The sequence below is a fragment of the Paenibacillus sp. FSL L8-0644 genome (genome assembly GCF_038008165.1).
Classification (GTDB): domain Bacteria; phylum Bacillota; class Bacilli; order Paenibacillales; family Paenibacillaceae; genus Paenibacillus; species Paenibacillus polymyxa_D.
Map to the genome: position 1 here is coordinate 1 of NZ_JBBOYN010000002.1, position 57,671 is coordinate 57,671.

The window sequence follows — 57,671 nt, forward strand, 5'->3', positions numbered from 1 at the left end:
TAAAAAACATCTCTTGTTTGCTTCCATTTTATACAGCCTGGAAGGCATGTACCAAAATTTCAGCGTTGGATTTTGCAAGCAAAATCCGTACTCACTCGTTGTTCAGTTTTCAAAGATCAAGTCAACAGCCGTTTAACTGGCTGGATATATAATTTATCACGTGTATACCTATCAGGCAAGTTGTAATATTTCCCAATTTACTAGTTTGTATTTCTACACGGTGATTTACCTGGAACAACTGAGACTCTCTTATCTCCTACTTAAAGCGCAAATTTGATCAGGTATAAACATCATAAATCAGAAAAGCAGAAGCTCTTTATGTATTGGAGGAGCCGCTACTTCCGCTTATTTAGATAAAATCCTGAAAGTTAGCTTAGCTTAAAGCTGTAGCTAAATCCTGTATCAGAAGTTCAGCAGGCTCATGCCCTACAGCTAGGCGGATAAGCGATTCGGGCATGTGTTGTTTTTTTAGACTCTGCTTATTGAAGCCGTAGTTTGGTGAGATCACTTGGCTCTCCATAGACCCCCAAGATACACCAATCCGAATCAGTCGCAGTTTATTGATCACTCTGCATATATCCTCATAACCCAAATCTTTTAGTTCAAAACTGAATAATCCGGCATACCCTTTGAGCTGCCTACATGCCAGCTCATGTTGTGGGTGAGAAGGAAGTCCGGGATGATTCACTTTTGAAATGGCCGGATGATCTGATAGAAAACGAGCAACCGACAGAGCATTTCTCTGATGGGCTTCCATTCGGAGAGGGAGTGTTCTTAGCCCCCGAATGAGTAGCCAGGCTTCAAAAGGGGCCAACGAGCCGCCAATCAACTCATACTCTTCAGCATACATACGATTTATTATCTCTTTAGAAGCGATCACTGCCCCTGCAATTAAATCATTATGACCACCCAAGTACTTGGATGCGGAGTGAACAACGATATCTACGCCCCATTCTAATGGTTTTTGAAAAAGGGGTGTAGCCCATGAATTATCTATGATTGTGCGGATGCCCTTCGCTTTGGAAAGCGAAGCTACCTCCTGAATATTTACCATATCGAATGTGAATGAGGTAGGAGACTCCATAAGAATAGCACGGGTCTGCGGTTTGATGGCATCAGCAACTGCTTCCGTAGAAGTGGAATGTACAATTGTATAATTTATATTGAACTTCGATAAGTATTTAGCTAGGCTGACGGAGGTTTCGTATATGTGTCCGACCAGAATCAGATGGTCCCCGGCGGATAAACTACACATTAGAGCCGCACTGATAGCAGCCATTCCGGAAGCAAAGCACTTGCAGTCCGCCCCACCTTCCAGTGCAGCAATCATTTGCTCTGCAATCTGAACGGTAGGATTGGTTCCCCTCGAATAGACATAATGCTCCTTTTCATTATTAGCCGCTTCAGCATAATCTTCGTAAGTATCAAAGAAAAATGGAGCAGTCTCATAAATAGGAGGAGCAGCAGCCTTAGCAAAACACCCTAGTTCGTCCTCAAATCGGAGACAGATAAGCTGATCATCCGAGAAACTCAAATCTGATCACCACTTTCTGAAAAATTTCAAACTCATGAGGTAGTCTCCTCAATCCGGGACTCAAATATTCTATAGGGTTATTTCAAAAATCTTTTAAAGAACTGCTGGGATCTAAAAATGATAATTAAATGCATGAAATAAATATGGAGCAGTGAATGGAAGCAATGAGTAAAAATATACTCCGGGTATCAGAGTTGATCATCTGTATTTCATTGTTTGAGCTGGGAAGTACAACCCTGACTGTTCACCTTGCTCCTCTTTCTTGGCTTAATTATCAAAATGGTCTTATTTTTAATGCTTTTTCTATTTCATTGGCACGATATGAAGTGTTCCATCCTCGCTTAACTCTGCATAGGCAATCTCATCGATACTATCATATCCCTGCTCTCGCACCTTAGCCTTAATCTCTCCAATATCAATTGTTTTCCCACGCATAGATTCATTTAGCAACCTTCCCTTATCAATGACAGTAACAGAAAAAAGATCAGGCTGTGCATCTATTCCCATATCCTGAGCGGCGGGTGGCTCGTATTCAGGTTTGCGCATGACTGACAAGGAGCCGTTCGTCTCTAACGTAGCGTACCAGACCTCACGCAGAGAAAAAATATTTTGCTGGCGTAGCATGGAGAGTAGCTGTGTAAATTCTATATCATATTTCTCCAGCATTTCTTGATTTACCTGCCCTTTATCCACGAGCAGCACTGTTCGACCTTCTGCCATATATCCAAATTTCACAAAATGGGTCGTGGCTTTTTCAAAAAAGTAGGCCAGCGCGCACCATAGTGCCAAAGCAAACAAAAGCTGCCCAATGGTCACCTTATCGTCATATAACGTATTTCCCACAATTTCGCTTAACACCAATGATGTTAGGAAATCGAGTGGTGTTAACTGACTGAGTGTTTTCCGACCTGTAATAAAAGTAATGATCCACAAGCCAAAAAAGCTGATGATCAATTTGACACCAATCGAAACAAATACCTCCATAAATAGGCCTCCCGGAAGAAGTTGTTTTGTTATGTGTTATTTACACCGGCCTACCTCAGCATAAACAGAGGGTTATTCCTGGAATGTCCGATTAAAAAAGCCCGCTACCAACTAGAGGCAGCGAACTTTTTAATTACGGCTAGTATATAATCTTAATCAAAGGCAATATGCCAGCTCCCGTAATTTTGTGCATAGTGACATCATTGCCCGCTAGCTTGGACTCCGGAGTCAGATTATCTACTTTTCACAAGAAGCTGAATCGCTTCTTTAACCAGCTTATCCGTGTCTCCTCCAGCCTCTTGCTCTTCCAATATACATCGTTGCAGATTCTCTGCTACAATTTGGGCAATCGCTTTATCTGATGCGTTACGTACGGCAGATAACTGGCTAACGACGTCTTTGCACGATTTTCCTTCATCCATTAAACGAAGTACCCCACGCACCTGTCCCTCAATCCTCCTCAGGCGCGTTTTCAGTTCATCACTGTAATTGTAATCCATAAGTAATGCACTCCTTTTTCGACTTACCATATACACGTATAGGTATATTATAAACCAAAAAAATAAATAGGATACCCTAAATAAATAGATTCACCTTGCCCTGGGAAGCATCCCCCAAGTAGGCGGCTACCCCAGCATATTCCAAACCGTCGATTAGCTCTTCTTGCTGCAGCCCTAACAAATCCATGGTCATGGTACAGGCGACGAGCTTGATCCCCTGCTCTCGTGCCAACTCTATAAGCTGCGGCAAGGAAAGCGCATTGTGTTTTTTCATGACATGCTTGATCATCTGTGGACCGAGTCCGGCAAAATTCATTTTGGATAGTGCCAGCTTTTTGGGTCCACGAGGCATGATCCAACCAAAGGCTTTTTCGAGTATTCCCTTATTAGTGCTCACGATTTCATCCTTGCGTAACGTATTTAACCCCCAAAAAGTAAAGAAAATAGTTACTTCGTGATCATATGCTGCCGCTCCATTCGCAATAATGAATGCAGCAATCGCCTTATCCAGCTCCCCGCTGAATAATACAATCGTTGTTTTGGGTGTGCTCATATGGATTCGCTTCCTTTAGTCTCTCCAGCCCATTCGGATATGCCTGAAAGCACAGATTTGACTTTTTTAGCGCCTTTGGCAACTAATAACTGACAAGCCATTTCACTGCGTGCTCCAGCTTGGCAAATCACTGCGATCTCTTCTTCCAAGTTCAGTTCAGAAAGTCTGTTCTCCAGTTCGCCAAGAGGGATGTGCTTAGATCCAGGGATATGTTTAAGCGTAAATTCAGCGGGTTCACGAACATCGAGTAAAATGAAGTTCTCTTTGCCAGAATATTTTGCTTGTAGCTCTTCATGGCTTATCGTAGAAGAAAATACTTGCTCCTTCTTCACTTCAGCTAGATTTGCTTTTTGTAGATAATGTCGCATTACATCTCCTTCTTGGAGAGTGCCCAAATATTGATGTCCGGTGTTTTTGGCCCAGCTCTGAAAATCGACTAATGAACCTTTGTCAGTCGCCTGAATCTCCATAATCTTTCCAGGAACGAGCTCATTCATAGCCTTTCTTGCTTTTACAATAGGCATAGGACAAGCTAGCCCTTTACAATCAAGAATATGATCTGCTTGGATATTGTTAGTTGATGACATTCTATAACCTCCGCCTGTTTTTTGAGGGGCTTAGCTTAGTTAAATCTTTTATACATATACCCCTATAGGTATTAGGATAATGATACTCACTTCTCTTGTCAACTTATTTGGCCGTTTCTTCTCAGAAGCAAACAAAATCATGTCTTAAACAAATAAAATTAAAAGCAAAAAAAGCCGCGCAAAAACGCGACTCTATTGCATAAACATAAACCAAAATTAATCGCCTTTTTTCATCAGTTCTGGCAAATCCAGCGACATTGAAATATTACACAGCATACCTCTAGCGAGAAAAAGCATCGTTCTTTCCATTGCTTGTTCAATACCTGCCCGTCGGAAAGCATCATACACCGTCGTATGAATTTCACGTAACCCTTGCTGCATCACGCTTACAACCTCATCCTCGCGGATCGTCTGCGCCTGCATTTGCAAAAGTGTTTCATTACGGTATTCCGTCATAATTTGCGAATAGGCTGCAATTAGCTCTTGCTCAAGCTGCTCAGATGAGGCCGAATGAATGACGCTGTGAAAAGAATCTATGATACGTGTAAATGAAACCTTCAGGGCTTCAACAAGCAATGCTTCCTTGGTAGCGAAAAAACGAAAGACATAGGGTTGAGAAATATTGGCCCGTTCTGCAACTTTGGCTGTTGTAGCTCGGTAGTAGCCCATCTCAGCAAACACTTCAATGGCAGCAGATATGATTTCCTTTTGGCGATTTATAGATGTTGACGTAGCTTTAGTCATGTTTTTTCATCCTTTTATTTAACACAGTTTTCTGATTAGTGATTAATCAATTACAAAATAGTATAAACGACATACCCTAAAAATGCAATGAGCTTGAACAAAGTCGCCTCCGCAATTCTAACGGAAACGACTCTGTTATATGCATCCAATTATGGCGTTTTAGAGTTAAAATATAATCGGATATAATTGACCTTTTGCGTTTTGGTTTGATAGGAAAATACTAAATTATAACTAAGTCCTGATGTGTTATTGATCGTATAATTAGCTTCTGCTGTGTCAGGTATGTCTCTAGAGGTATCAACGGTTTCCGTAGGTTGGCCTAAATCGTCAACAATTTGTTTGATAAGCAACTTTTTATATTCTGGATCGGAAGATGTAATTTCTGTAACTTTATCGCTTCCATCCAGCATGATGTCTGTATGATACTTAGCGTAGCTTCTCATAGGGCCAGTAGAACCAGACTCGGATTTCCCCCACAGCTCAAATAAAAGAGCGCTGCTAGTTCCCAAGCCAAGACCTTTAGGCAAATTCGGTAAGGTTCCCTGCTTGGCTGCGCTAAATATAGCGGCTGCAGGGCTGTGTTTACTGTGAGGTGTAGCTGTACTATTGGCAGGTTCTTGATGGGTCGAGGTTGAGGTTGAGGTTGAGCCTTGCCCATTAGTATTGAGATCCGTGTTTTGATCTGTAGAACTAGCAGGCGATGTGACTGTTTCTGCTTTAGTAGGAGCAGTTGATTTTGCTTCCCCGCTATTGCTGCATCCTGTCATCACAGCAAAACCTATCGCCAATAAAGCACTAGTGGTGATTAGCTTGTAAGCCAACTTTTTACGATCATAAAATTGATGTGTATGCTTCATTATAAGATCACTCTTTCCTTGTTCATGGGTACAAACCAAGTGTAACCGAACCTCGTTTCCAGAATACCTCTACTTGTTTCCAACTTGTAAACAAGGACATTAATGATTTTCTAATATACACTATTTACGACCATAAGATCCCAGCTGTTGTTTAGAAAAGGAGTAAGGAGAGTCACTCTTCTTCAACCATATATTCCCTTTAATGATGAAGATGTATACAGCAAAAACAAAGTAGATCGTACCCGCAATCCAGTCTATTGCCGTTGGGATGTCTCGCTGTACTATTGCATGTATATACCAAATTCCGACTGGAACATGCATGAGAAGTGCCGTAAACAAGCCAGGATTATATAGGGTTTTTGCTTTAATATTTACGACGATACCGTGCCAGACGACCTGAAAAAATCCCATAAAAACGGGTGCGAGTCCAAGCCAGATTACTTGCGGAAACCATACGGGGAGCAGGTAAAACACATAGGCAATTGCAACATTGATAATCATCGCTGATTGAGTGTTTAAGGGGTAATGATCGGGTGCTTCACTTTTAAACATAACGTTGTTAAATAAACCAGCAAAATATCCAGGCCAGCGGTACTCCTCAAATTGATGAAACAATATAGCTACAAAACTCAACCATAACATGCCTGTTATATCCGAAAGGATAGCTTGATTCATAAGCAAAACAACACATACGACCACACCGATTATAGCCCCTGCATCTTGCCAATATTTTCTCAAATAATTCATATTAGTCACTCCTATGCTTTATTTTTGATCAAAATATCTTTCAAACAGCAGATTTAATTGTTCCTCTATTGAAGGTATTTTCACAACTGCCCCTGATTCAAGAATCGGACTCATCAGTGCGGGCAGAAAAATAGCTCCGAATATTTGCAGCATCATCGCTAACAAGCGCTCCGGCTGTTGCTCGCCTGTCAGCTCCTTGATCGTGTTCTGAACCTTTGGAAATCCCATTATGTTTAAAAACCTTCCGTATTCCTGTTGAGATGTGAAGGGCGTGCTACCCATGGCAATAATTCGCGAAAGAAGCTCTGGATATTGACGAATCACCTGTAAATAGTTATGTAAAAATTGTTTCAGTCTATCTTGGGGGGGGATCGCTGTATTATCCAAAATAGAAAAGGTGTGTTGAAAGCCATTTAATATCACTTCAATAGCTTCACTGAGCAAATTTTCCTTGGAGCCAAAATAATAATTAACTAATGAAATATTAGTAGCAGACAGATCGGCAATTTTTCGGATTGTAACCGCCTCAAAACCTTCCTTTTGAATAAATTCCAGCGTAGCGTCTAAGATTTTTTCTTTGGTTTGTTGTTTTTTGTCTGGGTGATTCATGTTTTTCCTCCTCCTGTTTCGTTCAATCATAACGGACAAATGAAACGGACAACTTTATATAAGCAACTTTTCAAACAACAATTAAAACATTGTTTAAATTTTTGTTTGAACTCAGTTTAGCACTTTATATTTCACAAAACAAGGAGTGATTTGAGATTTAGGGAATAGAAAAACCCGCATACGAATGAGATCGTTTGCGGGTTGATTGAATTGAGGTTGAGAAAAGGACTAAATAGCCCAATTTCCTTTGCGGAACACGGCTTCTTTACTTCCATCTTGCAGTTCGCCATCAATATCCAGCTCAGCTGAGCCGATCATGAAGTCAACATGAGTCAGACTGACATTGGCACCGTTCTGGAGCAGCTCCTCCCGGTTCATTTGTGTCCCATTTTCCATATTAAATGGATACGCACTGCCTAGGGCCAAGTGACAGGAGGCATTTTCGTCGATACCTGTATTGTAAAAAATACGATTGAGATTGGAGATCGGTGAATCGTGCGGCACCAGCGCAACTTCTCCCAAATAGCTGGCCCCTTCATCCGTAGCGAGCAAATGAGTCAGATGCTGCTCGCCGGATTCTGCTGTATATTCAGTGACTTTACCGTCCTTAAAGGTAAACGTTATGCGATCCACCAGTTGTCCATTTAAATTGAGTGGCATGGTACTTGTGACATGACCATTCACACCTGTACGCTTAGGCATCGTGAACACTTCTTCTGTCGGCATATTCGCGACAAAGTAATCTCCGCGCTCGTTCTCCCCACCGCCGCTGCGCCAAATATGCCCGTCAGCCAGTTCAATTCGCAAATCTGTTCCTGGTGCACGATAGTGGAGACTTTTATACTTTTTATGATTCAGCTTGTCTTGTACCTGTTCAAGGTTTTTCAAATGTTTCTGCCAATTCTGAATAGGATCAGAGCCATCTACACGGTTCATTTGGAAGATTGTATCCCACATGACACGTATACGATCCTCTTCTGCTACATCTGCAAATACTTTATCGGCCCAAGCCTTCGTCGGCGCTTTAATTAAACACCAGCTAATTTTATGATTTCGGGTATATTTGGAAAAACTTTCTCTCGCCGTAGCTGCCGCCTTAGTCGCACGAGATACCTTTTGTGGATCAATGCCTTGATATAAATCGGGGTTCGGCACTTTAATCGTTAGTGTGGCTCCACCCTCTTCGGCAAATTTCTCCATCATTTCTGCCTTCCAAGCAGGGTAGTAATCGAAGCTAGCTTCGTCACCATGTTCAAAACGACTACGTGTAATGGAATCATCCTCAAACTCTACCTGTACATATTTAGCGCCTGCTTCATAGGCTTTGCTGACAATCAGGCGTGTAAACTCAACAGTTTCCAGTGGTGCAGTTACCAAAAACACCTGTCCAGGCTGAATGTTAACCCCTACTCTTACAACCAGTTCTGCGTATTGCTCCAACAATGATTCAAATGTACTCATTTTTCCACGCTCCTGTTCCGTTTTGATTATATTGAATAATTTCATCATTACAGTACGGATTGCTTCTCCAGTTCACGCAGCTCCACTCTTCGTATTTTGCCTGAGCTGGTTTTAGGGAGTTCTTTAATAAACTCTATTTTTCGTGGGTATTTATAAGGCGCCGTCCATGTTTTCACATGATGTTGCAGTTCCTTCACTAACGCCGGTGATCCTTCTACCCCAGCTTTGAGTACGACAAAAGCCTTTACAACATGTCCACGGATCTCGTCAGGGCTGGCTACGGCAGCACATTCCTGCACGGAGTCATGCTTCATAAGCGCTTCCTCTACTTCAAAAGGACCAATGGTATAGCCAGAACTGATAATGATATCATCCCCACGTCCTTCGAACCAGAAATATCCATCCTCATCTTTGCGAGCCCGGTCTCCCGTAACAAAATAATCTCCGTGGACACTAGTTAATTTGCGTTCTGGATCATGGTAATACGTTTGGAATAATGCCGGCAGATCAGCGCGTACCGCAATATCGCCCACTTGCCCCGGAGCCAGCGGAATGCCATCCTCGTCTACGACCTCAACGAGTCCCGGTGCAATAGATTTGCCCATCGAGCCTGTACGCAGAGGTGCATCCTTTAAATTACCAATAATTAATGTGCTCTCCGTTTGACCATAGCCGTCACGAATCGTAATGTTGAACTGCTCCTGAAACTTATTAATGACCTCCTGATTGAGAGGCTCTCCCGCAGAAACTGCGCTGCGCAATTGGGATAGATCATATTGATCCAAACCATCCGTTTTCGCCATAATCCGATATTCTGTCGGCGTACAGCACAACACTTGGATTCCGTACTGCTGCATGAACTGCAAATAGCGACCCGGACGAAACGGACCATTATATACGAATCCGGTCGCTCCATTCCCCAGTACAGATAAAAACGGACTCCAAATCCACTTTTGCCATCCTGGTGCAGCTGTAGCCCATACTACGTCTGAAGCTCGAATATCCAACCATGGTGATGTTATCCGCAGATGAGCATATCCCCAGCCATGGCTATGTACAACACCTTTAGGATTTCCCGTGGTGCCCGAAGTATAGGCCAGAATGGCCATGTCGTCACGGTGCGTCTTCACAGCTTCAAAAGTATCTTCCTGTCCATCCATCAGCTCATTCAGCACGAGCCAGCCAGATACATCTGGCGTGTCGTCCCCGGAGACCACGATACGATAATCCAGAGTAGGCAAATCATCGCTTATTTTGTCCACTTCACCTGTTACTCCGTTCCAGGCAATGACTGCGCGTGCTTCAGAATGGCGAAGACGATATGCAATATCCTTGGCACGCAGCATTTCTGAAGATGGAATGACAGCAAGCCCCAGCTTCAAGCAGGCTATATAAATTACATACGCAATAATACGCCGTGGTACTACGACCAGAACTCTGTCACCTTTGTTAAATCCCAGACTTGCGAGTCCTCCAGCCAGTCGGTTAGCCTTTTTCAACAGCTCTCCATAGGTGATTTCTTCGTATTCTCCTGTCTCACTCAGCCACTTAAGTGCTGTTTTATCAGCCTCATGGTGTTCCATTTCCGAAGTCATATTGTAATATTCAGGCGCAAGCCATTGTTGTTGATCTGTCAAATTATACCTTCCCCTTTATACATAAGATGAGATCCACTTTCTTACTGTAGTATAACACGTCTTAGTACCAGGTTCTAATACCAGAATCATTTTTTTTGGAAAAAAAATGAATTGGGTAAAAACAACCACAAAAAGAAAGAGCCTGATTTCAGACTCTTTCTCTTCACTGCAATCTTGATCTACAACTGGAGTTCTACCACTGTATAAGCCGCTTCCTGACCATTTACGAGCAACGCAATCCGATGCGTTCCCGCATAATGGCGACGAGTTGTCAGGTCTGCAAAACGGTGTGTCCGTGTACCTGTAAGATGGGTTCCTCCGGGGACCGTTTTGTCAGATAGCAAAAACAGTTTACGTGAAACCTGTCCTCTCGCCTTTACAAAGTCAATGCCGTACTCGATGCGGACTCGTACCGGGTCACCTTCACGAAGCTGAAGCGCGTAGCTCAACTCACAGCTATCACCAAGCTTTAGCATGGCAGGGTCTGTGGTGAAAGAGGCACCCGTGACCAACGGTCCCCCGTCTGTTTCATCCGCATAGCCGAACATTGCCATCACTTCGGGGATAGATTTGCGAATCAGGGTCCGGCAGCCATGACGCACAATCCAGTCGGTGTCAGGATGTGTCCCTTTCCACCGTTGAGCCGTAGCAATGACCACATCAGGATGATCCTTGGCAATATCGTTCAGGTTGTTGGCTACACTTTTACGTACATATAGTGATGGATCGGCTTTCAGTAATTCCAATACAGCCAATACTGGAGCAGGATCGCGCTTAAACACAGGCAACGCCTGTCCCCAGGGTAGCCGTGGACGGCAGCCTTCGCTGGCAAGACGACGAACGTGCTCACTTTGATGTCCCGCCCAGGTCGTCATTTGCTGCATCATCCGTTCCGGTTCACGCAGGAGGAAGGGTCTTACGGCGAACTCCGCAGAGGACCTAGATGTGAATCGCTCCAGCGCCTTCATGGACAGGTCCCAATCCCCTTCTCCCTGCCCATACACCTCCACAAAATCGGGGAAAAACAAGTACGGAAAACCACTGCAATGCTCATCTATATTAAAAAGAATACCCAGAGCTTCTTCATAATTACTGGGCAAAAATGCCCCTAATGTTAACGAAATACGCCGTATTCGTTCTTTCAGCTCCAGCTCATCCCATTTTTCATCCATCACTTGATGGATAAATCCGATGGTATCGAACGGCCTGTATGCAGACTGTACTTTTTCACCGAATTGTTGAAGAAAATTCTCCGTGTACATATTTTTTAAGGGCTCGGCCATTATATATCTCCTTTTGAATGAGGTTGAGAGAATTGTAGCAAGGCATACTAAAAATGCCAAGTCCTATGATGAGGACCTGACATTTTTACATCAACACAAGAAATCGATTTAACTTATAATTCGTGTTGGGCAAACCAATTGGTAATGCGTTGCAGTCGTTCCACGCGAAGCTGCGGGTGCCCTTTTCGTGAAAGCTCGTGACTTGAAGCTGGAAAACGGACAAATTGCGTAGGTTTCCCCAAGCGACGCAATGCTGTAAACAGCTGTTCTCCCTGCTCTATAGGGCATCGCAGATCCTGCTCCCCATGTAATATGAGCAGCGGTGTGTTAATTTGCTGCACATAAGCCAGTGGAGATTGCCTCCACAAGAGCTCGCAATCCTCCCACGGATTCCCGCCGACTTCATCTTCAGTAAACGAGTACCCTATGTCGCTCACTCCATACATTGACAGCCAATTAGATATGGAGCGCTGGGTTACAGCTGCGCGGAAACGATCGGTATGGCCAACAATCCAGTTTGTCATAAAGCCACCATAGCTGCCCCCTGTTACACCCAGCCTTTCCGGATCAATGAATGGGAACTGGCGTATAGCCTCGTCCACTGCGCTCAGTAGATCAGTGTAATCGCGTCCGCCGTAATCTCTAAGGACGACATTGGTAAAAGACTGTCCGTACCCTCGGCTTCCTCCGGGATTCGTGTAGATGACTGTATATCCCTGAGCGGCCAGCAACTGAAATTCATGAAAAAAAGAATTGGAATACATGGCATGAGGGCCACCGTGTATCTCCAAAATGGCAGGATAGGATACTCCCTCCTTAAACCCAGCAGGCTTCATTACCCATCCCTGCACCCGTCGGCCATCCTCAACCTCCGTCCAAAAGCACTCAGGCACACTAATCTCAATCTCATCAAGCAAAGAATCATTTACTCGTGTCAGCCGTTCCTCAGTTCCTGAATGAATCGCAATCCGGAACAAATCGCCTGGTAAAGTTACATCGGTGGAAGCGGCAATGATATGCTGCTCATCCGATGTAAGCTCGAATTGGTAAATTTCTCGTTCTCCTTGCGTTAAAATTTTAAAAGTTCCATCAAGAGCAAACTGATATACGTGCACATTTCCTTCACGTGTAACCAGCGTGTACAGGGATTGACCGTCGGCACTAAAGCGTGGTGGTCCTATATGAAGATGTGAACGCATGTCGCTCATACCCGCATTACCAAGGTGAGCGTCAAGCATCTCACTAACGCATACTGCCGTCCCCCCACTGGAAGGAACCGTGTACAGTCGGGTCTGAGTAGCGCCTTTGGCATGTCGATCATGGCCGTAAAAGGCAATCGTTGAACCGTCGGGAGAATAAGCAGCACTCTCGATGTGCAGTTCAGTATAGGTCAGCTTAAGCGGTGCTGCGGCATCATCATTTGAAATCGCAGGAGTTATCGTAAACAAATCATTTAGTTCACGTAAATCCGTATCCTCTTTCGAATGTTCTGCTATTCTGGCGACGAATAAAATACGTTGAGCATCCGGTGACCACACAGGCTCTGCCGCATCATAAGCGCCGGAAGTCAGTTGAACTGTGTGCCCCGAAGTCACATCCGTTACATACAAGTGATCACGAGTATCATCCCACAGTCCATAGCCGTCGGATTTAGCTTTCGTTCGATTAACAACTCGTCCCTTAAGTTGCGCCTCCTGAGTTCCTTCATCGGATATCGGGCTTGACGGGTTCTCGGCCGTTTTAGCTACAAACGATATGCAGGTCCCATTAGGAGACCAGGCTAATGAACGAACGTTGTTCTCTACGTATGTAAGCTGTCGTGCCTCTCCCCCGCGTTCTGGAATAATCCATACCTGGCGCTTGCCGTCTGTTGTACGGAGAAAAGCTAGTTGTGATCCGTCGGGTGACCAGACAGGCATTTCATCTTTCGGTCCGTATGTAAAGGGTAATGCGCTAGCGCCATCGGACGATAATAGCCAAATTCCTGAGTTATAATCTGTCCGTTCTTTATTAATATACTGTTCTACGTAAGCGATTTCACCACTAATAGGATGAATAACTGGATCGCTAACCCAGTGAAGTCGATATAAATCCTCGGCTGTTATACAGCGCTTGGTCGTGCTAAATTGCGAGTCGCCCAAAAAAATCCCTCCTTATATCATCAGATTCCACATTTTCAAATTTTAATTAATCCGATTAATTTTATGTGATTATAATAATTATACAATTACGTTACTCTTTTAATTTATTTCTGTCAATTTGTCCAAAATTAAAAAGCCCCTCTCTCAGTCGCTATCGACCAGAAAACACCGTTATTTCGGTTAATTTCATGAGAGAGGGTAACGTTATTCATCAATCATAACTGAAAATTCATTCGCTCCAAGCCCCTTTCAGCGAACGAATCGGCTTCGTCTGTTCCGGTTGATCGGGTCTAATTTTGGTTGGCTGTCTCGGCTTCATTTTTTTCACGAATGTAAGTGGAGAATAATTCAGGATTCACCACTTTACGCAGTAAATGCATCGTCCCGTCCCCTGTTCCATGGTCAAAAGCATGGATACGTTCATATCCCCAACGCTCGTACATGGATAGCAAATAGGGATGCTTTTCTGCAGTCGCCAGTGTTACTGCAGGAGCTCCCACCTGATCACGTATAATCGTTTGCTCTACCCAATTCAACAATTTTTTCCCATATCCTTTGCCCTGGGTAGCCGGGTCTACAGCAAACCACATCACAAACGGTAGATCGGTTATAAAATTAAGGGCTCTATTTTTGAGATGGCTAACGGTAGCCTGAATGACACCGTCTACTTCCAGCACATAGCAATCATTATTTTTAATATTTTCTTGAATGAGAGCAACGTCTGCCTGAGCGGCAGGCCATCGAAGCCCCAACTGCCGAATTGTTTCATACGCCTCATACGTCACATACTGCAATCTTTCTGCGTCCTCTTGGAGTGCCAGACGATAGATTTCACTCATACTAACCCGCCTCCTTATAGTGTTTTTATAAAACGCGTGAACCACTATATAATTATTCCTATCTATTTAATCAGATATAAAAGTTAACATAACTGTAGCATGCTCACCATCCAGCGACAAATTAATTTTTTCTATAACTCCATTTAAAATAACAATATCCCCTCGAAAGAGGGGCATTCGGTAAATCAAAGTCAACGCAAAAAAGCCCGAAAGCCGGGCTCCTTTACTTTCTTGACGAATAAAATGCTGTCCATGCCTCAGGCATTTTCAAACACAACATGTTTGCAGTGTTACTCCGCAGGGGCAGTAAAGCTGCGTTTGGCAAACTCGCTGTCCAGCATATAAAAGGCGTTGCTGTCTCTTTCAATGCGTTTAAGCTTCTGGATAACACTGTCGAACAGCGCTTCTTCCTCGACTTGCTCATCAATAAACCATTTCAAGAAATGGATCGTTGCATGCTCACGTGCATCGAGGGCCAAGTCAGCCAAATGATAAAATTTTTGCGTGTTTTGCTGCTCATGCTTGTAGCCATGCTCAAATACGTCCAGCATGGAATCGTAGCTGTTCTTGGGCTCTGGTAATGCAGCCAATGTAGCACGTCCTTTACGGTCATTAATGTATTTATACAGTTTCATGGCATGAAACCGTTCCTCCTCAGCTTGTACTAGGAAGAAGTTTGCAAACCCATCCAGACTTTCACTGGAGCAATAAGCAGCCATCGCCAGATATACGTGAGCGGAGTAAAATTCAAAGTTCATTTGCTCATTCAGAGCCTGTGCCAAATTGTCATTCATGTCTCAGGTCACCTCGGTCATGTATGTAATGATGTAACGATCATAGTGTACCACGAATCCGATCACAAAAAAACGGACGGAAATGAATCCAGTTCAGTGCTCTCACATTCCGCCCGCGATTTCCACAATCAGTTCGCAATCAAGGCTCCAGGCCCCAGACACGTTTGTCGTTTATATACAAAGGTGCTTTGTCCCAATCCGTATAAGAGGTCTTGGTAGAATCATAGGAAAAATCATCACTTTCGTTATAGTCGCTCCAGTCCGTCTTGTTCATGCGAATTTGAATATCTCCTGTATTTTCCCCTACTGCCAGACTTCCCGCACCAGCTCCAAAGGAGATCTCCAGATAATAATCTGCACCTGTAACGGCCTTATCCAGTTTCACAAAACGTCCCTGAACGTTACTACTACCCAACTGTGCATAGTCACAATGGAATTCCTGTGACTTGTCGCCATCTACGGTATAGTAGTATCTCAGCTTAACATTTTTCAGTTCGACAGCCTCTTTACCCTTGTTTACAACACGGAACAGTGGCCGAATCTGGTTATCTCCCGGATTAGTGTCGCCCACGCGGTATTGGGCAATCACGTCTCCCGTTGCTGGAATGGGAGCTGCCGTAGGCTTAGCACTGACCTCGACAGAATCCGGGCTGGTTCCTAAAGAATTTGTTGCATTTGCTACATAATAATAAGTGGTTTCATTCAGCACTCCTGTATCCTTGTAAGTGCTGTCTGTTACCGTTGCTACTGTGGTATAAGGACCACCACTGGTTGTCGAGCGCTTGACCGTATAGCTATCGGCACCCGTCGCTTTGCTCCAAATGAGTGTAACCTGAGCATCCCCTGCGTTTGCCTTCACATTTGCCGGAGCTTTGGGAGCTGTCGGCTCGGTTGGTCCACTACCGTTAATGAGACGGTCATACTCAGCATAAGCCGTTGCCATATCGACTTGGGACCAGAAACGGTGATACGTAAATTCTGGAGCACCTTTATCCCATTTTTTGGTCTGATTGTTCCAAGAAGTCGTGTATTTATCTTTAAGATAGGACCATTGCGGATCTTTAGTGATATTAGGCCGGATATCGCTATAGCTGGAATAGGTACCATTGCCGCCCTTGGACGGGTCAGAAGCGGTAGCGTCTGTGCCAGGGATCGTGTTGCCTTGTCCAGTCTTACCACTCCAGCCGTTCGGGATATACACTTCTTTAGTAAAATAACGATAATAATCCTCGCGAGCTTCCTTCGTTGTAATACCTATACCATCGTTATAACCCCATGCAGCATCAAGCAAAGCTTTAGACAGATCCTTAGCTTCCTTGCCTAACTCGGAATAGTCTCCTTTTTCAGCTTTCGTTCCAGCAGCAAAGAAAGTAAGTGCTTTAACATAGCTGCCCAGTACTCCGGCATCCTGCCCCGGATTCTTTGTTACCACATGGAGATTGGTATTCCCTTTATGATTGGCAAATCCGCTCCAGGTTTCAGGCTTTCCACTCCACTCCAGATTGCTCGGCAGCCAGAATTCGCCTTTAGCTGCTGTAGTAGCCACTTTCGGATTTTTGCCACCCAGAATACGCTTGCCTTGTGCATCCAAATAATATCCCTGCACGTCAGTCACAGGCCGTTCGTTGGCAAATACATAGTTCTTGGACCACGCGATCCAGTTTTCCGTCACTTGTTTAGCCATTTTAAACTGCTCGGACGAAGTATCCCCTTTCTTGGCTAAAATGTAGTACAGCTCGGCAACTCGCTCGACAGGCCAAGCCTGCATCCCGAACCAGTTGTTCGACGGTGGATCGTTATATACAGGAGCCCCTGTATAAGCCATGCCATAAAAGGTACTTGTGCCAGATGGATAAGCCTTGTAGGCACCATCCCAGCTATTCGTCGCTCCGCCTGCAATGGCCCCCTCATCGGATTGCAGCCAAGTATAAAACTCCAGTTGGCGCTTCAGCGAGGTCGCCCAATCCTGTCCCGCCGTTGGTGAATTCGGTATTAATCCACCATCTTGGTTGGACAACGCATATGCTGCGACGACATTTTGGTAGCCCTGATGTGCATGGCTGGCACCAATACGCCAAGCCCAGTTGCCGCTTTGGCCAAGTCCGCCGCCCCAGGATGTATACCATGCCATCAGATAAAGACTGGCATCCTTGCCCGTACCAGCAATTGGACTTCCATTGGAAGCGCTTCCGGTTTTCTGGAAGTATTTATCGTACATGCCGTAACGCAAAAAGTCTCCCATCTTTTTGGCTTTATCCAAATATACGGAGTTGTCATATCCCAATTCCTTAGCCCAGTACATCGCTTGAACTGCCCGTGCATCTGCATCGGTGGCATTCGTGTAACGCCATTGCTGAGCCGGGGCATTATTTTCCTTGGTGAACAGGCTCATAAAGCCTTCATTAGGCTTGCCAAACTTTTGATTGTCTTGCGATGGATGTGGTACAACCTCCCAGACCGATTCCTGTTCCCCGCGCTGGAAGGTGTTTACATAGGCTGCTGTATGCGACGGATTCAGAAGATTTCCGAAACCGTACCAATTATCCACGTCCAACAACCAGTGCATCAGATAAGTCTGGTTGTTGCCATAGGTTGCCTTCAGCTCAGAGTCCAGTGGATCCTTGCCAGCACCATACTGACCACTTAGGCGGCTTGGGTACTGATCCGGCTGCGAATATTCTGCTGCATAAGTGGCGGGGCTGTTCGGGTTATAGTTACTCATTGTCGGTTGCTCTTCCTTACCGTCGCCTTCATTAACAGGAATGATATATTTCTCCATGTTGTCCCACGCGGATTCCAAATGCCCCCAATCCCCGGTATAATGACCATACAGTACTTCCAGCCACATCCAGTAGCTGTACGCTTCCGAAGTCGTTAAGTGTCCGTAATCCGGAGCCTCGCTCATGAGCGTTTCAACGGAATGATAAGGTATGCCTTCTTTTGAAAAGTATCCGCCAGCCGGATCCTTCAGCTGTTTATACAATTGTAGAAAGCGTGTCGATTCCGGTGTTGTAGCTGATGCACGGTCGGGTTCTGCCTGAAATAAGCCCAAGGTTAACGGAAGTACCAAAATAGCTGACATGACCATAGAGACAGATTTCCTGAACACGGATTTTCTGCTGATCACTTTGCATTCATCCTCTCCATTATCAATTTTGACTTTACACAAGATTTTATTCCGAAAAATGACAGCACAAAAAGACAGCACCATCACCTCACTTTCCCATAAAAAAGGTGGAGGACACGCTGTCTATTGCTCCAAATGCTTCGCATTGGCCCTGGAAAAAATATACCACACTAGGCGCCAAATGAGAGTCGAAAAATTATATATGTTTAGAGTTTCACAAGGAAAATTGACGAAATCAATTGGAATCGGTACTATTTCACAGGGAGGCGTTAAAACATGAAAATTTTGCTATTGCTTGGTTGTATCGTGATGTTTTTAGCCGTAGCGCTTGGAGCGTTCGGCGCACACGCATTGAAAAAGAGACTTTCCGCAGACATGATGAGCATATTCCAGACAGGAATTCAATATCAAATCGCTCATGGACTGGGTTTGCTGCTGCTTGGAGTTCTTGCTGACAGACTTGTCCATTCTTCTCTCATCGTAACCGCAGGCTGGGTTATGCTGGTGGGTATTCTCCTGTTTTCCGGCAGTCTGTATGCCCTTAGTGTATCCGGTGTGAAAAAGCTTGGAGCAATCACCCCATTTGGCGGGTTGGCTTTTTTGGCAAGCTGGGTCATTGTGATCGTGGCGGTTGTGCAGGGTTAAACAAGGGTAAAGAAACAGAGACTTGGAAAAGGAGGCGCTTCCAAGTCTCTCGAATTATTAACGTAGCATTCCTGAGTATTATGAAAGAATACATTATTTCGTCTGCACTTGTTTCGCTTTCTGAGCGGCTATCCGGTGTCCTTCGATATAACGTCTGGATTCAGCCATCTCATGCTCCTGAGCAGCTTCCATAATAATATGAACCCCCGGCTTGTACTGCTCCAGCAGTTCCATGTAGAGGCCATAGTTCATGTCTCCAAAACCCGGCGGCACCGTCTCAATTTCACCCGACGATGACAAACGCCGGTCTTTGGCATGCGCAGCGATAATCCGGGGGCCCAGCAGTTGGAAAGCTTCCCGAATGATCTCATCCTGCTGCGCCATATTTTCCGTTTTCAGCAGATTACCAGGATCAATCACAACACCGATGTGTGAAGAGGGCACTTCCTCCAGAAAGGTAGCCAACTCTACGGCAGTTCCTACCAAGTGATCGTTTGCAGCTTCCAATCCTACGAATACGCCCCACTTCTCCGCTTCATCTGCTAATTCACGCACTACTTCCCTTACAACTCTCCAGTCACGTTCCGTATAGGCGGTACCATCCTCATTACGTCCCACTTCAGCTGCAACCATGGGTGCTCCTAACAGACCCGCATATCGGATCAGCTCTTTAAAGCGCTCTACATTTTCACGCAGCAATTCCTCATCCTGTACAAAAAAATGCAAATAGCACCCGAGCACCGATATGGAAACACCATGCTTACGAAATTCTTCTGCGATAGACAGTGCCAATCCCGGATTGAACTTACCCGATTTATTAAAATCCACATCACTGATCGCTCTCCACGGAGCCAGCTGAACATGAGTAAAGCCCGCTGCGCCTACCTTTGCAGCCAATTCGCGATAAGGCAACTTGCCAAACAAATGTGCCAATACACCTACTGTCACTAAAATTCACCTCTTATTTTTATTTTTGTATGCTACTTGTTACCGTACTCTGCTCCAAGGTCTCATTGATGATGTGCGTAATCCGCTCCACTTCATCATGAATAAAAAAGTGTCCTCCCTCAAAGGTAAACATACGAAATTGCTGATCCGTATGCTGTGCCCATGCCTCCGCATCTTGTAAGGTCACCGTGTTATCGGTCATTCCCGTCAAAGCGGTGATAGGACAATGTAAAAGTGCGGCTTTAGCCGTGTACTTATACAACTCAACAGCTTTGAAATCCGCTCTTAACACGGGCATAAAATAGTCGTATAATTCCTGATTGTCAAAAATCGCTTCCGAAAGCTGACCGTACCGCTGCAAATGCGTCCTGAACTGATCTGCGGGCAGATCGTGTAACCACGGGGAATTTCTTGGGACATGCGGTGCCCGTCCACCCGAAACGAACAGATGAGCAGGCTTGCCATATCCACCGGCCACCAGCTTGTAGTACAGCTCGAATGAGATCATCGTCCCCATACTGTGGCCGTATATGGCATAAGGATTGCCGGGGGCTATCTCTTCGCTGATCTTGTGCATCAGATCCTCGCTCATCTCCTCAATGCTTTCCTTTAGCGGTTCCCCAGAACGAATACCCCTGCCCGCTAATTCCAGTGGAACAAGCTTAATCTGCGGAAGTAGCGACTTTTTCCATTTGAAGCTGACCGACGCCGATCCGCCTGCATATGGGATGAAAAATAATGTGATAGGTGCCATTCTTGCAACCTCCTGCCTTGCTAAGTTCTAACTTTTTCATTTTAGCATAAAAAGGTATATTTACCCATTTCAAATATTTTGCAAATCCCAGAAGAAAGGTTGAGAAAATCAAGCGCATTTTACATAAAGAGGGGAATATCTTCCTAAAGGAAGAACGGCTTCATGTTTGAATATAATCATGTATTGGGCCTTTTATTTTTTCAAATCGAGAGGAGTTCTGCGCCATGAAGTATGGTTTCTTCGATGATGTCAATCAAGAATATGTCATCCACACCCCTCAAACCCCTTATCCTTGGATTAATTATTTAGGTAATGAACGATTTTTTGGACTGATTTCCAATACAAGTGGCGGCTATGCATTTTACCGGGATGCTCGCTTACGTCGCTTAACACGTTACCGTTACAATAATATTCCTGTCGATAACGGTGGTCGTTATTTTTATATTTATGATGATGGGGATTATTGGACTCCAGGCTGGATGCCGGTCAAACGGGAGCTGGAGCAGTATGAATGCCGCCATGGACTTGGTTATACCTCAATTATGGGAGAACGCAACGGTATTCGAGCCACTCAGCTGGCTTTTGTACCCCTATCCTTTGACGGCGAGGTCCATCAGGTTAAGCTTCAGAACACATCGTTACAAACCAAAAAGATCAAACTCTTTTCGTTCGTGGAATTTTGTCTGTGGAACGCCTATGACGATATGACCAACTACCAGCGCAACTTGAACACGGGCGAGGTTGAGATACAGGACTCTGTCATTTATCACAAAACGGAATACCGTGAACGCCGCAATCACTATGCTTTTTTCTCTGCTAATCGTCCGCTAGCGGGTTATGATACAGATCGTGAAGCTTTTCTGGGACTCTACAACGGATTAGATCAGCCTCAAACGGTCGCCGCTGGGCAAGCCTCGAACTCTATTGCCAGCGGATGGTCCCCTGTCGGATCACATTGCATTGAGATCACGCTGGAGCCAGGCAAAGAAACAAGCTGTAACTTTATACTCGGTTATGTGGAAAATCCCGAGGAAGAGAAATGGGAGTCCCACGGTGTTATTAATAAAAAACAGGCACATGCCATGATTGCGCAGTTTGCGGATGAAGCCGATGTAAAGCAAGCTTTGAGTGAACTCCGAGCCTATTGGAACAATCTGCTGTCCAAGTACACCCTTCAAAGCCACGACGACAAGCTGAACCGAATGGTAAACATATGGAACCCGTATCAATGCATGGTTACATTCAATATGTCACGTTCAGCTTCGTATTTTGAATCTGGTATCGGACGTGGTATGGGCTTCCGGGATTCAAATCAAGATTTGCTCGGCTTCGTCCACCAAATACCGGAGCGGGCACGGGAACGGATTATCGACATTGCCTCTACTCAATTTGAAAACGGCGGAGCTTATCATCAGTACCAACCGTTAACCAAAAAAGGAAACCACGAGGTTGGCGGTGGCTTTAACGACGATCCGTTGTGGCTTATTGTCGGTACCGCAGCGTATATCAAAGAAACGGGAGACTTTGGCATACTGGACGAACAAGTGCCCTTTGACGGAAATGTAGAGCGTACGGCTACGCTGTTTGAACATTTGAAGCGTTCTTTTTACCATGTAATAGATAATCTTGGTCCGCATGGTCTTCCACTCATTGGCCGAGCTGACTGGAACGATTGTCTGAATCTCAATTGTTTTTCCGCTACACCCGATGAGTCCTATCAGACAACACAAAATTTGGAGGGCCGAGTAGCTGAATCCGTGTTTATCGCCGGACTATTCGTATATACGGGACCGGATTTTATTGAGCTTTGCAAGCGCAGAGGTTTGGATGAAGAAGCATCCACAGCTCAAGCCCATGTGGATCGTATGCGAGCAGCTACATTGGAGCATGGTTTTGACGGGGAATGGTTCTTACGTGCGTATGACCATTATGGAGACAAAATCGGAAGCAAGGATTGTGAGGAAGGTCAAATTTTCATTGAACCTCAAGGTTTCTGTGTCATGGCAGGAATTGGTGTTGAAGAAGGCTTGGCACATAAAGCTCTCGATTCTACACGTGATCGACTGGAAACTCCCTACGGCATCGTGCTGCAACATCCATCTTATTCCCGTTACCACATCAATCTGGGCGAAATCTCATCTTACCCTCCCGGGTATAAGGAAAATGCCGGTATTTTCTGCCACAATAACCCGTGGATTATGATGGCGGAAGCCGTAATAGGACGTGGAGATCGCGCTTTTGAGCTATATAGCAAAATTGCACCTGCCTATCTGGAGGACATCAGCGACATTCACCGCACCGAGCCGTATGTGTATGCTCAAATGATTGCGGGCAAGGATGCTGTTCGTGAAGGCGAAGCCAAAAATTCCTGGCTGACGGGTACAGCGGCGTGGAATTTTATAGCTATTACTCAATCCATCCTCGGTATCCAGCCGGAATGGGACGGTCTGCGTATTGACCCGTGCATTCCTACAGCCTGGGACGAATTCATAGTCACCCGCGTCTTCCGTGGCGATACCTACGTGATCCATATCACGAATCCACAGCATGTCTCCAAGGGTGTAGCTACGGTTACTGTAGACGGTACCCTCCTAACGAATAATATTCTGCCGGTTGCAGCGGATGGGGCTATCCACCAAGTAAAAGTGTTACTAGGTTAACAAGTTCATGGCCTTCAAAAAAATTAGCTTCAACTTCATCACATAGTATCTTATAATACGAGAATGGCTAAAGATACATTAAGTGTGGTGACATCATGAACAAGACAAAACGGCTTACTCAAACCATGGATTACAAAACAAAGCAAGCCCACTGGGTACGCAAAATGTTATTACTGTATTGGATGATTATAGCTGTACATTTTATCGTCCAGCTGGGCAGCTACTTATTTCTTGATTACGCCGCTTCGCCTTATGAATTTTACGTCGGAACCCTGATTGTTCCTACGCTAATCATGAGTGGTTCCAACTTACTGGCAGAGTTGGCTCATTTTAAATTTAACAGGTATTCTTTTGCGATCCTGTTTATGGCAAGCACCGTCATTTGCTGGATGATTATTCGTCTAAATTATGATATCCGGATTATTCCTGCGCTATGTTTGTTGCCTATTTTCTCTTCTATTCTGTTCTTCAATCGTCGCTTAATATGGCTTTCCTTTGTATTGCAAGTGGTCGTCTTTTTTCTGTTGCTGGCAGCAGATGGATCATTCCGCAGCTATTTGTCAGACTTTGATATTGTGGCGATTCCAACCTTTTTGATTATGTCCACCTTTCTTGCTCTCATTATTCAGGCCAGCGGCCGCGATTTGTTAGTGGATTTGTATAAAACAAAGCGTGCCCAACAGGAATTAATGATCAGTAATGCGATTATCAGCAAAATGTCAATGACTGATGGTTTGACAAAGCTGTACAATCATTTGTCCTTTCAAAACTTTTATGAAAAAGCACTCGAATATGCCGAACAAGGAGCGATCATCCATCTGGCGTTAGTGGATATTGATAATTTCAAGAAAATCAATGACAATTACGGACATCAGTTCGGTGATAAAATTTTGGAAGGCATCTCGCAAATCATTACAGAGCAAATTACAGCGAATGACATTCCGGCCCGCTATGGCGGTGAAGAATTTGCTATTTTGATGTTTGAGCATACTTCTGAGGAAGCCTATCAGATCGTTGAGAATATCCGGCGTGAAGTAGAGAATATGACCTTTCAGGAGAAAATGCAAATCGTTTCCGTAACCGTTAGCATTGGATTAAAAGGCTATACCGAGGATATGAACAAAGACAAAGATGTATTTTTCCAGGAGACAGACAACTATTTATATCAAGCCAAGCGCTCCGGGAAAAACAAAATTGTTGCTCTTAATCATACCGCTTAATGTAAAAACGCTTCATTTGATGAGACTCCGGCTTGCCGGAGTTTTTTGTATATAGAGCTTAAAATTTAATAGAGTTGACAACTCCATAAGTTGAAACTAAAATAGTTACATATGTATTGGTTATTTACTTACTAAAAATAAGTCTAAGGAGATGATTCTTGTATGTCAACCCTCGTTATTGTCGTTCACCCTGATCTTGCGGAATCTCGCATTAACAAAAGATGGGTGCAAGAACTCAAGAAACAATCCGGCGTGACCGTTCACAACCTGTATGAAGTATATCCGGATGAGCAAATCAATGTCACCCAGGAGCAGGAACTGCTAGAGCAGCATGACCGTATCGTTCTGCAATTTCCTTTTTACTGGTACAGCACTCCTTCCCTACTGAAAAAATGGCTGGATAAGGTTCTAACCTACGGCTGGGCTTATGGGAGCGAAGGTGGCAAGCTACAGGGCAAAGAGTTGTTGATTGCCTTGTCTGCTGCCAGTGTTGAGGAAAACTATCAACATGACGGACGGAATAGGTATACGATCGAAGAGCTACTGAGACCTCTGGAAGCTACAGGCCATATGATTGGTGTCAAATTGCTCCCTTATTTCGTACAATATGGTGCTGCAGTATTGACCGATGAGCAACTAGACCAATCCGCACAAAAATACGCGCAAACAGTTATTTCTTAACTTTTTACTAGAAAGCCCCTTGGACGGCGCCTGTCATACCTGCTTTACAGCAGACGGCAGCTCCAACCAAGGGGCTTTAGTGATTGATTACATCGTAACCAAGGTACTGGTTACTTGGGCCATACTTTCTTTAATAATGTCGCAGCCCTTACGCAAGTTTTCCAGACTTATCGTTAACGCAGGCATAATTTTAATTACCGTATCGTTACGTCCAGCACGCTCAATAATGAGTCCTCTACTAAAGCAGAGAGTCGCTACCTCCTTGGCGAACGCTTCTCCCAGATGGGATACATCAATGCCCCAGATCAGTCCCAAGCCACGAATTTCAATAAGAGGATCTATCGATTGGATATGTTCACGCAAGAACTGCTGAACAAAAGCCTCTTTTTCCTTCACTTGTGCTTCCAGCTCTACCGTATCTCTGAACTCCAGCGCAGCCTTTGCCCCGACAAAAGCAAGCTGATTTCCACGGAAAGTGCCGTTATGCTCACCCGGACTCCATATATCCAATTCTGGCTTGAGTAGCAACAGAGACATTGGCAAGCCGTATCCACTGATCGATTTGGACAAAACAACCATATCAGGAACGATTCCCGCCCGCTCGAATGAGAAGAACGAACCAACTCGACCGCAACCGACTTGAATATCGTCCACAATAAGCAAAATATCATGATCATCGCACAACTGTCGCAAATCACGCAGCCATTCGGTATCTGCAATATGAATGCCGCCTTCAGCCTGTACCGTTTCCAAAATGATCGCGGCAGGCTTTTCCACACCTGAATGGGTGTCTGTTAAAAGCTGCTCCATATACAAAATGGTATCCATTCCGTTAAATGTGCTGTTATAAGGTATAAAGGTAACATTGTTCAGGGGAACCCCTGCGCTCTCTCGCATGGAGGTGTTGCTGGTAATCGATAAACTACCCAGCGACATTCCGTGGAACGCACCCATAAAGGCAAAAATACCATTTCTGTTTTTCACCTTGCGTGCAAGTTTCAGTGCTGCTTCCACCGCATTGGTTCCGGTCGGTCCGCAAAATTGCAGCTTATAATTCAAGCCCTTGGGCTGGAGAATACGCTCTGAAAAAGACTCCATAAACTCTTGCTTGGCCGTCGTGTACATATCCAGACCATGCATAATCCGATCGGATGTTAAATAATCCAATAACCGGTTTTTCATAAAATCATTATTATGCCCATAGTTCAAAGCCCCTGCCCCGGCAAAAAAGTCAATGTAACCCTTGCCTGTCTCCGTGTACAGTACATCGTTTTTAGCTTTGTTGAATACAACTGGAAAACTTCTGCAATAGGATCTTACATTGGACTCCAGCGCTTCGAATGTGTTCATGATCTCTCGTCCTCCCGCTGACCTGATTTTAAAAACATACAAGCATGGAAAGCAAAAAAAGTGTAAATATGTAATCTAAATGAGAAGACAGTCTGAATTCACGATGGGATATCCACACCAAAGAATCATGAGTACGATTACAAGAACAATTAAAGTACTAAAATTAAATACAGAGATAGCACATGAGAGTAGATTAGTAGAAGATTAAATAGTGGGTTTTTCTAAGAGGCCTATCAGAGGATGTCAACTCCTATGTAATAAAATACCATAATTTTCATTTAAGTCAATGCATGTTTCTGAGGTGTTTTGTTAAATTTTTGTAATTTATCATCAGCGGCTTGTAGTATATTGTTAAAACAAAACGAAAAATGTCGTATTATAGTGATAAATCTCAAAAATAGTACATTTCCATATCAAATAGATATACATCTGGACTAATTGTCCACAGGATTGTCACAACAAACCTGATCTTTTGACAGACTGTCCAAAGGAGTTTACTCTATCAACAGAACCTGTCAAAACTTGTTGTAAACATTGCAGTTATCCTAACTATTTGGCTCGAATTTGATAGAAAGATAAGGAAATATGATCATGTCTAATGTTTTGATTATTGAAGATGACAATATGCTGGGAGATACCCTTTCCTTGTATTTAACAGGAGAAGACTACAACGTTACTCGAGTGGAACAAGCGTCTGAGGGTATTGCAAGGCTTAAGGTCGTACAGCCCGATATTATTTTGCTGGATCTGCTGCTTCCAGATTTGGATGGCGTGAATCCCTGCCCACTGATACGCAAGCATACGGACGTCCCCATCATCGTGATTTCTACAGAAAACAACATATCAGAGCGCATTCGTACACTTACGTTGGGAGCAGATGATTATATTTGCAAGCCTTTTAGTATGCAAGAGCTAAAAGCACGGATGGAGGCTCTTTTTCGTCGTATTGAAATCACGCGCTTACAAGGAAGTGGCAGAGCACCTGAACCTGAAACGGGCATTACTTTGGATCTAGCGAGAAGAATGATTACCGTTAACGGACAAAATGTGGAGACAACATATTCAGAATTTGAGCTTATGAAGCTTTTTTATTTGAACCGAGGAATTGTATTCAGCAGGTATGCTTTAATTCAGGCTCTCCGTGGCACAGACTCCTTTATTAACGAGAGGGCCGTGGACGTACATATTAACCATTTACGCAGAAAAATTGAAAAAGACCCTAAGAAACCGCAATTGATTAAGACCATCTGGGGAATCGGCTACAAATTTATGCAATAACACGGTCAGCTCCAAGGAAGTGATGACTTGATTTGGTTAATATCCTTCTGAACCGTGCTCAGATGCTCTTTCCAGTCTGGATACAGTTCTCCTGTTGAGGTTTCATTGCTGCGCTTCAATGCCTTTTCCAGCTCTATAACCTTTGCCAGCAACTCAGGCGCGCACAGGTTCCCCGTTCCTCCTTTAAGCGAGTGGATTAATCGAAGAGCAGAAGATAACTGTCCATTGTCCATTTTTCTCACAACTCTTTTATCGAGATACTGGTATTCCTGTATCCATTTGTAAAGGGCAAATTGAAAAATATACACCTTGCCATCCATACCTGCTATCGACTGCTCAGCGTGAATACCATGTAAATCTTGCAGCCACGCTAAATTAATCCAGCTAGTTAACACTCTAGCAGCGGTCAGTTCATGGACAGGCTTGAGCAACACGGCATTAATACCGGCACGAAGACAAACTTCCTGTTCATGCTGCACAGCATCAGCGGTAAAAGCGATAATGGGAAGCCTGTTAAAAGCTTTGTTTCTCCGAATATGTCTCGCCGTCTCAAAACCATCCATCTCTGGCATATGCAAATCAAGCAGCACCATATCCCAGTAACGCAGTTCAAGTAACGCTATTAGTTCCCTTCCGTTTGTGACCATCGTTACCTCAAAGTTACGCTCTGCTAAAAACTCGGTAATCACCACCTGGTTAATTTCGTTATCCTCTGCTATGAGAATTTGATACTTTTGTGTTGTATCCCCTATCTCATTGCGGGAACTCATCGTCGCATGAGTCTCCAGAGTATTACCATCTGCAGGCACTGAATCTTCCTTCTTCCAGCAGAGAACCTCCAGCAGAGCGTTCCGGGTAACGGGCTTGGACAAAAAGGCATCCACACTATGATCCATGTCCCCTGCAGCTATTTTTTCCATCTGAAACACGGTTGTAAGTCCAATGATCTGAGTTATCTGCTTATCCAGCATTTGAAGCCACTGCCTCCGGGAGTCCAGTTCTCTCAAACCTTCCATCCCCATATCAATGATAACATAATCAAAATGCTCACCCTTTTGAAAAGCATCCACACTTTCTTGGAAGGATGAAATAGTGAAAGGTTTTAATCCCAAGTCTTGCAGTAGTTCGTTCAAGCTGTATCTCACCAGTTCATGCTGCGCAACAATTAAGGCTTTGCCTTTGATTTGTTTTTCTATTCGTGTACTTCCTGCATTCAATTCCCCAGTTTCCAGCTCGACATTAAAGTGAAATTGACTGTACTCTCCTAATCGGCTTTTCACCTCTACTTTCCCCCCCATAGCTTCAGCCAAATGCTTGCTAATGGCCAAACCCAGCCCAGAGCCCCCATATCTGCGGCTGGTTGATGTACTCGCCTGGATAAAAGGGACGAATAGCTTGTCCATACACGTCTCGGAAATTCCTATGCCCGTATCTTCTACCATAAAAGAAACGCCTACTCGCCCTTCCTGCTGACTTAGCATTTTTACCTGTAACAATACATGTCCCTGATCCGTAAACTTGATGGCGTTGGTCAGAAGATTTGAAAGCACCTGCTCCATTCGAAGCGGGTCTCCCTTAAAGCTTTTCGGTAACGCCGGGTCCGTTATAAATACGACCTCTATTTCCTTATCTTCTAGCAAAGTTCCAACGGTATCTGCGAGATGCCGAAGCATTTTTTCCGGCTCGAATTCTACCTTTTCCAGTTCCAGACTGCCGGCTTCCATTTTGGAAAAGTCCAATACGTTACTGAGCATGGATGAAAGGGTACGAGAGGAAGCGAGAAGCTTGTGGAGGTAATCTCTTTGAACGGCAGTCAGTTCAGTCTTATTTAACAGCTTTGACAGACCGATGATTCCATTCAGCGGGGTGCGGATTTCGTGACTCATATGAGCCAAAAAAATGCTTTTCGCACGGTTAGCCTCGTCCACTTCCTTTCTCTTCTGCTCTGAGGCTTTACACTCCGTAATATCCAATGCGTGACCGATAACAGAGCTAGTAACCCCGTCCTCCATAACCGGATGTAAGGTAATGAGAGCCGAATATTCCCAAAACTCCAATTCAAATACGGTCCGATCACCGAACCAGGCCTGTTTGTAGTATTGGCAAAGCTGCTCCATCGTTTCAGAGGAAAGCTCCAAAATGTCCCCAAGACGCTTCACATGCTCCCTTTTATTGTAGTTGACTTGCATATTCAGACCCACGCGCTCCAGCAATTCACCTTCAAGCAGCCTATAATAAAATTCATTACCGCTTTTCTCCAGCTTGAAGGTAAAGCCAGGTTGAACACCTAGTAAATTCAGCAGATCACGGTCTTTGTTTAACAAACGTTGTCCATATGTATACTTAGCGGTGGTTAAAGTGTGCACAAACAGAGTCATGAACATTAGACCCATCCCTAACTCTAGCACGCAGGTCAACGGTGTTTTATCGCTTATGCCAAAACATAAGAACAAAATTCCCGCTCCTCCATAAAATACACCTGTGATCGCCTGACGAACAAGTTGACGCTGAAAAACCAAAACTAACAATAAAATCACGATAGCACATAGCACTAAATCTCGAACCAAGTGTTCACCACTCCTATAATCTTCCATTTTTAGAATATATCAAAAATACAAAAAAAACTCAGGACAGATTCCTTATGCCATAAGGCTTAAAGAACTGTCCCGAGCATTCATTGTACTATAGATTCCATAAGGTTCAAGCTCGTTTTAATATTTGAAACGACTGATCATCATCTTCAAATCAGCAGCCATCGTCGAAAGCAACTGTGCTGAAGCTGATATTTCCTCCATGGAAGCCAGTTGCTCTTGTGAGGAGGCAGCAACTTCCTCAGATGTGGCGGCATTACCGGTTGCAATCGTCGCCAGCTCGTTGGCTGTCGCTGCGATTTCTTGTACACTGGCTGATATTTGCTCTGCAATCGCAGCGACCTCCTCTACCTGAGGTGTTGTCTCTCGAATGCCTTCCATCGCATAACCCAGCTTGACAATGGTTGCTTTGGAAATCTGTAGTCCATCCTGCACCTCAGTCGTGACCCTGTCCATCGTCTTCACTGTTGTTTCGGTTTCATGCTGAATTTCGGCAATCAAGGTGGCAATCTGTGTGGCGGATGTCTGAGACTGCTCTGCCAGCTTACGCACCTCATCAGCAACGACGGCAAAGCCTTTTCCATGATCGCCCGCTCTGGCTGCCTCAATAGCTGCATTCAATGCCAACAGGTTTGTCTGATTGGAGATATCGCCGATAACCTTCGTAATTTCACCGATTTCATGAGAGCGGGCTTGCAAGGTTTGAATCATCTGGTTGGAACGCTCTACTGATTGATGAATGGAATTCATTTGCTCGCCTGTCTGCTCAACAGACTTTCGTCCTTCCTCGGCTTGCAAGGCAGATCGTTTGGCCAAATCAGCTACCGAAATCGATCGTTCAGCAATTTGGGTGATCCCTTGTGCAATTTCATCCAGGGCCACCGAATTATTTTCCAGCCCTGTAGTCTGCTTCTCTGCACCACTGGCAATTTCTTGTACAGCCTGAGACACCTGCTCACTTGCAGCACTGGTTTGTTCCGCGCTTATTGTCAGTTCATTGGAAGAAATTGTGACATGATCTGCACTGTTCCCTACGTTCTGAATGACAGATCGCAAGTTATTCTGCATATTTTGAAAAGCCACTCCTAATTCTCCGATCTCGTCCTCGCTCTTTACTTGAATGTCCTGTGTGAGATCTCCGGCGCTCACATTTACCGCTTGTTCTTTTAACTTTAAAATCGGTTTGATGATGGAACGGATCAGGAAATAAACAATGATAATACCAATCACAAGACAACCGACAATGGTTAGTAAAGTGCTGATCAAAATCGGTCCTGCTGCATCATCGACTTCAGACAAATACAGCGTTCCGCCTATCTTCCAGCCAGTCAGCTTGTTAGTCGCATAGTTCATATATTTGAGCTGGCCCTCATACTCATACTCGTATTCACCAGTATCACTCTGAAACATGCGTGATTCAATATCTGTAATTTTGGTACCTGGTTCCTTCGTCGGATGAACAATGTAAGTATGGTTGTTGTCCAGCAATATGGCATAACCCTCATGACCTACTTTAATATTGTTCAACGTCTCTTTAATACCACTCATTTTCAGGTCAATGCCAATAACACCCGATCCATCTGACGTTGCCTTGGACACAGTAACCGTCATTTGCTTCGAGCTTGCCGAAAGATAAGGAGAACTAATTGCTGCCTTCGCTTGTTCCTTTATCGCTTTATCGTACCAAGGTCTGACTCGTGGATCATAATTATCTGGTAATTGCTTCTGTGGGTAGGTTGTAAATTTGCCGTCCTTCGTACCATAATAAATGGATTCTGTTTCAGGATGGAGTGCAATATATTGCTTAAAGAATTCTTCCAAATTCGCCGCTTGTTCCTCCGTCTCTACCCGATTGCCTTTTAGTCTTTCTGCAAAATAGTCTGCGTCATGTACCTTGGGTTCAATAGTACTATCAATAATAAAATTAGTGCGGACAATAGCCTGCTCGGCACTTTCTTCAATCTGGTTTCGAATCTGCTGACTCGCGCTTATAAACGACAAAGCCCCCACGATCATGGACGGTAAAATCAAAAATGCAATAAAGGCGACCATTAGCTTCGTTTTAAAATTTTTGCTGAGCTTCCTTGCGACTAGCCACTTTTTCCCCGATAACTTCTTCATTAATAAACATCTCCATTTCATTACCTGTATTTCCCAACCTATAGCGAACCTCTTCGTCTTGCCGATGACGACAATCACCCGACAGACTCTCTTTCACATTTTTCACATCTGCTGCTAAAACGCTTGGACATAAAAGATATAAACACGCTAGTTAAATAGGTATATGTACTTATTTTCGAAAACAGCAAGGCTGGTCGGAACCGGTTCTTTGATATAATATACCTAAAAAATATTAAAAAAAATGCAGTATAGATGTTAAGAAAGTGTTAGTTTCATCTCACTATACCTACCACTTAACATGAAAATAATCCCCCTGAAGGTAGCAAACATAGGGTCATTTTTGAAAATCGCCATATATTTTCTACTCCCAAGGGGATTAGGTTCGATCGCTTTATTCAGTTCTAATCCAACAACACCTTCAGATCTTCGAGCCTGGTAACAGGTGCCTGACAGGTAAAATGCTCACACACATATACGGCTGATTTGCCTTCCACAAGATCATAATCACGGATATAAGGAGCCGTCTCTGCAATCTCCGACTGTCCTTCATCCTTCAAAATAACGACCGTATTCGGCCTGAACCCAGCTCGAACCGCCTGAATGAACTGTACGGTCTGCGGATCATCCCTGTGACCCACAATCACAATCTCCTTCGTCGTTCCCGTCGCATACAACAACGCGCTGAGCAACGCGGAGTGGCCTGACGGGTAATGAGCAACCATACCGCCAAAAGCCTTAAACTGCTTGGCTGCATAGTTCTCCAATCCAGATTCACCCGTTAGCCGCGCAAGCCGCACAAAATTATAGGCCGCAATGCTGTTACCTGACGGAATGGCTCCGTCATCAATTTCTTTAGGCTTGGCAATGAGCTGCTCACTATCTGACCCATAAAAGAATAATCCGTCCCGTTCCTCATCCCAGAACAAATCGATCATATTTTGATTGAGCGTCAATGCCCGTTGCAGATATTGTACATCGAAGGTCGCCTGATATAGCTCGATCAAGCCCCACACATAAAAAGCATAATCATCCACATAACCGGGATAAGCTGCCTCGCCGTCCCGATAACGCGCCAACAGCCGTCCGTCCTCCTGTCTCAAATGGTTCCACAAAAACGTCTCCGCTTTCTGAGCTTGCTCTGTATATCTCGTGTCTCCAAAAGCTTGTCCTGCCTTCGCCAGTGCAGCAATCATCAATCCGTTCCACGAGGTCAAAATCTTGTCATCTTTGTGAGGATGAACCCGTTGTTCTCTGGCAGCAAACAGCTTGGCCCGTAGCTCACTAACCCGCTGCTCCAGTTCCTGCTCAGTCAAGTCATGCTTGATCCTATAGGCTTCCAGATTGATATCAATCAGGTTTGGAATGTTGTGACCTTCAAAATTGCCGTAAGGTGTAATCCCATACAAATCGTTGAAAAAGGCGGCATCCTTATCGCCTAGTACAGCCTTTACCTCAGAGTCGTCCCAGACATAGAATCTCCCCTCTTCTCCTTCGGAATCCGCATCCTCCGCCGAATAAAAGGCACCACCTGCATCCGTCATGTCCCTTGCGATATATGTAAAGATTTGTTCTGTAATCCGTCGGTACAGTTCCTTGCCTGTCACCTGCCAAGCCTCTGTATACGCGATGGCCAACAGAGCATTGTCATATAGCATTTTTTCAAAATGCGGCACCAACCACTTCTCATCGACGGAGTATCGTGAGAACCCCATGCCTATATGGTCGTAGATTCCGCCCCGGGACATCGCATCCAGCGTCTTCTCTGCCATTTCCAGTGCCTGTTGATTCCCCGTATGCTGTGCATATCGCAGCAAAAAAGACAGGTTATGCGGAGAAGGAAACTTGGGTGCTTCCCCGAAGCCGCCATATTCCTTATCGAAGGTGTGGCTGTATTCATGGAAAGCTTTAGTCAAGCTCTGTTCATCCAGTTCACCCCGATAACCCGCAAGCAAGTCCTGCCGCTCATGCTCGATCAGTACCTGCTCACTCAACTCCACCAGCTCTTCCGGCTGTTCTTTCCACCGGGTACCCACCTTGCCAAGCAGCTCCAACAGTCCGACACGGCCAAACTTCTGCTCCTTGGGCAAATACGTCCCCGCAAAAAAAGGTTTCTGATCCGGCGTCATCAATATCGTCAGTGGCCAGCCTCCATGCCCCGTCATCGTCTGGCAGATGGACATATAGATATGATCCACATCTGGACGTTCTTCACGATCCACCTTAATGGATACATAATCCCGGTTTAATACCTCAGCCACTTCTTCATCCTCGAAAGATTCTCTCCCCATTACATGGCACCAATGGCAAGTGGAATAGCCAACAGATAGGAAAATAGGCTTGTTATCACGTTTAGCCATTTCAAAAGCCTCATCTGACCAAGGGAACCAATTTACCGGATTGTGAGCATGCTGTAGCAAATACGGTGATTTTTCCTTGGATAGTCTATTCGGTTTGCTGCTCGTTGTCATGGGACATCACCACTTCCGTAGTTGAATTTTATACTTGGTACTATTTTACCCTAAATGGGTGGTAAAAGTCGGAAGAGATGAAAAAAGATAATGAATCTCAAGCATTATACTCATTAGAATTTATATCAAAGATCTCGAGAGCTTTCAGTAAGGCGTATTCACTTGTTCTGGCCCCTTCTTTTGAAAAATGTGCATCCGGAAACGCGGGCGACATATGATGGTACCCGGGATAGACATGTAATTCCACTAAGACTCCATCAAAGGCCAATTGTTTTGCAAAAAACAAGGATTCATCAATGAATAAATCAATGGTACCTATATTTATATAAGTCGGTGGTAATCCGGCCAATAACTTAGCACGAGCCGGCACATAATACTCACTTACCTCCTCCTGACCCGGTTCATCCCCCAATACAGATTTCCAGCCAAAATAATTACTTTGTTTTGTCCAAATAAACTCTCCTGCGTATGGGTGCTCTGGTGCGGTACTTGTGCGATCATCTAGCATTGGCCTCATTAATCTTAGATGATGGATTTCGAATTCCTTCTGATCACGAATGTACAAGGCTAGGCCAGCCGCCAAACCGCCGCCAGCGCTGCTGCCCCCTACGGCAACTTTCTGAGTATCTATCCCTAACTCTTCCGCATGTTCAATGCACCATTTTAGGCCCGAATAACAATCCTGTAACTGACTTGGCTGTACATGCTCTGGTGCTAGGCGATAGTACACGGATACGCAACAGAAACCATGTTGTGCCGCAAGAGATGCATTAGCAGGACGATCCACGACTGGACTTCCTAAGACCATCCCGCCTCCGTGTATCGAATAATATAGAGGCATCTTATGATGCTTTGATTGTTTGGGCTTAATGATTTCGATTTGAATATCTGGACCATTAAAATAACTTGGCACAATCTTTTTTTCTAATGTAATGGGGAACATCTGCGTTACATCTATTTGTTGCATCATTTGAGATTGATTTTTACGTGCTTCCCTTAGTGTAGATTCGGTAAGATCGGTTGTTGGTATTAAATCAACTGCACTGATAATTTCTGGATCAATCAAATGTCTACTTCTACTTTTTTGTTCCCTCATAGTAATCTTTTCCTCACTTTCTTGTTTTAAAGACAATGAATCAATACATATTTCCCTTCAATTGTTGTTGTCGTTTATATTTATATTTTAAGTTTAAAATCAGCTTTATAAATGAAAACAACGAGTTAGAATCATTTTTGACATAAAAATTATGAAAAAAAATAAAATGCCAAAAAAGTATTTCGGAATCTGGCTGTGGGAATGCGAAGGCACATCAAACCTTTTACCAAACAAAAAGACGCGACCGGATTGGTCGTTCATAGCGATTATCCGGTCGCGTCTTAAGCTATCACGTTATGTCCATCTACTTTTTATGTGAATAAACAATTTTCTTAATGGTTTCGGTAGAGAGGAAAAACTCATTAGCTAATTGCTCGATACTGCTTCTATTTTGAAAAGCATTTCTGATTGCGGCATTTCGCTGTTCTAGCAACCATCTCCCGCCACTCAAGCTTCCCCAATCCATATATTCCGTTTTTGGCTTAGGAATATACAGAGTCTCTCCTTGAACATATTTTTGGATTTCTATAATTAATTCTTGAGGTAAAACTTTGGAAGCATTCGTATATCTCAATTTTACTCGCCCCTTATTTTGATTTTTTAAAATAAGGTGCAAAGCCAAAAATATTAAAAAGCTTATTCAGCGTTAAAAATTGTTTCGCCCCATACAAAGTAACGCTTTCTTAATAATTGGCTTTGCATGAGTGTAAGAAGTCACAGACAATCCTAACAGATTCTCCATCAGTAGGCACCCCCTTTTACCTCGCAAGTATAGCATAACTTCTGCTCACCTGGGACCAGCTAAATGATATCAGCAAAAAGCAAGCGATTAAAAATTGAGCTGTTAGATAGCTGATTTTAAATACTAACCATGAATACGAACCACATAAATCCGTAGATTAATGCCACTAGCCCTACAATGCCCAACAAGCAGAAAAGTAAAAGCATAAGAACAAATTTTTTACCATCCATAACCGACTCCCCAATACTTTTTCCAGAGTGTGAGACACACTTTCTAACTTAGCTTCCGAATAAAAATTTGAAATTAAGTGCATTTATCCAGCTGAACAGGAGTCCCCGTTATCCTAAGAGCGGCTTCTAGATGTTACGGATTTACACTTTCTGCTTGGCTAGCCTGTCTTGCGTTTATTTTTTTCATTGCAAATCTTGCTATTGGCTGAGCATGGTAGGCTACACGAGTCGTGCCAATAATGATAATGTATAATCAAGCATAAGACTCATAAAGGAGCATATGAACCAGATGAACAATTTTTTGAATGAATTTGAGGAAAGATTTAGGGCAGGATTTTTGGATGATCTTAAAAGCACACTGAAAGAAGTGAAGAATGAGAAGGTTTACGCCTGTGCTTTTGGCACAGACAGCGATTTTGTCACCTTGTTTCTAGCTGTTAATACAGAAGAATCCCTTGTTAGACATATCACAAACATGAAAGCCGAAGGCCTGTGCGACAGCAAGGAAGATGAAAATTATTATAGATGGGGATTTTGCGAATATCAATTTGGCGATGCAACACACTTGAATCATATGAGCAAATTTCTATATGCAACCGAAAATGTGTTTGATTATAAAGATGAGATGATAAAAATTATGGCCAAGGTAGTTAAGGAAACAGACGACGTGCTTTTCAATCAATTTGGTCAAGCCAAAGAAGATATTATTTTTTTCGTGTCCATGACGGATGATGATATGGCCGAGGAACTCGAAGATCGGTCTGTAATTCAGATGACAAACGCCAAACTAGTTAATGGCTTCTTGCATCGTTATCAATAGAAATACAGTTTGAAATATTACACTCATTTCGTTCAGGTAGTTGCTTTAATTCGCAATGTGCTTGTCCCATGCATCTATTGATTACGTATCCTTTTCATTTGGTTTATCTCCATTAGATACGAATAAACCTATTTCTCCTCATGGTTCGAGTTGAAATAAGTTTATTTAAAGCTTTCATCCAGATGAACAGGAATTCTTACCATTCAACTTCTTCAAATAATCGGAAAACCATCTTTTTTTCAAATTCATCTAAAGTTCTAAATCCAGATATTTCTTCTTTCTTTTCTCCAAGTTTTATCAAAGTCGCTATTGCTAGGTCTCCCACCTTATAATAACCTAATAGTTTATCTTGGGGTTCCCTTTTTAATGATAATTCACTTAATTTTTTTATCATTTTCTCTGTACGGAAGCCTTCTTTTCCTATCTGTGTCATTGCATGATATAAGACTATGGGGTTATTATCTTCTAACAAATTTTCTAATTCACCTATTTGAACCTTCCCCTTCCGCTATCTTCTTTAATATACTTCATTTTAATCCCAGCTAAGAGCTATAAATTGGAATGACCGGGAAAATGTTTTATCAGAAATAACCACTATGATGAGTTCCACATTTCTCTTCGCAAACTACGCCGCTATCATACTCATGGTATGGGAATCCGTTTGTTTTACTGAAGCGAGACTCCGGTGCAGCTTATGATTAACGATTCCGATTACCACGTCCGGCTCCATTACATCCTGATGGGAGAGCGTAACCAATGTTGCAATATCCCCCCTATGATATGCCGCTGTCAACGCTCTCAGAAAAGTTTTCGAGTTTTCACTTTCCGGTAAGGATAACTCTCCTTTGAGGAGATCCTCCTTGACTGCTTCAAGCGATTTTCGTGCCCGGTGGAGTGCAACTTTTACCGCTCCCTCCGTTGTTTTGAGCATGTCGGATGTCTCACGAATCGAATATCCAAACACATCTCGTAGCAAAAAAACTGTTCTCTGAAGCGGAGATAAATGATTCATTAAGGACTGTAACACTATCTCGATTTCAAAAGATCCATGATCCGGCACAGTTACTTTCGCTTGTTCTCTATTCAATACCCGACTGTAGACTGCTTCTCTCCGTATCTCATCAATCCAGGTGTTCTTCGCAATCCGCAGCAAAAGCGCTTTGGGGTTTGTATGTTCGAGATTGTTTAACTTTCCTAATGCTTTTACCCAAGTATCCTGAGCCAATTCTTCCGCATCCCAATTTGATTTCGTAAGCGACAGACAGTAACGCTTCAGGACTGCCTGTAATTCCTCCAAGTTCTCGATGTTTATTGTATTATCTGTCATTTGTATAGAATCATCTATGCGCATAGGTCCTCTCCTCCACGGTCTTATTCTGCCCTTTCCTAGAGCAAAGCCTTTTGTTACCTCCAATGTAAACGAACAAGGGGGTGTAAAAGTTACACCATTTACGCAAATCGTTTTCCCATTGAAACCTCCGTATCTTTTTACGGCCTCGGTTCGTTTACAAGGAGAAATCAACTGAAAACAGGAAATTGGGGGTATCAAAATGAGTGTTTATGTTCCTTATGTTGTTGAGCAAACTGCTCAAGGTGAAAGATCGTACGATATCTATTCCAGACTATTAAAGGATCGTATTGTGTTTGTCGGGGCAGCCATCGATGATCATTTGGCTAACAGTATTATTGCTCAATTATTGTTCCTGGCGGCAGAAGATCCGGAAAAAGAAATTTACATGTATATCAACAGCCCGGGTGGCTCTACTTCCGCAGGATTTGCCATTTATGATACGATGCAGTACATCAAACCTGATGTACACACGATATGTACGGGATTCGCTGCTTCGTTTGGCGCGATCCTGTTGCTAGCGGGCGCCAAAGGGAAACGTTCGGCGTTGCCGAACAGTGAAATCATGATCCATCAGCCGCACGGCGGCGCACAAGGTCAGGCCAGCGATATTGCGATCAGCGCAAAACGAATTTTATGGACTCGTGAAAAGGCAACCCGTATCACAGCTGAACGGACCGGACAATCTTTTGAAAAAGTCGAAAAAGATATGGACCGGGATTTTTACATGTCCGCTCAGGAGGCACTGGAATATGGTGTTATTGATCAGGTGATCACTTCTTTATAGAGTATGCTCAAACCCTAATGATCCGCAAGAAACTTTAAGAAAATATGAGGTGATATCATGTTAGCAAGTTTACAAGGTAAGGAAGTAACTATTCATTTTATAGATGGGGCAAATGTATGCGACGGGATATTGGATCAGATTGACGACAAGTTCGTTAAATATCTTACGCAATATCAAACGCTTGTTATTCCTATCACATCTATTCGCACCGTATCCATTGACATTAAGGAACGGCAGCGCCATAGAGTTGGATTCGCCCCTTGAACCTATTTTAGTATGGGTGTCAATTACATTGTACGGAGGCCCTATATTATGTAAATTTTACATGGAGTAGAAATGCTTCAGCTAAGACGTGTCGTTCGACAAACTAAAAGCTGTGATTTTGACGCATCATGATGTCGATCATATAGGTTGTCTTCCTGAGATTTTGCAGGAGTGTGGCGATCATATTAAAGTCTATGCACACGAACTGGATAAGCCGTATATTCAAGGGGAGATCCCACTTTTAAAAGATAGTCACCTTGTGCATCGCCCGAAGGGCAAAGTGGACGATACCTTAATAGATGGTCAGGAACTGCCGTTTTGCGGCAGGATTCACGTCATCCATACGCCTGGGCATACACCTGGTCATATCAGTCTTTATTTAAGGCAAAGTAAGACTCTTATAGCCGGGGATTCGATGTACAGTGTAAGCGGGGTTCTCGGGGGAATTCATGTTCCGACCACACCGGATATGGATGCAGCTCGTCTTTCATTGAAAAAGTATTTAGATCTCGATATTGCATCCGTAGTTTGTTATCACGGGGGATTAAGTAATGTACATGTGAATGATCAGATATTAGGACTTAGTGGCGAGTTAATTTATAGCGAATTGAAGCAACCCCGTAAATGACCGGGGTTGCTTTTATAATGTTCATATGAATTGTATCTAATGCCCACACTTTATTGATAGACACGCACGTAATCGACTAGCATTTGGGACGGGAACTGCGTCGAGTTATTGGGAGCACCAGGCCAGTTTCCGCCGACCGCTAGGTTCAGGAGAATAAAGAACGGCTGCTGAAATTCTTCGGTGTTCCCGGTTCCGTTCTCTATATAAAATTCATTGAACTGCTGTCCGTCGACAAACCAGCGGATATACTTGGAGTCCCACTCGATGCTATACACATGGTATTGGGAAAAATCCAGATTGCCCGATACCCGCCCAAAGTCAGCGTGGCCTCCCGCATCCCAATGCACAGTACCGTTCACAGAAGGATTGTTGTTTACACGTTCCATAATGTCGATTTCTCCGCATTTCGGCCAACCTACCGAGCTGATGTTGCTGCCTAACATCCAGAAAGCTGGCCATATCCCTTGACCGGACGGTAACTTGATGCGCGCTTCTACTTTCCCATAAGTAAATTTTTTCAAGTCTTGAGTTTTGATCCGGGCAGAGGTGTAATTCATTCCGCCATAAGCTTCTTTTTGTGCCGTAATCACCAGATTGCCTCCGGTAACCTGCAAATTCTGCGTACGGTTGGTATAGTACTGCAGTTCATTGTTTCCCCATCCGCCGCTTCCGGTACCGATTTCAGGGGTCCAATTGGACCGGTTTAACGAAGTTCCATTAAATTCGTCGCTCCACACAAGATTCGAGTTCGGTGCTGCGCTTGTATGCATTTCTGGAAGCAGAACGATTAGGAGACTGAGCAGCGCAACCGCACATAATCCTTTTCTTAGCATTAGTTCCCTCCTCAATAATAATAATCCAGGTTCTTAGACACTTCAGAAAAATAAGCCTTCAAGCGGTATTGACCATTGAAACGGGGATCACCTCTCTTTATATTTTTCTTCTTGGACAGCTCATAAGTTAGAATCGTAGATAGACGATTGAAAAAATATACCGCTCAAGCAGGAGTATAATGGAAACAAAATCCATATTCAACCTATATTTAAGTTTTTTTCACAAAAATTACTTCCCCATCTAGATAAAGTCGGTCTTTATAAATCAATAAGAAATTTAACAGCCATTAAAACAAACGTAGTAGCACGTATCGCACCGGACACGGTGTAGCGCTGGCGGTCATCTACGATTACCAGAAGACACGTGGCGGCGAGCATCCACAAATCTTCTTATCCGGAGGAAACCTTCCCCCTCAATTCCGTACAACTCATAGCGATGTCGCCACTTCACTAAGGTGGTAACGCTGTGTTATGTTTTTTTGCTACTTCCACACGGCTGCTCTGTCCTGCTTTTAACTCCTGTATGATGGCTAGTTTCTCAATCGCATTGTATTCGTTTTTCTTAGACAAAATAAAACTCCCCTTCAAGCAGCGGTTTATTTATTAAACCTGTCTACTTGAAGGGGAGCATATCAAAATCGGTACTCTGTTCCGTAATTTATAATAGCGAGGTTACGAACTTCACCTCCGGAAAGCGGTTATCCGGTCCTTTCATTAAGATTCCGCCTTGATTTTTCAGATACATATCGAAGAAATCCAGCATATAGGCATTGATAACGGAGTTCGCTCTTTCGGGCGCAATCTTTCCTGTAATGCCCAGCATTTTGAAAATCGGAGAAATGAACTGTACGTCGGTAAAATTCAAATGCTCCGTATTTTCGATATAGAGGACTTGTCCTCCTTCGTCGACCGTTTCGCGCATCCGTTCAAGCTCCAACTTTTTATCTTCCGTTACTTGATCCTCCCACTCTCTTGTTGATCCCATACGGTTAAGCTCTGCATCCGTGTAGACCCGGTTATCCATCACCATTTTCAATTTTTCGAAATAGCTTTCCGAGTTGATGAACAAAAACGGCTTTCGTAGACCCTCTCTGTCACGCAGTCGATAAAGCCCTCCATCAAGGTCTATTCCAGCCGTGATTCGCGGATCATAAGAAGCGTCATAGGCCGTCGCTCCGCCGATGGAATGACCGAACGTCCCGACATGACCGAGATCAATCCTCCCTTTTAGATGACTTGGAATCAACCCCGATTGGATGAGCTCGAATTGGTCCAACGCAAACGCCACATCGCCGGTTAAAACTTTTCCCAACTTGTCGCGATTTCCTCTACTCGTCTGGTAATCATGGTCGGGCGAGAATAAGTCGTTGGTTGTGCTGGTCGTGATTCGCCCGTCCGGAAACTCGGTTGCAAATGTATTGTAGGTATGGTCGATCACTGCCACGATATATCCATGACTCGCGAGATTTTCGGCTTGCGACGTGTGAAGAAACCTGGAAGAGCCGTTGCCGGGATTCGCAAGGATCAGCGGGTATGAAGTCTGTGCCGAAGAGACTTCGGCCCCCGAATAAGCATGACTGGATACGTACTTCAGGTGTTGAAACGTAAACTCGGGAAGGCCATAGTTCGCGGCCATATAACGTAAAATCTGGGTATCGGGAATAAAGGGAGCGTACTTGCCGGTGCTAGCTTGAGCCGGATACCAGACCTGAACCATCAATTCTCTCTTACCCTCTCTGGCTTCGTCGAAAATCTCTTCCCTATTTGTATCCACGAAATGAAAAGTTTGCGTTCCTACCTTAAATTCGCCTGTCGGTTCAGGTAGTTTAAATACAGGAAAAGCATACATGAGACCCGCTGTTGCGACCAGCATTATTGCTATAGCGGTATAAGCTGAACCCAACATGAATCGTGGGATTTTTTTGGGACCGTTTTTTTTAAAATAGCTATAACTTGAAATGGCTAAAAAAATGATCGTTATGCAATATGGGAATAATAGCTGAACTCTGTATCCTTCCACCGTCCAATGAATGACCAGTAAAAGTGTGGCAATCCCGCTTGCAACGAATACTGGAATTCTACGCCGTCCTTTTTTTAATTGTACGGTTAATACAAATAAGCCGATGTTTGACAATAAAAGCAACAGTTCAAACAGCCTCATCTCGATTCTCCTTTCAAAAAATTTCTATTTTCGTTTGTTCTAATCTTATCCTGCCAGGCTGGCCTAAGCTATCGATTTGCCTTACATCAACCTAACAATTTTGTAATTCGATCTTGCGGTATTGGAAGACTCGTAAAACCAAGGATGAATCAGGAAATACCAATAAGTATGTGGTTAATACATCACAGACTTATAACGACTATGGTAGTATCACAAGCGCTGTTGACGTGTTGGGTGTACCAACATGATGCAACGTCGCATTTACTTGTTGGTGGCTCGAAACCAATTTCTGCGACTCAAACACAATATACGGAATATGTACGTGATGCAGTTCACGGCAATGTGACAAAAATTCGTGTTCGTGAAGTCCGATATTATGGAAATTTCACAAGAAGTAGAAAATGCTTCAGCTAAGACGTGTCGTTCGACAAACTAAAAGCTGTGATTTTGACGCATCAAGATGTGGATCTTATAGGAAGTCTTCCTGAGATTTTGCAGGAGTGTGGCAATCATATTAAAGTCTATGCACACGAACTGGATAAGCCGTATATTCAAGGGGAGATCCCACTTTTAAAAGATAGTCACCTTGGGATCCCCCCGAAGGGCAAAGTGGACGATACCTTAATAGATGGTCAGGAACTGCCGTTTTGCGGCAGAATTCCAGCATCCATACGCCCGGTCATACTCCTGGTCATAACAGTCTTTATTTAAGGCAAAGTAAGACTCTTATTGCCGGGGATTCGATGTACAGTGTAAACGGGATTCTGGTGGGGGATTCATGTCCCGACCACACCGGATATGGGTGCAGCTCGTCTCTCATTAGATCTCGACATTGCATCCGTAGTTTGTTATCACGGGGGATTAAGTAATGTACATGTGAATGATCAGATATTAGGACTTACCAAAGGATTATTGTCTTTGGTGGGTATGATTCTTACATGGAAGAGATGCTTAAAATGATGAAATTCATGAGGATTCGATCGTTCTCCAGTCCTTCAGCTCCTTTAAAATACCCGATTGGACAACCAACCAGCCTAGGTTATAACCAAGTTTCTGAAAATCCCGATCTCAAAAGTACAAAAAAAACGCTTGAAAACCCAAGCGCTAGGTGTTATTCATGATAAAATGGCGGCGAAATCCCTTTAAGCACTCAGTTCCAGAAATACTGCATCCGCGTATACCCGACATCCCATGCTTTCATGTCGCCCTTAATCGTGATCTTCAGCTCATCCCCCGGCTCAAGCGGAATCTTGAATAGCGAAGGGAACAGATCAGGATTAGTACGCTGAAGTTCTCCAGAATTGCTCATGATCTCCTTGCCATCCCGAGTAACACTGATACTACCGGAATAATCCGTTGGTTCGGGGCATCCGTAATCGAAGGAGAAAATCGTCTGTCCCTCAGACTTGTACGTGAACGTTCTGGAATCTCCGCCTTCAGCGCTATATAGGTTATAGCGGAGCGGTATCTTCTGTCCGTTGATTTGAATACGGTCCGGTTTGTCTCCGATGGATGAATTGCCCGAGTTGTCCGTCCATTCAGTGATCGCCACAAACGGACCTTCTACTTTAGTTGTTATTTTGTCTACCGCCACCCCTAATCCCCATAAAGCTATAAAAAGAACCATACCCGATATAGCCGTTGCCACCAGATTGCGCCCGAGACTCCGGTAACGGAAACCAAGCTTGTACGCCCCAAAACCGAGGGCTGCTCCAATCGAATTCTGAAGAGCGTCGTTGATATCGAAGCTGCCCAGGAATGTAAGGGCCTGGATCGTTTCCAGCACAAGAATCGCGATGAAGAATAAGGTGATGAACCGGACGAAGCTGACCTGGTACAGCCATGGAATCAATATACCGAAAGGAATAAACGCAATAGTGTTCCCGAAAGCCACCATACTCATTAGGCTGGGATGCAGGAGATCAGCTGGAGACGGCAAACTAATGAAGTTCTCGGGCATAAAAATAAAGGTGTAGCTGGAAATTTGTTCCGAAGCCTCTCCTCTGCCGAAAGCGAAGAACATAAAATAAAGTACAATAATGGTATAGACTATAGTTGCGGTTAGTAAAATCTTGCGTTGTTTGACCATACTTAACTCCTCCACTCTATTTTTCCATCTATCACTATAACCTACTTACCTGTTTCATGAACCCCCCACCCCTTAGCTTGATTAACTTTACTTGCCCAAAATCAGTTCTATGAAATGTAAAAAGAGACACCCTTGACTCTCTGCGTAAAATAGAAGTACCACCAACCACTCCACGCAGAGGAGAACAAGATATGTCTCATACGTATACTTTATCACAACAAAATCATTGGAACAATCGGTCGGAACAATGGAAACTTCCGCTGTATTTCTCAAAACTGGTGCTTCATCACATCAAGCACTTCGTAGACGGTATGCTTTCGACCGGATTTTCAGGTACCTTAACGGATATTCACCGAGAAAGTTTACAGGATCGAGACCGCAGAACCTTGATTCATTTCTTAACTCACGGAAACTGGAACGCGTCTTACCTGAAACGTATTATTCAACATGTCGCTTTCCAGCAGATGAGGGAAATCGCTCAACGGGTCATGGCCCCTTTTTTGTCATCCTTGACGATACCGTATGTGAAAAACCAAGCCTTCGTCACAGGCTACGCATAGGATTCAAGGGGCTTCGTTTCAACATTCTCATCTCAAAGGTCAGTCCGTCTACGGGCATGTTGTTGTCCAAGCCTTGCTTCGTTCGGGTGACCGGGTTTTCCCCTTTGCCTCAGAACGTTACGATCCGGAAGCAAAAGCAAAATCGATTTGGCTTGTGAAATGATTCGGTCTGTTCCGATGTCGACGTGCCGAACTTACGTTCTAATGGACTCCTGGTATCCGTCTGCTTCAGTACTTCAAACGAGCGCGGAACGTGGCTTTCATGTGATTAGTGGTTTGAAAACGAACCGTATCTTCTACCCTCAAGGCATCTGGCAATCGCTCAAAAACTTTGCTTCCTATATCTCGAAATCGGATACCGTTCTGGTGACGATCGGCTCCTCCGCTTACCGAGTATATCGCTATGAAGGGAAGCTCAATCTCTTGGAAAATGCCGCCCTGCTCCTATGTTGGAAAGATGGAGATGGCTTTGAACCTAAGCAGATGAAGGCCTTTCTGAGCACGGATATTTCACTGAGCAATGAAGAGATTCTATGCTATTACAGCAAACGTTGGGACATTGAAGCGTATTTTCGAACTGCGAAAGTACAACTGGCCATGGATCGTTACCAGGTTCGATCTACTCAGGCGATTGACCGTTACTTGACCCTGCTCATGTTTTCTGCGTTGTATTGCCAGTATGACAGCCAAGGAAGTTTAAACGATGGTTACATCACTACCGTATCCAGAAAAAGCATGACATGATTGATTATATTTACAACCAAGCCAAAAGCGGGGCAACATTAGACCAAATTAAAACATGGCTAAGCGTTGCATAGGGATACTGTCAGCTCTTAAAACTTACAAATTATTGAAGCGATTATTGGCAAGTACAGTTATTTAGCTATGCGTGCAGCAGCCTTCGAAAAGTGAATCGATAAAGTAGTTGCTTTTAACATTTTCTATTGTGGTTTAGATGCCTTAAAAATGGGAATGCCAGAAGAAACTTACCAGAGCATAGTGCAGTTAGTCGATTGTAATAAAGTAGATCAAGTGAATTCATTATTCGAACAGATGATGACTCACAATATTGATTTGCATTGGAAGATTACCAAAGGGATGGAAAACACCGGTGAAGCAACGCCTTTTGATCTCATTAAAAATTTCGAAAAGCACACGATGTAAGGCATTGGGGCGTTCATTAATCAAGATGTTCTTTTACTAGCTGGAGAAGATGATCAATACGTACCCATTAGCCGACTCGCTCAAATCCAACAAGAATTAATCAACGCTGCTTCCATTACAACCAAAGTATTTACTAAAGAAACGGGGGGTGAGCAACACTGCCAAGCAGGTTACAGGGAGTTAGCATTTAATTAATGAAATGAGGAAATTCCTATAACAAAGAGGAATGAATACTATAATTTCTCGCATAAAAAAATTCAGATGGTTTCCCCTTTTGGGGGAACCACCTTTTTAAAGCATTTTATTTGACAGCAACAAATCTCATTTTGTCTACAATATATTAATTATTCTTCTATACTGTAAATACTTGCCCCAACTTGAACAAGATCAGGAGATGATAACTTGCCAATGCATATTCCAATATTTTTCCTTTCAGCCATTGAGGTTGAAATTTGAACAGAGCTAACGCTTAATACCGTCTCAATTTGATCTGCATTTTTAATAAGAATTTTATCACCTATGATTTTTTTTATTTCTGGGTAGGTTAAATGGTCTAATCCTTTGTTTGTTCCTACTAAAATTGTACCTTCATCTTTTGACTCAAAAGTTATACTAACATCCATTATTTTTTCCATTTTAAACGCTGCCCCTTTATCGTTCTTCAATATAAAGTTCTCCCTTAACATCACGTATACGCAAATCAGCGCTTTTTAATTAGGTTATGGCATCCCTCAGTAGGTCATCCTTTCTATTGATGTTAAATCGGTATCGAACCTTGCGGCTCTTATACTAGAGTATGTCTTCAAACTATAAAACTATGATTTCAGTCAAGGTGATGGTAAAATTTATTTTCAAATGAAAAGACGAAACGATTGTCTCATCCGATCCGCTAAATTAGCGGCTTTTTTATTTTAAAAGTGCTGGTGCGTCAGTCCGTTTTCATAAAACTTCAACACGGTTTCCATTTATATCAATACCCAGAAATGTATGGTATGATGAAGGACGATTTAAAGAAATCGTATTGTAGTGAAGGGATGATTTATATTGATAGATCACGATAATCTTGAAGAGTATCGAGACCCGATTAATTATGATCTTGAATTTGGCGACGAGATTAATAAATATAATTTCTATCTTGATATTGCTAGATTGAACCCAGGCGAAGTTTTGGAACTTGCATGTGGTACAGGATTGACAACCATTCATTTATCAAAATCGGGGATACATATAACAGGTGTTGATATTTCTTCATCGATGCTTGAATATGCGCGAGTTAAAGCTCAAGGTTTGCCTGTGGATTTTATTGAAGCTGATGCTCGTACATTCGAATCCGAAAAGCGTTTTTCCATGATTTATCTGACAGGAAATGCATTCCAGGCATTTTTGAGCGACGAGGATCAACGAGCCTTACTCGAAACTGTCTACAAGCACCTAGAGCCAAATGGGGTGTTTGTTTTTGAAACACGAAACCCCTTTGGAACCGATTTATCCAACCAAGAGGAAAGCATCTGGGGAAAATTTATCGATAAGGATGGAATTAAAGTCAAGGTATCTGGGACACAGTCGTATGATTCAAGTAGCCAGATCATGCACTGGGTCACGTTCCGTGATTGGGGATCGGAGAAAACAACTTCTCGAATTGCATGTCGCTTTACTGATAATGACACGCTTCAGCGTTTATTAACGAGCCGCGGCTTTTTTTTCGAAAATCAATATTCGGACTGGGATAAAACACCGTTCACTCCTTTATCTCCTTCCATCATTAGTGTTTGTCGAAAAAAACATGGAGCCTAATACGATTGACGACCGCGCGTAAGATATCCATGCCATTCGCATGTTTTTGAAGGAACAACAGGCTATTCCAGTGATTCCCGAAAAAAATCGCCGAGTCATCCTAAAATATGATAAGATCGTTTACAAAAAAACGTTATTTGGTGGAATGCTCTTTAATAAAGTAAAGAATTTATCGTCGTCTGGCGACTCACTATGTAAAATGGCGTGTACATTCAAGTCTTTTTTTGCCTTGGCAACCATTATTGTTTGGCTTGCCTGAGTTTGAAGACACGCCCTAATTCATAAAAAATTCTATTGTTTTCTGCCAAGAATCTGATTGACCAAAAGAATTTCCTTTTAAAGTACCACCACAAGTAAAAACGCCTCCACCCATTTTTAAGTTCAATGTTTCGCTTAAAGGTATAATAAATGGTATTGGTAATGAGTGACCTAAATCCTTATAGTCTAAAAGATTGTATTTGTATTTATAATTGTTTTTTTTCAAAATACTCATTATTTCTACACATGCCTCGTGAGTATTCCAAATATTATCTTGATGACCTGCAATTAGCAATAAATTCGCATTTGCATTCTCTATTTTTATTCGAGCCTCCTCTTTATTTCTTGCCCTTTCCACACTTTTTTTATATGTAGTAGTAAAACCAAAAGGTATATTTTTTTCTAAGCAATGACGCTGATGGTCGTAAAAAATTTCATTATCAACTGGTATAAATGGTAATGATCTCCCTTCATACGACCATGATGAAACATTTTTACCACTCATCAAACCATCCAACGCTTGAAAACAATATGCATGAGGTGCAGAAGCCACAACTTTAGAAATGAATTTATATCGTGACGCCAAAAGTAACGCCAATTCTCCACCTTTAGATGTACCATGTACATATATTTCATTAGTACGTGTTAATGAATTCTTTTTAAGCCAAGAGAACACTTTTTCAAAATATTCAAGGGGAATTTCCTCAAGCTTTTTAGGCAATCCCTTTTCATTGAAATATCCAACGGTTAAAACATTAAAACCTCTAGATGCCAATGGTCCTGACAAAATCGAAAGACCACTTAGTTCACCATCAGACCCACCCAATACTACAATCGTTTTATAATTTGAGTTTTCAGTGTAAAACAACTCTCCCACGAATGCATCAGTAATCTGATGTCTTTTCACTTCCGGTAACTTAAACATACGCTCTAGACTTATGCATTCCCGATCTTGTCCATTTTCACATACTATGTCAATAAATAGACTACCATCTATTGAAATATTATGAGCGATATTTCCTCCCTCACTATTAATCTTCTGTAAAGAAGCAATAAGGCCCATACTATCTATATAATCATAAGTTCCAGAATCAGGTTTCTGTTTCGATAAATCAACACTACCGTTTGAATCCGCAGTAAACCAAGCAAATGATTGATACTTTTCACTAACTGCCCAAGGAAAATGCATGGATGCAGTTATTTTTATTTTGTCCTCTGGTGGTAACCCGGTGACACAAAAATCGATTTTTTCATCAATTATTGCAATTCTCGGTTGTACTTGTAATTTCATCTCGCGACCTCCAAAAGTAGCAATGAATTTTGATGGAAAAATGTTTCCCATTATTTAAAAATGCTTTCTCCGTAAAATAAAGCTATCTAAAGCTCGAATTTGTGCTTCTTGAAACCCTTCCAAGTCTTCAAATTTATAATTTACATCTTCCTCAAAACCAACGTACTCTTCGTTGTGAGCACCATATATTCTTTTCAATAAACTCCATAACACTTCTAATTCTTCAGTTGTGAATCCATTAAAAATATCTGCCATTAGGCATATTGTTTTCTCACCACATTCCAGCATGACTCTTTTCCCTAATTCCGTGATTTCCACGTTAATTGCACGTTTGTCCCGTTTGCTTGGCGTCGTAATTAGGTATCCTTTATTCTCTAAATTGACTATAAGCTTTTGTGCGCTTTGTTTGCTTGTTTCTAACTTTCTTGCAATATTAACAAGTGTTGTTTCATCCTCTGGCAAATGAGCTATTGCCAGCATGATCATGTACTGTCGTGATGTTAATTTCTCAAAATAGTTGTCGCCTTGTATTTGCAACTTATTAGTAACGGAAAAAAAAGTAGCGTAAGTTTGTTGCATTATATATAACTCTCTAAGCGCTTTAGAATATTCCATAAATATATCCTTTTCTTTTTATTGTCACCATACTGACTATAATTACAATAACAGCATTTTGTATTATCGTCAACATGGTGACAATAATACCATTTGTAAATTGCATACATTAAATAAATAATTGTTATTGTGTATCTGGAATTCCTAGTCGTTATGAATGATCAGCCCGGTCACGTCTTTTGCCTTGCGGAAGTGAAGTTGTTTGCTAAGCCAGGAGAAGGAGCGATTATATCAACACGTACGACGAATAACTAAAAAGGGTGGAGTTGATATAGTTTATCAACTCCACCCTTTTTCTGTGTGTGACGAGTTCAGTCTCTTTTCTTGGTACCGCTTTTTACTGTAAAAAACAACAATGATAAAAAGAATAGAGCCTGTGAAGTTTTAACCATCAACCTGATTCCTTCACCGGAATCTTTTATATCAAACAAAATATCAGCTATGGATACCAAACCTGTAGTAATAAGTATAATCAATGCGAGTATGTACACGTTTAGTCCCCCTTTTTTCCGATTTTACAGCAAGAAGAAGACAATAGCTCTGGATGCGGGTTCGGCCAACCACGCAGGCAACCCAACATATTTTAAGGCGTAAGCAAGACCGTCCTCTGCTGTGCCTGTGAAATCTACCATGATATCCAAAGCTTGCATTATTACTTGATAACCAAGATAATATTTCAAAGTTTCTTTTGCACCGTCGGTCAAAAGTGGTATCTTATCTACATAAATTTTTATCTGTTCATTCCAAGCACATGATCCAATATTTTTCAGTTTAGAAATTAATTCTAACGCTACTTCCTTTGCGAACTTTGATCTCCAGCCTTGTGTACTTACTTCCCCAGATGGACGTTGAGTATCGACCATTCCAAGATTAGTGCCTACAGTTTTGAAAAGGTCATCATAATCAACTTGTCTTAATTCTTGCTCTACTCTTTCATCAACAATTCCATTTTCCAAGTCTATCTTAGTCTCTGAAGTTATAGAAGATTCTACGTTGTTTACAGCTTGAGCATTAGCGAAAGCAGGAAGTGTAAACGATGATAACATAAGAGCTGATAATGACGCGATACCCAATTGCTTAAACTTTTGCATAAAATCAATTCTATCTTCATATATTTGGTATTTTCATCAATATACTAACATGAATTATATATACTTGTAAAATAGAGGGATATAGTAGTTGTTTTTTCCTGTAATAATATCTATTCATAGTATTTGGACAATAAATGGTTATTATAACCTGTGAAAAGAGACTGTTTATTAAATAACTTTTGACCGAATGATGGCCGTTCGTTAGACTTTTAGCATGATATATTTATATCATGGAAAATTAAATAAGGAACACCCCGCCGCTTTCGAGCCTCGGTGAACCAGGTCGGCCAATGTGCCGGCCTTTTGATTTTTCAACAAACCAAATTAGGGAACATAAATCATGTCTACAGAAGCAAGCGCAGTAAGAAACGGTGGGTGGGCATATTTGGTAAAAATATTGAGTCTCAAAATCATATACTTCAAACAATAAATGGATGCACATACGTTTGTTCCCTTCATGCTCTAAACCTAAATGAAATCCTCTGACTAAATAGCGAAATATTCGCTAAAAATAAAAAGCGATTATTTCGCTGGGATATTCTAGGTTTGGAGGTGAGAAGATGTACCAAAGGATCCGAGATTTGCGTGAAGATAGAGATTTGACTCAATCCCAAATGGCTGAATATTTGAATTGCAGTCAACGAATTTATAGCAATTACGAACGCGGCGATGTTGATATTCCTACAAGGATTCTAATCAAACTAGCTGATTTCCATAACACAAGCACAGACTACTTGTTAAACAGAACGAAACAAAAAAAACCTTATCCCGCAGGCTAGCTACTTTTAGAAATAAAAAAGGTAACTCCTCATAAAGGAGCTACCTTTCAAATTTTTTTATAATCGCCCCCTACAATCTTCTGAACTACCTATTTCAACTCTTCTTTCCCGTCAAATACTTCAATCATTATTAGTGCCCCCATTTTATAATCCTCAATATAAGCCGAAGCGGACAATAAGGAAATTAAAACATCTTGTAAATCCGAAAGCTCTTCAATTAATTTGTAATCTTGTTCTGGCAATTTTGTTTTGAGGGCTTCCTCAGCATCGGCTATTCTCTGAGAGACCAGTTCAAACTCAGTGTCTTTCGATTTGATTCGTTCACTTGGGTTACATTTTCCGTAATAAAAGTTCTCCAAGATACTCATGTTCTACTCCTTCATGATATGTATTATTAACCCTCTGACTAATTTTAGCGAATTATTCGCTAAAAATAGATAGCGATTATTTCGCTAAGATATTCTTAGTTCGAGGTGAATATGATGTATCAACGGATTCGAGATTTACGTGAAGATAAGGATTTGACTCAAACTCAAATGGCTGATTATCTGAATTGTAGCCAGCGGATATACAGCAATTATGAACGTGGGGAAATAGACATTCCAACGGAGATTTTAATTAGACTAGCTAATTTCCACCATACAAGCACAGACTATTTACTAAATAGAACAAACCAAATAAAGCCCTACCCGGCGGGATAACATTTCTAAGAAATAAATATTAGTCTTAATCTAATTGTGCATTATTTCAATAAATGTTTTTCAACCAACGTAAAATTCTCTTTTATTGTAGATTTCCCATCCACCGTAATCAGTTTTACACCAAGAGTATGGGTCATTTTATTGGCTTTACGAAGGAGCGCGGAGGGACCATCATAATATATCTATGTACCTACCCAACTTTCCTTAGGCGACAAGCCGTTCGCAGACACAGAGCATCATTTGCTCCTAGTTCTGAAGGATGGTGAAGTCGAACTTACAGGCTACCAGTCTGGTGCGGAATGCACTTCATTTTTATCGTATGTTCGAATGCAAACACAAGGAGCATTGCCCTGTCGACAACATCGGCTTGGACAATGCGCTTTATTTTATAGCAACTGCCCTTGGGACAGCATCTTCTGTGCATTAAAGTTAGAAGTCATAACAAGAAAATTTTTAAAAAAACCTTCACTAATTACTAGGTTAGTGTGGAGGGAACGAATACTTTTTGCCACCCCAAGCCACGAGAAGCGCAAGGAATAAGAGTATGAATAATGCCCATGAAAATGATCCCGCACCAAAAGTTTCGAGTAAAATACCCCCAGCCATCCCGCCGCCGGCGATAGCCAGATTCCATACGGTCGTGTTAATCGGCATAACCATATCCACTTTGCCCTCCCCTGCAGCCTGAGCAAGCGCCGTTTGCAACAGCGTTGCTGCGCCACCGAAAGTTAAACCCCATACCGTAACAATGATATAGATCATAAGGGCATTGGAGTTGCTAAAGCTCATGGCAATAGAAATTAAGACGAAGGAAATAAGACTAATCAAGACAAGCTTACGCAGCCAACGGTCGATGAATACGCCAGTTATCCATATACCTATGAGAGCAGCAATGCCAAAGAAAGCCAGCGCCAGCCCCACTCTCTCCCCCATCCCATTGGCCGCAAGAAATGGAGCAATATAAGTGTAAAGAATATTATGGGCTGTCATCCAGGTCAGTACAACCAATAGTATGGGCCGAATCCCCGGTGTAAGGAAGACTGCATAGATCGAAGCTTGCTTATCGGAGGACTGTCCCGGATAGTCCGGCACCTTCCAAAGCACCCACGCGATCAGTATAACTGTCAGTAGTGACATAATTCCAAAAACAGAACGCCAACCCATAAGGTTCCCCAGAAACGTCCCCGCTGGGACACCAATAGCCAAGGCGATCGGCGTTCCAACCATGGCAACGGCCATCCCCCTCCCCTTCAATGTAGCAGATACCATGCGGAGAGCGTAACCGCCGATCATCCCCCATAGAACTCCAGCCGAAACTCCTGCCAGTAGACGGGCAGCCAGCGTCAGTATGTAGCTGGAAGAAATCGCGGTGACACTATTAAAAACCAGGAACCCGCAAATAGCCAGAAGTAACAGCGGACGCCTCCGCCATTGGCGGGTAACTATAGCTACAGGGATGGCAGCCACTAGGGAACCGATGGCATAGACAGTGACCAGTTGACCCGCCATTGCCTCTGAAATATAAAGTCCCTTGCTTATTTGCGGAAGCAAACCAGCCGGAATCGTTTCCGTCATAATACAGATGAATCCTGTCATAGCCAAAGCAAGCAGACCAAGCCAGGGAAAGCGCTCAGAGGAGGCGGAAGAAGCAATCTTTACAGTAGTAGAAGAGTTATTGCTGGACATTAGCGCAGCTCCTTAAAATCGATTTCAAAACAAGTTCAAGCGAAAAATCAAGCATATATGCCAATGATTTGCTCTCCTTTTATTTTACTTATGGATCGATCAATCCACATTTTAAAGATACCTCTCTGTCTTGTCAATTACTTTTGGATCGATTAGTATATAAGTACAAGATATAAGGAGGCGACTCCATGGTTAGAACCGGAAGACCACGTAAATTCTGTCGCGACGAAGCGATCTCCCAAGCTATGATGTTGTTTTGGGAGCATGGATTTGAATCAACCTCTTTGGCTCAACTCAAAAAGGCGATGGGCGGCATCTCCTCAGCCAGCTTTTATGCAGCTTTTGAATCAAAAGACGCATTATTCAAAGAAGCGCTGGACCGGTATTTGGCTACATACGGACAAGTATCGACAAGCCTTACAAACTATTCACTTTCATCGCGCACAGCTATTGAATTAGCCTTAAGAAGTTCAGCAATCATGCAGACTGAGCAGACCCATCCCTTGGGTTGTTTAGTCATATTCTCTGCAAATACATGTTCCCCAGAAAACACTCATATTCGAGAACTATTGATCAGGCAAAGAGCAGTGACTAGGAACAAGTTCTATGCTCGTATTGAGCGAGCTACCAAGAATGGAGAACTTCAAGAATCCACAAATGTTAGCATCTTAACCACACTATTCGTTACCTTTCTGGAAGGTATATCTACGGAAGCCAGAGATGGTGTGTCCCTAGACAACATTGATGCAGCCATTACTAAATTGATGGAGCTTTGGGATACTTGTGCCTGAGACTTGAGACTTGAGACTTGAGACTTGAGACTTGAGACTTGCCCAGTCTTCATGAAAATAAGGGCATACAAATAGCAAAAGGCAATCCCCTTAAAAAAGGAGATTGCCTTTTTATTCAGGAAGATTGCTTCTCTCGTAAACGGCTTTATTCAGCTATCCTACACATCAGCTGACCTAATTGAGTATCGAAGTGTGTTTTGAGATAGAATCGATTATTAAATCCCAGTCGTCATAGTGAAGCTCATGCCCGGCACCTTCCAATGTCAGTAAAACCGCACGCGGAATTGCGTTAGCAAGATTTATTCCGTGTTCATAAGGGATAATCGAATCTTCAGTACCGTGTATAACCAGTGTAGGAACGTTTATTTCCCCTGTTCTAGCCAAATAGGATTCTCCGCCTGACAGCATAGCGTGATTATTCATACTGGCCATATTGTTGCTTCTTTTCCATTCTTCTTTTGCTAATTGATAAACCTTTTTCTCATTGAAAGGATGCTTTGAACCGACTAAAATTCTTGATCTACCCACCACAAAATCGACCACCGATTGTTCGTTCGACCAATCTATTGCTCCCATATTCGAGAAATAGTCCATAACCTTTTTCTCCATCGGTGGAAGATCGGAAGCAAAATTTGACGTTGCTAAAAGAGTCACGGTTAATACTCTGTCTGGATGTCGTAGAGCTATCAACTGAGTCAGCATACCGCCCATAGACATCCCTACGATATGCGCTTGCTCAATCTTATAAGCATCTAATACTCGAATCGCATCATCTGCCATGTCTTCGAAGGTATAGTCCGGTTGACCAGGTTCATAGGTTGTAGAACGTC

General features: G+C 43.0%; 51 protein-coding genes and 4 pseudogenes (1 of these 55 running past the window's edge). 19 read left to right on the top strand and 36 right to left on the bottom strand.

Annotated features, from left to right (window positions below; translation table 11 throughout):
- Positions 1 to 373 precede the first annotated feature (373 nt).
- From NSS94_RS25155 to NSS94_RS25230, 16 genes are all read right to left on the bottom strand, one after another.
- The gene (locus NSS94_RS25155) at positions 374 to 1,534 is read right to left on the bottom strand and encodes a trans-sulfuration enzyme family protein (RefSeq protein ID WP_341040444.1); all 1,161 of its coding nucleotides are present in this window, start codon (positions 1,532 to 1,534) and stop codon (positions 374 to 376) included.
- A gap of 303 nt (positions 1,535 to 1,837) precedes the next feature.
- Positions 1,838 to 2,518 carry a YetF domain-containing protein gene (locus NSS94_RS25160; protein WP_069012582.1) on the bottom strand — a complete coding sequence of 227 codons (681 nt, stop codon included), beginning with the start codon at positions 2,516 to 2,518 and terminating at the stop codon, positions 1,838 to 1,840.
- Positions 2,519 to 2,751: 233 nt separating this feature from the next.
- Positions 2,752 to 3,018 (bottom strand): metal-sensitive transcriptional regulator, encoded by a 267-nt coding sequence (locus NSS94_RS25165; protein WP_013310304.1) that lies wholly within the window; start codon positions 3,016 to 3,018, stop codon positions 2,752 to 2,754.
- 76 nt (positions 3,019 to 3,094) lie between these two features.
- Positions 3,095 to 3,571, bottom strand: a complete 477-nt coding sequence (locus tag NSS94_RS25170) for a DsrE/DsrF/DrsH-like family protein (RefSeq protein ID WP_039275080.1) — start codon at positions 3,569 to 3,571, stop codon at positions 3,095 to 3,097.
- The gene (locus NSS94_RS25175; RefSeq protein WP_340932165.1) at positions 3,568 to 4,158 is read right to left on the bottom strand and encodes a sulfurtransferase TusA family protein; all 591 of its coding nucleotides are present in this window, start codon (positions 4,156 to 4,158) and stop codon (positions 3,568 to 3,570) included. Before NSS94_RS25175 ends, NSS94_RS25170 begins: the two co-directional genes overlap by 4 nt.
- Positions 4,159 to 4,374: 216 nt before the next feature.
- A complete protein-coding gene (locus NSS94_RS25180; RefSeq protein WP_340932164.1) occupies positions 4,375 to 4,902 on the bottom strand; it encodes a TetR/AcrR family transcriptional regulator in 528 nt (175 codons plus the stop codon).
- A 149-nt stretch (positions 4,903 to 5,051) separates the two neighbouring features.
- The gene (locus NSS94_RS25185; RefSeq protein WP_165150852.1) at positions 5,052 to 5,759 is read right to left on the bottom strand and encodes a DUF4309 domain-containing protein; all 708 of its coding nucleotides are present in this window, start codon (positions 5,757 to 5,759) and stop codon (positions 5,052 to 5,054) included.
- A gap of 120 nt (positions 5,760 to 5,879) precedes the next feature.
- The gene (locus NSS94_RS25190) at positions 5,880 to 6,506 is read right to left on the bottom strand and encodes an HXXEE domain-containing protein (RefSeq protein ID WP_341040446.1); all 627 of its coding nucleotides are present in this window, start codon (positions 6,504 to 6,506) and stop codon (positions 5,880 to 5,882) included.
- Positions 6,507 to 6,524: 18 nt separating this feature from the next.
- A complete protein-coding gene (locus NSS94_RS25195; protein WP_029516796.1) occupies positions 6,525 to 7,115 on the bottom strand; it encodes a TetR/AcrR family transcriptional regulator in 591 nt (196 codons plus the stop codon).
- A 228-nt stretch (positions 7,116 to 7,343) separates the two neighbouring features.
- Positions 7,344 to 8,576 (bottom strand): aminopeptidase, encoded by a 1,233-nt coding sequence (locus tag NSS94_RS25200; protein WP_029516797.1) that lies wholly within the window; start codon positions 8,574 to 8,576, stop codon positions 7,344 to 7,346.
- A gap of 47 nt (positions 8,577 to 8,623) precedes the next feature.
- A complete protein-coding gene (locus tag NSS94_RS25205; protein ID WP_069012580.1) occupies positions 8,624 to 10,213 on the bottom strand; it encodes an acyl-CoA synthetase in 1,590 nt (529 codons plus the stop codon).
- A 179-nt stretch (positions 10,214 to 10,392) separates the two neighbouring features.
- Positions 10,393 to 11,496, bottom strand: a complete 1,104-nt coding sequence (locus NSS94_RS25210; RefSeq protein ID WP_341040448.1) for a DNA alkylation repair protein — start codon at positions 11,494 to 11,496, stop codon at positions 10,393 to 10,395.
- A gap of 113 nt (positions 11,497 to 11,609) precedes the next feature.
- Positions 11,610 to 13,637: a S9 family peptidase gene (locus NSS94_RS25215; protein ID WP_069011138.1), complete on the bottom strand. Its 2,028-nt coding sequence runs from the start codon at positions 13,635 to 13,637 to the stop codon at positions 11,610 to 11,612.
- 290 nt (positions 13,638 to 13,927) lie between these two features.
- Positions 13,928 to 14,476, bottom strand: coding sequence for a GNAT family N-acetyltransferase (locus NSS94_RS25220; protein WP_029515029.1), 549 nt, complete (start codon positions 14,474 to 14,476; stop codon positions 13,928 to 13,930).
- A 290-nt stretch (positions 14,477 to 14,766) separates the two neighbouring features.
- Positions 14,767 to 15,270, bottom strand: coding sequence for a ferritin (locus NSS94_RS25225; RefSeq protein ID WP_341040449.1), 504 nt, complete (start codon positions 15,268 to 15,270; stop codon positions 14,767 to 14,769).
- A 139-nt stretch (positions 15,271 to 15,409) separates the two neighbouring features.
- The gene (locus NSS94_RS25230) at positions 15,410 to 18,358 is read right to left on the bottom strand and encodes a glycoside hydrolase family 48 protein (protein WP_341040518.1); all 2,949 of its coding nucleotides are present in this window, start codon (positions 18,356 to 18,358) and stop codon (positions 15,410 to 15,412) included.
- A 315-nt stretch (positions 18,359 to 18,673) separates the two neighbouring features.
- Between NSS94_RS25230 and NSS94_RS25235 the strand changes: the two genes are divergently transcribed.
- The gene (locus NSS94_RS25235) at positions 18,674 to 19,042 is read left to right on the top strand and encodes a DUF423 domain-containing protein (protein ID WP_029515033.1); all 369 of its coding nucleotides are present in this window, start codon (positions 18,674 to 18,676) and stop codon (positions 19,040 to 19,042) included.
- Between the two features lie 93 nt (positions 19,043 to 19,135).
- Here the strand turns inward: NSS94_RS25235 and NSS94_RS25240 are convergent, their stop codons facing one another.
- Positions 19,136 to 19,990, bottom strand: coding sequence for a sugar phosphate isomerase/epimerase family protein (locus tag NSS94_RS25240; RefSeq protein WP_341040450.1), 855 nt, complete (start codon positions 19,988 to 19,990; stop codon positions 19,136 to 19,138).
- Positions 19,991 to 20,009: 19 nt separating this feature from the next.
- A complete protein-coding gene (locus tag NSS94_RS25245; RefSeq protein WP_341040451.1) occupies positions 20,010 to 20,744 on the bottom strand; it encodes a thioesterase II family protein in 735 nt (244 codons plus the stop codon).
- A gap of 224 nt (positions 20,745 to 20,968) precedes the next feature.
- On the opposite strand from NSS94_RS25245, the gene NSS94_RS25250 reads away from it, so the two are divergent.
- The 3 genes from NSS94_RS25250 to NSS94_RS25260 all read left to right on the top strand — a co-directional run bounded on the left by NSS94_RS25250 (position 20,969) and on the right by NSS94_RS25260 (position 25,305).
- On the top strand, positions 20,969 to 23,404 hold the full coding sequence (locus NSS94_RS25250; protein WP_341040452.1) for a GH36-type glycosyl hydrolase domain-containing protein: 2,436 nt from the start codon (positions 20,969 to 20,971) through the stop codon (positions 23,402 to 23,404).
- Between the two features lie 95 nt (positions 23,405 to 23,499).
- Complete coding sequence (locus NSS94_RS25255) at positions 23,500 to 24,624, top strand: GGDEF domain-containing protein (protein ID WP_029515039.1); 1,125 nt, start codon at positions 23,500 to 23,502, stop codon at positions 24,622 to 24,624.
- Positions 24,625 to 24,786: 162 nt separating this feature from the next.
- Entirely contained in the window at positions 24,787 to 25,305 is a 519-nt protein-coding gene (locus tag NSS94_RS25260) for an NAD(P)H-dependent oxidoreductase (RefSeq protein WP_341040453.1), read from the top strand.
- Positions 25,306 to 25,392: 87 nt separating this feature from the next.
- Here NSS94_RS25260 and ectB read toward each other — a convergent pair whose 3' ends face one another.
- Positions 25,393 to 26,655, bottom strand: coding sequence for a diaminobutyrate--2-oxoglutarate transaminase (ectB, locus tag NSS94_RS25265; protein ID WP_340885318.1), 1,263 nt, complete (start codon positions 26,653 to 26,655; stop codon positions 25,393 to 25,395).
- Positions 26,656 to 27,246: 591 nt separating this feature from the next.
- Between ectB and NSS94_RS25270 the strand changes: the two genes are divergently transcribed.
- Positions 27,247 to 27,933, top strand: a complete 687-nt coding sequence (locus NSS94_RS25270) for a response regulator transcription factor (protein WP_029515042.1) — start codon at positions 27,247 to 27,249, stop codon at positions 27,931 to 27,933.
- A gap of 5 nt (positions 27,934 to 27,938) precedes the next feature.
- Here the strand turns inward: NSS94_RS25270 and NSS94_RS25275 are convergent, their stop codons facing one another.
- From NSS94_RS25275 to NSS94_RS25295, 5 genes are all read right to left on the bottom strand, one after another.
- A complete protein-coding gene (locus tag NSS94_RS25275; protein ID WP_341040454.1) occupies positions 27,939 to 30,500 on the bottom strand; it encodes a response regulator in 2,562 nt (853 codons plus the stop codon).
- A 144-nt stretch (positions 30,501 to 30,644) separates the two neighbouring features.
- A complete protein-coding gene (locus NSS94_RS25280) occupies positions 30,645 to 32,645 on the bottom strand; it encodes a methyl-accepting chemotaxis protein (protein ID WP_029515044.1) in 2,001 nt (666 codons plus the stop codon).
- Positions 32,646 to 33,046: 401 nt separating this feature from the next.
- On the bottom strand, positions 33,047 to 35,113 hold the full coding sequence (locus tag NSS94_RS25285) for a thioredoxin domain-containing protein (RefSeq protein ID WP_039275054.1): 2,067 nt from the start codon (positions 35,111 to 35,113) through the stop codon (positions 33,047 to 33,049).
- 97 nt (positions 35,114 to 35,210) lie between these two features.
- Entirely contained in the window at positions 35,211 to 36,209 is a 999-nt protein-coding gene (locus NSS94_RS25290) for an alpha/beta hydrolase (RefSeq protein WP_341040455.1), read from the bottom strand.
- 304 nt (positions 36,210 to 36,513) lie between these two features.
- On the bottom strand, positions 36,514 to 36,783 hold the full coding sequence (locus NSS94_RS25295; protein ID WP_039275052.1) for a CD3324 family protein: 270 nt from the start codon (positions 36,781 to 36,783) through the stop codon (positions 36,514 to 36,516).
- A 687-nt stretch (positions 36,784 to 37,470) separates the two neighbouring features.
- On the opposite strand from NSS94_RS25295, the gene NSS94_RS25300 reads away from it, so the two are divergent.
- Entirely contained in the window at positions 37,471 to 38,001 is a 531-nt protein-coding gene (locus NSS94_RS25300; protein WP_341040456.1) for a DUF4303 domain-containing protein, read from the top strand.
- 196 nt (positions 38,002 to 38,197) lie between these two features.
- Here NSS94_RS25300 and NSS94_RS25305 read toward each other — a convergent pair whose 3' ends face one another.
- Both NSS94_RS25305 and NSS94_RS25310 read right to left on the bottom strand, forming a co-directional pair.
- Positions 38,198 to 38,473, bottom strand: a complete 276-nt coding sequence (locus tag NSS94_RS25305) for a hypothetical protein (protein ID WP_039275043.1) — start codon at positions 38,471 to 38,473, stop codon at positions 38,198 to 38,200.
- Between the two features lie 153 nt (positions 38,474 to 38,626).
- Positions 38,627 to 39,328, bottom strand: coding sequence for an RNA polymerase sigma factor (locus tag NSS94_RS25310; RefSeq protein WP_341040457.1), 702 nt, complete (start codon positions 39,326 to 39,328; stop codon positions 38,627 to 38,629).
- Positions 39,329 to 39,551: 223 nt separating this feature from the next.
- On the opposite strand from NSS94_RS25310, the gene clpP reads away from it, so the two are divergent.
- The 3 genes and pseudogenes from clpP to NSS94_RS25325 all read left to right on the top strand — a co-directional run.
- On the top strand, positions 39,552 to 40,136 hold the full coding sequence (clpP, locus tag NSS94_RS25315; protein WP_013310269.1) for an ATP-dependent Clp endopeptidase proteolytic subunit ClpP: 585 nt from the start codon (positions 39,552 to 39,554) through the stop codon (positions 40,134 to 40,136).
- Positions 40,137 to 40,193: 57 nt separating this feature from the next.
- The gene (locus NSS94_RS25320; protein ID WP_039275041.1) at positions 40,194 to 40,400 is read left to right on the top strand and encodes a hypothetical protein; all 207 of its coding nucleotides are present in this window, start codon (positions 40,194 to 40,196) and stop codon (positions 40,398 to 40,400) included.
- A gap of 88 nt (positions 40,401 to 40,488) precedes the next feature.
- A pseudogene (locus tag NSS94_RS25325) lies at positions 40,489 to 41,028 on the top strand (MBL fold metallo-hydrolase); the annotation flags it as partial.
- A gap of 53 nt (positions 41,029 to 41,081) precedes the next feature.
- Here the strand turns inward: NSS94_RS25325 and NSS94_RS25330 are convergent.
- Both NSS94_RS25330 and NSS94_RS25335 read right to left on the bottom strand, forming a co-directional pair.
- Positions 41,082 to 41,861: pseudogene (locus tag NSS94_RS25330) on the bottom strand (glycoside hydrolase family 16 protein); the annotation flags it as partial.
- Between the two features lie 658 nt (positions 41,862 to 42,519).
- Positions 42,520 to 44,022 carry an alpha/beta hydrolase family protein gene (locus tag NSS94_RS25335; protein ID WP_341040458.1) on the bottom strand — a complete coding sequence of 501 codons (1,503 nt, stop codon included), beginning with the start codon at positions 44,020 to 44,022 and terminating at the stop codon, positions 42,520 to 42,522.
- Between the two features lie 417 nt (positions 44,023 to 44,439).
- On the opposite strand from NSS94_RS25335, the pseudogene NSS94_RS25340 reads away from it, so the two are divergent.
- A pseudogene (locus NSS94_RS25340) lies at positions 44,440 to 44,982 on the top strand (MBL fold metallo-hydrolase); the annotation flags it as partial.
- 190 nt (positions 44,983 to 45,172) lie between these two features.
- Here NSS94_RS25340 and NSS94_RS25345 read toward each other — a convergent pair.
- Positions 45,173 to 46,111, bottom strand: coding sequence for a VanZ family protein (locus NSS94_RS25345; protein WP_341040459.1), 939 nt, complete (start codon positions 46,109 to 46,111; stop codon positions 45,173 to 45,175).
- Between the two features lie 191 nt (positions 46,112 to 46,302).
- Here NSS94_RS25345 and NSS94_RS25350 point away from each other — a divergent pair, with 191 nt between their 5' ends.
- From NSS94_RS25350 to NSS94_RS25360, 3 genes and pseudogenes are all read left to right on the top strand, one after another.
- Positions 46,303 to 46,671, top strand: coding sequence for a hypothetical protein (locus tag NSS94_RS25350; protein ID WP_152526656.1), 369 nt, complete (start codon positions 46,303 to 46,305; stop codon positions 46,669 to 46,671).
- Between the two features lie 159 nt (positions 46,672 to 46,830).
- Positions 46,831 to 47,415 carry a transposase gene (locus tag NSS94_RS25355; RefSeq protein WP_445671542.1) on the top strand — a complete coding sequence of 195 codons (585 nt, stop codon included), beginning with the start codon at positions 46,831 to 46,833 and terminating at the stop codon, positions 47,413 to 47,415.
- Positions 47,416 to 47,547: 132 nt separating this feature from the next.
- A pseudogene (locus NSS94_RS25360) lies at positions 47,548 to 48,030 on the top strand (alpha/beta hydrolase); the annotation flags it as partial.
- A gap of 149 nt (positions 48,031 to 48,179) precedes the next feature.
- Here NSS94_RS25360 and NSS94_RS25365 read toward each other — a convergent pair.
- Positions 48,180 to 48,500, bottom strand: a complete 321-nt coding sequence (locus NSS94_RS25365; RefSeq protein WP_341040460.1) for a hypothetical protein — start codon at positions 48,498 to 48,500, stop codon at positions 48,180 to 48,182.
- A 379-nt stretch (positions 48,501 to 48,879) separates the two neighbouring features.
- Between NSS94_RS25365 and NSS94_RS25370 the strand changes: the two genes are divergently transcribed.
- Together NSS94_RS25370 and NSS94_RS25375 are read left to right on the top strand one after the other, a co-directional pair.
- Complete coding sequence (locus NSS94_RS25370; RefSeq protein WP_245231688.1) at positions 48,880 to 49,629, top strand: class I SAM-dependent DNA methyltransferase; 750 nt, start codon at positions 48,880 to 48,882, stop codon at positions 49,627 to 49,629.
- 46 nt (positions 49,630 to 49,675) lie between these two features.
- The gene (locus tag NSS94_RS25375; protein ID WP_141695479.1) at positions 49,676 to 49,888 is read left to right on the top strand and encodes a hypothetical protein; all 213 of its coding nucleotides are present in this window, start codon (positions 49,676 to 49,678) and stop codon (positions 49,886 to 49,888) included.
- 15 nt (positions 49,889 to 49,903) lie between these two features.
- Here the strand turns inward: NSS94_RS25375 and NSS94_RS25380 are convergent, their stop codons facing one another.
- The 3 genes from NSS94_RS25380 to NSS94_RS25390 all read right to left on the bottom strand — a co-directional run bounded on the left by NSS94_RS25380 (position 49,904) and on the right by NSS94_RS25390 (position 52,884).
- Positions 49,904 to 51,178 carry an acyl-CoA thioesterase/bile acid-CoA:amino acid N-acyltransferase family protein gene (locus NSS94_RS25380; RefSeq protein ID WP_341040461.1) on the bottom strand — a complete coding sequence of 425 codons (1,275 nt, stop codon included), beginning with the start codon at positions 51,176 to 51,178 and terminating at the stop codon, positions 49,904 to 49,906.
- 54 nt (positions 51,179 to 51,232) lie between these two features.
- A complete protein-coding gene (locus tag NSS94_RS25385) occupies positions 51,233 to 51,793 on the bottom strand; it encodes a MarR family winged helix-turn-helix transcriptional regulator (protein WP_341040462.1) in 561 nt (186 codons plus the stop codon).
- Positions 51,794 to 52,308: 515 nt separating this feature from the next.
- The gene (locus tag NSS94_RS25390) at positions 52,309 to 52,884 is read right to left on the bottom strand and encodes a hypothetical protein (RefSeq protein WP_341040463.1); all 576 of its coding nucleotides are present in this window, start codon (positions 52,882 to 52,884) and stop codon (positions 52,309 to 52,311) included.
- Positions 52,885 to 53,444: 560 nt separating this feature from the next.
- Here NSS94_RS25390 and NSS94_RS25395 point away from each other — a divergent pair.
- Positions 53,445 to 53,663, top strand: a complete 219-nt coding sequence (locus tag NSS94_RS25395) for a helix-turn-helix domain-containing protein (RefSeq protein ID WP_029515066.1) — start codon at positions 53,445 to 53,447, stop codon at positions 53,661 to 53,663.
- 89 nt (positions 53,664 to 53,752) lie between these two features.
- On the opposite strand, the gene NSS94_RS25400 is transcribed toward NSS94_RS25395, so the two are convergent.
- The gene (locus NSS94_RS25400; protein WP_341040464.1) at positions 53,753 to 54,031 is read right to left on the bottom strand and encodes a DUF6809 family protein; all 279 of its coding nucleotides are present in this window, start codon (positions 54,029 to 54,031) and stop codon (positions 53,753 to 53,755) included.
- 114 nt (positions 54,032 to 54,145) lie between these two features.
- Between NSS94_RS25400 and NSS94_RS25405 the strand changes: the two genes are divergently transcribed.
- Positions 54,146 to 54,364 carry a helix-turn-helix domain-containing protein gene (locus tag NSS94_RS25405; RefSeq protein ID WP_076295896.1) on the top strand — a complete coding sequence of 73 codons (219 nt, stop codon included), beginning with the start codon at positions 54,146 to 54,148 and terminating at the stop codon, positions 54,362 to 54,364.
- 259 nt (positions 54,365 to 54,623) lie between these two features.
- A complete protein-coding gene (locus tag NSS94_RS25410; protein ID WP_203055978.1) occupies positions 54,624 to 54,791 on the top strand; it encodes a hypothetical protein in 168 nt (55 codons plus the stop codon).
- A 53-nt stretch (positions 54,792 to 54,844) separates the two neighbouring features.
- Here the strand turns inward: NSS94_RS25410 and NSS94_RS25415 are convergent, their stop codons facing one another.
- Positions 54,845 to 56,050: an MFS transporter gene (locus NSS94_RS25415; protein WP_029515070.1), complete on the bottom strand. Its 1,206-nt coding sequence runs from the start codon at positions 56,048 to 56,050 to the stop codon at positions 54,845 to 54,847.
- Between the two features lie 188 nt (positions 56,051 to 56,238).
- Between NSS94_RS25415 and NSS94_RS25420 the strand changes: the two genes are divergently transcribed.
- Positions 56,239 to 56,841, top strand: a complete 603-nt coding sequence (locus tag NSS94_RS25420) for a TetR/AcrR family transcriptional regulator (RefSeq protein WP_341040466.1) — start codon at positions 56,239 to 56,241, stop codon at positions 56,839 to 56,841.
- 174 nt (positions 56,842 to 57,015) lie between these two features.
- Here NSS94_RS25420 and NSS94_RS25425 read toward each other — a convergent pair whose 3' ends face one another.
- On the bottom strand, positions 57,016 to 57,671 hold the 3' portion of the coding sequence (locus tag NSS94_RS25425) for an alpha/beta fold hydrolase (protein WP_069011176.1). 187 nt of this gene lie beyond the right edge of the window; only the last 656 of its 843 coding nucleotides appear in the window; its start codon lies off the right edge, out of view — the gene reads right to left on this strand; the stop codon is at positions 57,016 to 57,018.

Coding starts and splice junctions, on each gene's coding strand:
- NSS94_RS25160 (WP_069012582.1), bottom strand. CDS start 2,518: ATGGAGGTATTTGTTTCGATTGGTGTCAAATTGATCATCAGCTTTTTT.
- NSS94_RS25165 (WP_013310304.1), bottom strand. CDS start 3,018: ATGGATTACAATTACAGTGATGAACTGAAAACGCGCCTGAGGAGGATT.
- NSS94_RS25170 (WP_039275080.1), bottom strand. CDS start 3,571: ATGAGCACACCCAAAACAACGATTGTATTATTCAGCGGGGAGCTGGAT.
- NSS94_RS25175 (WP_340932165.1), bottom strand. CDS start 4,158: ATGTCATCAACTAACAATATCCAAGCAGATCATATTCTTGATTGTAAA.
- NSS94_RS25180 (WP_340932164.1), bottom strand. CDS start 4,902: ATGACTAAAGCTACGTCAACATCTATAAATCGCCAAAAGGAAATCATA.
- NSS94_RS25185 (WP_165150852.1), bottom strand. CDS start 5,759: ATGAAGCATACACATCAATTTTATGATCGTAAAAAGTTGGCTTACAAG.
- NSS94_RS25190 (WP_341040446.1), bottom strand. CDS start 6,506: ATGAATTATTTGAGAAAATATTGGCAAGATGCAGGGGCTATAATCGGT.
- NSS94_RS25195 (WP_029516796.1), bottom strand. CDS start 7,115: ATGAATCACCCAGACAAAAAACAACAAACCAAAGAAAAAATCTTAGAC.
- NSS94_RS25200 (WP_029516797.1), bottom strand. CDS start 8,576: ATGAGTACATTTGAATCATTGTTGGAGCAATACGCAGAACTGGTTGTA.
- NSS94_RS25210 (WP_341040448.1), bottom strand. CDS start 11,496: ATGGCCGAGCCCTTAAAAAATATGTACACGGAGAATTTTCTTCAACAA.
- NSS94_RS25220 (WP_029515029.1), bottom strand. CDS start 14,476: ATGAGTGAAATCTATCGTCTGGCACTCCAAGAGGACGCAGAAAGATTG.
- NSS94_RS25225 (WP_341040449.1), bottom strand. CDS start 15,270: ATGAATGACAATTTGGCACAGGCTCTGAATGAGCAAATGAACTTTGAA.
- NSS94_RS25230 (WP_341040518.1), bottom strand. CDS start 18,358: ATGGTCATGTCAGCTATTTTGGTACTTCCGTTAACCTTGGGCTTATTT.
- NSS94_RS25235 (WP_029515033.1), top strand. CDS start 18,674: ATGAAAATTTTGCTATTGCTTGGTTGTATCGTGATGTTTTTAGCCGTA.
- NSS94_RS25245 (WP_341040451.1), bottom strand. CDS start 20,744: ATGGCACCTATCACATTATTTTTCATCCCATATGCAGGCGGATCGGCG.
- NSS94_RS25250 (WP_341040452.1), top strand. CDS start 20,969: ATGAAGTATGGTTTCTTCGATGATGTCAATCAAGAATATGTCATCCAC.
- NSS94_RS25255 (WP_029515039.1), top strand. CDS start 23,500: ATGAACAAGACAAAACGGCTTACTCAAACCATGGATTACAAAACAAAG.
- NSS94_RS25260 (WP_341040453.1), top strand. CDS start 24,787: ATGTCAACCCTCGTTATTGTCGTTCACCCTGATCTTGCGGAATCTCGC.
- ectB (WP_340885318.1), bottom strand. CDS start 26,655: ATGAACACATTCGAAGCGCTGGAGTCCAATGTAAGATCCTATTGCAGA.
- NSS94_RS25270 (WP_029515042.1), top strand. CDS start 27,247: ATGTCTAATGTTTTGATTATTGAAGATGACAATATGCTGGGAGATACC.
- NSS94_RS25280 (WP_029515044.1), bottom strand. CDS start 32,645: ATGAAGAAGTTATCGGGGAAAAAGTGGCTAGTCGCAAGGAAGCTCAGC.
- NSS94_RS25285 (WP_039275054.1), bottom strand. CDS start 35,113: ATGACAACGAGCAGCAAACCGAATAGACTATCCAAGGAAAAATCACCG.
- NSS94_RS25290 (WP_341040455.1), bottom strand. CDS start 36,209: ATGAGGGAACAAAAAAGTAGAAGTAGACATTTGATTGATCCAGAAATT.
- NSS94_RS25300 (WP_341040456.1), top strand. CDS start 37,471: ATGAACAATTTTTTGAATGAATTTGAGGAAAGATTTAGGGCAGGATTT.
- NSS94_RS25310 (WP_341040457.1), bottom strand. CDS start 39,328: ATGACAGATAATACAATAAACATCGAGAACTTGGAGGAATTACAGGCA.
- clpP (WP_013310269.1), top strand. CDS start 39,552: ATGAGTGTTTATGTTCCTTATGTTGTTGAGCAAACTGCTCAAGGTGAA.
- NSS94_RS25320 (WP_039275041.1), top strand. CDS start 40,194: ATGTTAGCAAGTTTACAAGGTAAGGAAGTAACTATTCATTTTATAGAT.
- NSS94_RS25335 (WP_341040458.1), bottom strand. CDS start 44,022: ATGAGGCTGTTTGAACTGTTGCTTTTATTGTCAAACATCGGCTTATTT.
- NSS94_RS25345 (WP_341040459.1), bottom strand. CDS start 46,111: ATGGTCAAACAACGCAAGATTTTACTAACCGCAACTATAGTCTATACC.
- NSS94_RS25350 (WP_152526656.1), top strand. CDS start 46,303: ATGTCTCATACGTATACTTTATCACAACAAAATCATTGGAACAATCGG.
- NSS94_RS25355 (WP_445671542.1), top strand. CDS start 46,831: ATGATTCGGTCTGTTCCGATGTCGACGTGCCGAACTTACGTTCTAATG.
- NSS94_RS25380 (WP_341040461.1), bottom strand. CDS start 51,178: ATGAAATTACAAGTACAACCGAGAATTGCAATAATTGATGAAAAAATC.
- NSS94_RS25385 (WP_341040462.1), bottom strand. CDS start 51,793: ATGGAATATTCTAAAGCGCTTAGAGAGTTATATATAATGCAACAAACT.
- NSS94_RS25390 (WP_341040463.1), bottom strand. CDS start 52,884: ATGCAAAAGTTTAAGCAATTGGGTATCGCGTCATTATCAGCTCTTATG.
- NSS94_RS25395 (WP_029515066.1), top strand. CDS start 53,445: ATGTACCAAAGGATCCGAGATTTGCGTGAAGATAGAGATTTGACTCAA.
- NSS94_RS25400 (WP_341040464.1), bottom strand. CDS start 54,031: ATGAGTATCTTGGAGAACTTTTATTACGGAAAATGTAACCCAAGTGAA.
- NSS94_RS25405 (WP_076295896.1), top strand. CDS start 54,146: ATGTATCAACGGATTCGAGATTTACGTGAAGATAAGGATTTGACTCAA.
- NSS94_RS25410 (WP_203055978.1), top strand. CDS start 54,624: ATGGTGAAGTCGAACTTACAGGCTACCAGTCTGGTGCGGAATGCACTT.
- NSS94_RS25415 (WP_029515070.1), bottom strand. CDS start 56,050: ATGTCCAGCAATAACTCTTCTACTACTGTAAAGATTGCTTCTTCCGCC.
- NSS94_RS25420 (WP_341040466.1), top strand. CDS start 56,239: ATGGTTAGAACCGGAAGACCACGTAAATTCTGTCGCGACGAAGCGATC.